The sequence below is a fragment of the Bacteroidota bacterium genome (assembly GCA_016713765.1).
Classification (GTDB): domain Bacteria; phylum Bacteroidota; class Bacteroidia; order AKYH767-A; family 2013-40CM-41-45; genus Pollutiaquabacter; species Pollutiaquabacter aromativorans.
In genome coordinates this window covers 2,536,471-2,594,141 of record JADJON010000001.1, presented here as the reverse complement: position 1 = coordinate 2,594,141, position 57,671 = coordinate 2,536,471, and the positions used below count along the sequence as shown (strand labels likewise).

Here is a 57,671-nt window from a genome sequence, read left to right as displayed (position 1 = left end):
TGACACGGAATACGAATGACTGATAATCCGGCTCTTCAAAAAAGACCGGGTACGAGATCATCGACTTGAGGTAGAAGCCATGTGCATACATAGGCTGGATAAAAATGTTGGTATGCAATGGCTGGTCAATGATCTGCAATTCATCCCGGTGAAATTTATGGAAGTACTCTAACATTCTGGGTTCAGGAATATTGATGAGGATCACACTCTCTTCGTGAACCAAACCGCGAATCGTTTTAAAAATATTGTCGTGCGCCTCCTGCGGTATATGTTCCAGCACATCCGGGAAAACGATAAAATCGAATTTCTCCGGGTAGCTGAATGCGGTCATGTCGGATACGACGAAGTCGATGTTTCGATACTTCTTTTGCCAGCGATGCTTGGCTGCTCCGACTGTTTGAGCGCTGATGTCAGCTCCGAGAATTTTGCCATTGGGGATGCAGCCTGCAATGAATTGAGTCAATGCACCAAATCCACATCCGATTTCCAGGACTTTGGAGTCTCGCTTCAATCCTTCCTGCTTCAGATTTCTTAGAATGAATCGATGGCGGCTGTTGATACCACTTAATTTCTTTTGATCGAGATCATTCCAGAATTTATCGTAGAACGCTCCAACTTCCTGATAACTGGCTAATTGTTCAGACATCGTCGTGTGGTTTCCTGTTTGTCAGGAAAATCGTGTAAAACGGCTGTGAAAATAGCGATTTTACCGGCAAGTACTCCTATCCTAATTGGTTAGCTTTACCCCAATTATGTGCGGTATTACGGGCTTTGTGGACTTCTCCGGCCGTTCGGGACCAGAGACGCTGAAGCGAATGGCGGACGCCATTGTTCACCGTGGCCCTGACGATGAAGGGCTGGAGTGTTTCAGCGATCCTGCTGCTTCGGTGGGTCTGGGATTCCGCCGTCTGGCCATCATCGATCTGAGCCCGGCCGGCCACCAGCCGATGCGCGATCCGGCCGACGGTTCGTGGATCGCCTTCAACGGCGAGGTTTACAATTTCCGGGAGATCAGGTCGGAGTTGGAAGCCGCCGGTCATACGTTCCATTCCCATTCCGATACGGAAGTCATCCTGCACGCCCTCAGGGCCTGGGGACTGGCCGCGGTCGATCGTTTCATCGGGATGTTCGCCATTGCCTGGTATCGCCCGGCCACACGCAAACTGACCCTCCTGCGCGATCGGGCGGGAGTGAAGCCCTTGTTCTATTACTGGAACGAACAACTGTTCCTCTTCGGCTCCGAACTCAAGAGTTTTCACCAACATCCGGACTTCAGGAAGGAGCTGGATCCCGAAGCGCTCGGACTCTTCTTCCGCTTCGGCTATATTCCTGCTCCTTATTCAATATTCCGGAATACGTTCAAGTTGCCACCGGCTCATTGGCTGGAACTTGATCTCACGTCCCGCAGCATAACGCTTCGTCAATATTGGAATCTTGCTGATGCCGTGCAGCAGCCTGCTCCGGTCATGAGCGATGCGGAAGTGGAAGAGGAGACGGAGCGCCTGCTCGTATCAGCCTTTCAGTACCGGATGATCGCGGATGTGCCGGTCGGCGTGTTTCTTTCCGGTGGCTACGACAGTTCCTGCGTCGCGGCGTTGTTGCAACGCAATACGGGGTCGAAGATTCGTACGTTCACCATCGGCTTTGAAGACGAACGTTTCAACGAGGCCGCGCACGCGAAGAAGGTCGCCGGTTATCTTGGCACCGATCATTACGAACACTTCTGTACTTACCGGGAAGCCATGGAGATCGTGCCGCGCCTTCCCGAGATCTACGATGAACCGTTCGGAGACCAATCGGCCGTCCCCACGACCCTGGTCAGTTCGATCGCGCGCAAGCAGGTCACGGTCGCGCTTTCGGCCGACGGTGGCGACGAACTTTTCGCGGGTTATCCCCGGCACCGGAAGAGCATGGGCTATCTCAACCGGCTCTCCGGGATCCCGGTTGCCTTGCGGAAGTCCGCTTCGGCTCTGTTGCCGATCGCTTCCGGGCGGGACCTGTCGCGCGCAGACCGTCGGGAGAAACTCCGGGAGTTCCTGCGGGCCGGTGACGCCGCCAGCCAGTTTCGCATCATCAACGAGACGTATACCGCAACCGAAGCACAGGAACTGATCGGCTTACCGGTGAAGCCCTTAGCCACGCGGTTTGACGCGGGTGCGGAGCTAGCCCGGATCCCGGAGCCGCTGCAACAGGTGCTCACGCTGGAATACCAAACCTACCTCGTCGAGGATATCCTGCAAAAGGTCGACCGTGCGACGATGAGCGTCAGCCTCGAAGGCCGCGAGCCGTTCCTCGATCACCGCATTGCGGAATGGGTGGGACGATTGCCGTCCCGCTGGAAGATGGACGAATCCGCGCAGAAAATATTGTTGAAGAAGATCGTCCACCGGCACATACCGCGTGAACTGATGGAGCGCCCTAAGATGGGTTTTGGCGTCCCGCTGGTCGACTGGTTGAAAACGGATCTTCGTCCATTCCTCGAACATGCTTTGCGCGAAGGATCGTTCGATCACGGCTTGCTGGATCCCAGGCAGGTCGGTCGGTTGAAGTCGGCTTACCTCGCCGGCCGACTGGAGAATTTCGAGCGGTTGTGGTACGTTCTCATGTTTCAAACCTGGTACGACCGCTGGATGCGGTAATGGAAAGGAACCGATGGGAGTCATCAAACGTCAAGGCATCAAGAACACGATCACCGGTTACCTCGGTATTGTCATCGGTTTCGTGAACCTGATCCTGATTCAACCCCACTTCTTAACCAAGGAAGAACTGGGCCTTACCCGGATCCTGTATTCGTTTTCGCTGATCGTCGCCATGTTTGTCCCGATGGGCATCAGCAATGCCATCATCCGGTACTTCCCGACCTTCAAGGATGAACAGCGGAAGCACCACGGGTTCTTCGCATTCGCCAGCTTGTTTCCACTGCTGGGCTTTCTGCTGGCAGGCGCCATCCTTTGGATCTTCCGCGACTTTTTCCTGAACCAATACCGGCGGGAGTCGCCGCTTTTTCTGGAGTACTTCGACTGGGTGTTCCCGCTGATCTTTTTCAATTCGTTCATCTCGGTTCTGACCGCCTGGTGCCAGGCCAACCTGAAGTCGACCATCCCCGCGTTTCTGAACGATGTCGTGATCCGCGTATTGACCATCGGTCTGGTCAGCATTTACTTCCTCCGCTGGCTCGACCTGGATGGATTCATCGCCGCCTTCGTCGCCTTGTATGGATTCCAGATGGTGACTTTGCTGGTTTACATATTTCAATTCGATCGCCCAGGGTTCCGGATCGACTGGCAAGTGTTCCGGGAAAAAAAGTTCACCGAGCTCATCCGGTTCGGATTGTTGCTCTGGTTCGCGTCCGTCGCTTCAATCGGTTTGAAATACTTCGACAGCATCATGATCGGTAAGTTCATGCCGTTGTCGTTTGTAGGTATTTACACCATTGCCGCGTTCATCCCGACCGTGATCGAGGCGCCGCTCAACGCGTTTGAAAAGATCGCGGCTTCCAAGATATCCTTCGCCTGGGCGCGCAACGACCGCCAGGAGATCTATTCGATCTACCATAAGTCCGCTGTCTACCTGTTCCTCCTCGGAGGCTGGTTATTCCTGATGATCAACGCGAACACCACCTCCTTGTTTACCTTTCTGCCTGAAGGTTATGAATTGGGCGCGCCCGTCATCCTGATCATCTCCGTCGCCACGGTCTTCAATATGGCCACCGGGCTGAATGCCCCGATCCTGTTCAACTCCGAGCGTTATCGCTGGGGAGCTTTCTTCCTCATCTTCCTGGCTATCGCGATCGTGGTGTTGCAAATGCTGCTGATCCCGGCTTATGGCCTGCTGGGCGCGGCGCTTGCCACATCATTAGCCTCGATCGCCTACAACCTGCTGTTGCTCATTTCAGTCTGGAAGTTCTTCGGCTTGCAACCGTTTGATAAACGCAACCTGAAAGTGCTGTTGATCCTCTTGCTGAGCTTTGCCATCGCCTTGCTGATCCCGCACCTGCAAAACCGGTGGATGGATATCGCATTCCGATGTTCAGTCCTTAGCCTGTGCTATGGCGGAGCGATTTACGTGTGGAACGTGGTGCCGGAATTCCACCGGTACCTTCCCTGGGAAAGAAAGCCTTAATCGAGTTTCGCCAACAGGGCTTTGGCCCGGCTGACACAATCGCGGTCATCATCATCCCGCTCCGTAAGGTCCAGTACTTTCTTGCACCACACCCTGGCCAGCACGTCGTCTTTGCCTTGATTCCGATCGGCATACGTTTGTGCCAACTCGATCTTGTGTAGCATGACTTCGGGTTCCAGTTGCACGGCTTTACTGAAGCAATCGATCGCCGATTCATAGGACCCGCCCTCCGGTACACCGCCGAAGAGGGTGTTGATCATCGCCTTTTCCACAAAATTGAAACCGGCCACGGTGCGGTGCCAGCGGCCCAGGATGTGCCAGGCGCCCGCCAGTTTCGGATCATATTTCAATGCGAGGTCGCATTCATTGCGGATCACCTTTGCGTTGGCGATCTTCTGCTTGCTGGAAGCGTTTTCATTGATACGACCCAGGGCCAGTGCGTAGTTGTAGTGCGCTTCAGCATCCGTAGCCTGCAAGGCGATCGCTTTTCGGGAAAGGTATTCCGCTTTGCGGAAATACGACTGCCGTTTTTCATCAACCGTCTCGCGATTCCCGGCTTTGCACAGGAGATAAGCGGTGTTGGTGAGGTAAGGGACCCGCGTCGAATCGGATTTGAGCAGTTGCTGGAAGATGGCAAGCGATTCCTCCCAGCGTTTCTGGTCTTTCAGTACCAACGCTTTTTTGAGATCGGCTTCGGGAGTTTGAGCAAGCACCAGCGAAGCGGGAAGAAGTAAAATCAGCAGTAGTTGGCGGCGCATGTCGTGGACGATTTCAGAATACGCGTTTGACCTGGCGTTTGGCGTTTTCAATACTGGCATTCAGCTCGAATCCGAGGATCAATACCAGCGCGTTGAAATAAAACCAGATCATCATGACGATGATGGTACCGATCGAACCGTAAACCTTGTTGTATTGGCCAAAGTGATTGACGAAGTAGGCGAATCCGGTGGATACGACGATCGTGCCGATGGTCGCGAAGGTGGAGCCGGCCGATATGAAACGCCAGCGTTTCCGGATAGCCGGCGCGTAGTAGTACAGGAACGAGATCGCGATCAGGAAGAGCGCGAGCACAACCGTCCATTTTCCCAGCAGGAGCAAGACCACCTGGGTGTTGGATTTCAGAATGTGCTTGGCTACCAGAAACTTCGTAGCCACCTCGCTGAAGATGATCAGGGTCGTGGCGATGATCACCAGGGTCGATAACAGGAGCGTGAGCACCAGCGCGACCAGGCGTTGCTTCCAGGGCGGTCGCGTTTCCAGGATGTGATAGGAGGAGTTGAATCCCCGCATCATGGTCATGAAGCCGTTCGTTGTGAAGTACAGGGCCAGGAGGAAACCGAGGGAGAGCAACCCGCCGCGCTGGATCCGTACGATGTCGACGATCGTCTCCCGCGTCCAGTCTTTCGCGTCCTGAGGAAGGGTTTCCAACAGCAGCCGGATCAGCGACTCCTGAAAGCCTTTGATCGGGATGTAAGCGATCAGGGAGAAGGAAAAGATGATAGCCGGGAACGTAGCCAGAAAGAAACTGAAGGCCAGTGATTGCGCCCGGGTCACGATGGAACCTTTTTGAATGCCGGTGAAGAAGAAATCGGCGACATCGTACAGGGGCATGTTGTCAAAGCCGGGTAGCGCCACGCGTTTGGAATACGCGACACCCGATTTGACCGGACCCGAGGTCAGGATCTTTCGGAGGATTTTCCTGGATAATTTCCGAAGGGTCATGAGCGGTCAACGAAGGATTTTCATGCTGATATCGAGACTGCGGTAGCTATGCGTCAGGGCGCCTACGGAAATGAACTGCACACCGGTCTCGGCGAATCCTCTGACGGTTTGCAAGTTGATACCACCGGAAGCCTCGGTCTCGAATCGGCCCGCGATGCGTGCTACAGCGGCCTGAAGGTCGGTCGTTGTGAAGTTGTCCAACATGATCCGTTGCACATTACCTTCTGCCAGCACTTCTTCCACTTCCGCTGCATTGCGCGTTTCGATTTCGATCGGCAACTGTCTGCCGGTGGAACGGAGGTAGTCGTTCGCGCGACGGATCGCGGGACGAATGCCTCCCGCCGCGTCGACATGATTGTCCTTGATCAGGATCATGTCGAACAAGCCGAAGCGGTGGTTTTGTCCGCCGCCCAGCAAGACAGCCCATTTCTCAAACAGGCGGAAATTCGGAGTGGTCTTGCGTGTATCCACGATGATGGCGCCGGTACCGGCCACGGCCTCGACGAACTGCCGGGTCATGGTTGCGATCCCGCTCATGCGTTGCATGCAATTCAACAAAAGGCGCTCGGCCATGAGAAGCGATCGCACAGCGCCTTCCACCTCCATGACCACGGTCCCGTTCGAAACGGACTGTCCTTCATTCGATAGGACCTTCACGATGACGGTAGGGTCGACGGTATTCAGGATCTGGTCGGCGAGTACAAGTCCGGCAATGATCCCGTCCTGTTTCACCCGAACCAGGGCTTTACCCTGTTTATCGGCGGGAATAGTGGATAGTGAAGTATGGTCGCCGTCACCGATATCTTCCGCCAGTGCCTGTCGGATGAAATCGGGAATGGACAGACCTGAAGGAGAAGTATCCGGGAAGGGGGTAGTCGGAGTCATCGGGTGCAAAAATAAGGTTCCGGACCATAAACAGTTCCGGCCGCTGTGAAGCGGCCGGAAGTAAATACGGAATCGTTGGACCTATTCTGTTTCAAATCGTAATTCCTGGATGAAATTCTTCCCGTTGGTTGATTTGATATAGAACGAAGTTCGGTAAGACTTACCGCTGGCCGTCTGCAAGGTGCCGATGGCGTATTGCAAACCTTCCCGGGAAGCCCCTTTATGAACGACCTGGAACGACTTTGGCGGGTCTTTCTGGAAAAAATCCCGCAAAACCTGTTCGGCCTGTGCTTTGGAATAGACCTCCTCCTGTTCGAGAATCGTGAGATCCAGGGTAGGGCCGAAGTATGCGGCCACCGACCTGGCATCGCCGCTCCGGATGGCATTGGCGATTTCCTCGTAAAGGTCGAGTGTACGGGCGGAAGAAGATCCGAACAGCAAGAGGAACAGGAACAGAAACCGGACTTTCATGGTTGTTGGGTGAATGGCAAATACCACGCCATGCAAGATGTAGATCAGTCAGCGAAAGATACAGCCAAAACCGGCTCTTATGCGGCCATTCCGGTCGGTTTTCCAACCCGGCCTGTGGATAGGAAACGTATTTTTGAAGCGTGAAATTCAGGTTCGTTTTTGTCGGAAAGACCACGGAGCGGTGGCTGCAGGAAGGTATCCAGGAGTACAGCAAGCGATTGGAACACTATGCTTCAGTCGAGATCGTCGTAGTACCGGGCTCCACCAACCGTGAGCCGGTCCGGCAGGTGGAGGAGGAAGGGAACGCGATCCTCAAAGCGATAGGGCCGAAAGATTGGCTGATCCTGCTCGATGAGCACGGTGAAACGTGCAGTTCCGTTGGACTTGCCGAATTGCTTGAGAAACGGATGAATGCCGGCATTTCTTCGTTTGCCTTTGTGATCGGGGGCGCTTATGGCTTATCGGCCTCGGTCAGGGAGAAAGCGAAGCTGACGCTCAGCCTATCGAAACTGACCTTCACCCATCAGATGGTCCGGGTGATTCTGTTAGAGCAAGTGTACCGGGCCATGACGATACGGCGGGGTGAGTCGTATCACCATGTCTAGTGCTCAATCAGTTTTTGATATACCTGGTGATATTGGTCTACGCCTTTCGATAAGGAAAACAACTGTACAGCGGCTTGTCGTATACCTTGCTTCGGTAGCTGAAGCAATCGGGGCAAATCGTGAATGACAAAATCGTAGTCGTCGTTCGAAAAGGATCGGACGATGGCTCCTGCACCGGATTCCCGTATGATCCGATCCGTATCGCCGACATTCGAGTTGCAGATGATCGGTATGCCCATGCTCATGATCTCGCCGAGCTTTACCGGAGAAGATGCTTTTTTGGAATAGACCGGTTTGATAAAGAAAATGGAGACATGACTGAGCGAGAGGTAAACGGGTACCTGATGATGCGGCACCTGGTGGATCAGAATGCTGGAATCGGGGATTTCCCTGGCCTTGGCCTTGCTGCGGATCATGGCAGCATCCTCGTGCGAGATGAACAGAAAGCGTGCGTTCGGATAAACGATCAGCATGCGCTTGAAAAAGTCCAGCATCTCATCCAACAGATACCAGGTGCCCACTGCTCCGACGTAGGAGAGAACCAGTTCATTGCCGGCTAACCCCAGTATTTCGCGTGCAGAAGCCTGGGCTACGATATCCTGCTCCGGGTGAAATAGTTGTGGGTCGACACAGCAGGGGATCACCTGGATGGGAATCGGTCGGTGATCGATCTTTCTCCAGGTCCGGATCTCTTTAAAGGCGTCCTGGGTGAGGCAGATGGTGGAATCGGCTTCTTCCAAAAAAGCCGACTCCCTGTTCTTGAAGAAGCGATAGATCCATTTGTAAATAAGTTTGCGCTGATTCCACATGCCGCCGTCGATTCGTTCATCCGCATAGAATCCGCGCATGTCGAAGATGAAGCGCAGTTTGAATCGCCGCTTCAACCACAATCCCACCAGGGAGGTGATGTAACTCCTGCAGTGTACGATCTCGAATTTTTCCTGGAGGCAAAGTCGTTTGCTGATCCTGCGGATCTTCCACAGGTCATACAGCGTGCTCAGGATAGGAGGGGACTTGGTATAGGGGATGTGTATCCAATGGATCCCGCATGCGGTGGTCAACTCCTTCAATTGATCGATCTGTTCCCAGCGGTTCGGTTTCTCAGAGCTGATGATGGTGATCGCATAACCGCGTTCACTCAGTCCGATCATGTAAGGCAAGACCTGCGACTGCCCCAGTGGATCCGTCAGACCATCGTATGTCAGGTACAGGATGCGCGGAGCTGATTTCCGGGGTGATTCGTTATTTTTGTTAAATTCGTAGCCCATGATTCAGTACCTGTCGGTTATCGACCTGGTCGTTCCACCGTTGTTGTTGATGGTTATCTTTTTCGTCACCAACAGCAGGCGGGTCAAAAATATCGAAACCAATCCGAGTTATCGCTATTATGTTCCCGGTTTGGTCGTCAAACTGATCGGTGGCACCCTGGTATGTCTGATCTATGTGGTCTATTACAGCGGTGGTGATACCCTGAATTATTACAACGACAATACTTGCGTCACCAATCTCTTCCTGAAGGACCCGCAGGCGATCCTGGATTTTATGATCGGCCCCAGCCCGGAGACCTGGTGGAGGTTCGATTCCGATACGGGTTTCCCTATCTACTTTTCTGACAAGCACGCGATCATCGTCGTAAAGCTCACCTGGATATTTTGTCTGTTGACCTTTAAGAGTTTCATCGCTCAGACCATGCTGTTGGCCTGGGTCTCGTATTGGTCGATCTGGCGTATGTATCAGACTTTTATCCACGAATTCCCGCACCTCACCAGGCAATTTGCTTTTGCTATCCTGTTTGTACCCTCGGTTTTCTTCTGGGGGTCCGGCTTATTGAAGGATACGATCACATTTTCTGCAGTCTGTCTCTTTACAAGTTCCTACTCCCTGATTCTGACGCGGGGAAAAGAGGTAACCAAGAACCTATTCCTCATCCTGGTGGCTTCCATGCTGCTGATCTACATAAAGCCATATATCTTCTTTGCCTTGTTGCCGGGATCGATCCTCTGGTTCGCGGGTGTCGGCATCTCCAAGGTAAACAATCAACTTGTGAAATCGATGACGACTCCGATCATCATCATGTTGTCTCTCTTATCAGGTTACTTCATGCTGCGGCAAATGAGTGTATTCCTGGGAGAATATGCCTTGGAAAACGTACTGGAAAAGGCGGTGGTGACGAACCTTGACTTGAAGAACGAACGCTACCAGGGATCCTCATTCGATATCGGCGATTTTGACCCAACGATCGGAGGTATTCTTTCGAAAGTTCCGGCTGCCATCAATGCAACCTTGTTCCGCCCCTATCTCTGGGAGGCCAACAACTTTGCCATGATCTTCTCCGGGATCGAGAATCTGATCCTGCTCTCGATGACGATCTATATTCTGCTCCTCTTGCGGGTGTATAATTTGTTCAGACTGATGTTCCGCCACCGGATCCTCTTCTTTACGATTTTCTTCAGCCTGTTCTTTTCGTTTGCGGTAGGACTGACGACTTCGAATTTCGGAAGCCTTGTGCGTTACAAGATCCCGGCGATTCCTTTTTTTGTCATAAGCCTTTTCATTATCAACAATACATATAAGGATATGAAAGTTGAGCGCCGAAAAAAAACGCTTCAGGAAGAGGGGATTTAAACCACGATCAGTTATCCAACTTCCTTTCCGTGGAGTATCTGAACTATTGGGCTAATTTGTAAACTTGTTCGTATGATAAAACGCCAACATCAAGGGAAAAATGCTCAATGGCTGCATTCCGGATTTTTTGTGATGGAATCGATAACAGTTGCGGGATTTGTTCGATTATGAAATCGTAATCCATCTCTGAAAAGGACTGCACTACAACCCCAGTACCCGTCTTTTGGATGATTTCGCTGGTATCACCGACGTTGGCGTTACAAAGAACAGGTATACCCATACTCATGATTTCAGCCATCTTTGCGGGGGATGATGCAATTTTCGAGTAGACCGGTTTGATGAAAAAGATAGAAAGGTGCGATAAGGATAGGAGGCAGGGAACCTGTTGGTGATTGCTGCTTCGTATGATCAAATCTTCCGGATTCAATCCATTCTTTCCCCAGCGTGCTTTGATATCTTGTTGCTCCTTGTGTGTTACGAAGAGGAACTTCGCATTCGGATAGGATTGCTTCAGTTTTCGGAAGAACTCTAACATTTCATCCAGAAGGTACCAGGTTCCGATTGCTCCGATGTAGGATAGGACAATGTCATCTGGCTTTATATTTAACTCGTCCATCAGTTGGCTACGGGATTGCGGTTCCACTTTTTCGGGATCGAATATCGTGGTGTCCACACAGCATGGAATTACTTTAATTCGAATCGGTTGGCGGGGTATTGACCTCCAACTCCAAATTTCTTTTTGGGCAGATTCGGTAAGGCAAACGGTGTAGCTGGCTGCATTGAGGAATTTTGCTTCAAACCGCTTGAAAAAGCTGTAAATAAGCCTGTAAATGAACTTGTTCTGATCCCACATTTCACCGTCGATTCGTTCGTCAGCGAAAAAGCCCCGCATGTCGAAAATGAAACGTATGTCACGCGACTTCTTTAGGTAATATCCAATAAGTGAAGTGATATAGCTACGGCAATGGACTATTCCAAAACGGTGAACCTTATTTAGCCTGATGCTGCGAAGGGTCATCCTCAAGACGTCGTAGATAGTTGAAAGCACCGGAGGGCGCTTCGTATAAGTAATTGAATGCCATTCAATTTGATGTTTTTCCAAGTTCTTCCGGATAGTTGCCAGTAGTTCGGCAGGAGCTTTCTTCTCCGAGCTTAGGACCACAATCTTATGACCCCGCTTACTCAACCCGACGATGTAAGGGATGACCTGAGACTGCCCAAGCGGGTCTGATAGTCCATCATACGTCAAGTACAAGATCTTCATTTTTGAAAAATCGGAATAATTTGATTGTGGCTAAAGAAACTCCCTTTTGTCATGAGGACCGCGTAAGATGTGCATGTTTTGGTAAAAGTAGTTTAACTTCGTAATTGATAAAGGCTTCAGTTTAACTATTTTTCCATAGTAGATCCAATCATTGCACCGATTTAGGTTGCACTTTTCTTCTTCAGAACGCAGCGAATCCATGCCACGTATACTAAGGATAATTCTAGCTTTGAGTATTTAATTTCTCTTCTTTTGTTAAAGTTGGTTGGAACAAGTTAGGACTGCGTGGTTAATCATCGACGACAAACATGTCCTGTTATGGTATGTTGCCGCATCCAAAATCTAACAACCTGCCGTTGAGGCGATGGGCAATTCGTTTCACGCCCTTATTGATGCCTCTTTTGATGAAGTAATTGGTTTCGATGAATACTCCGACGATTCCCGGACGGAATTGTTCTCGACGGTTGAATGCTTGGAGTAGTTGTAGGATACCAATGGAAGGAGTTCGACGGAGCGAGGGGTTACAGTTCCTGTTGTATCAGGAATAAATGCCTTCATATACTTTTCGGGCGACGCCAAAATTGCGATTGCTTTCCACGATCGGCCTGATCTTATCGTAAAGTTGACGAATGGTAAAGGTGTTCAGCAAGCGATCGATGGTAATTACGGCTGAGCGGTAATCTTCGGTATGCAAATTTTCCAGTACTGCACCTATTTCGTTGTCCGCGATGATTTTGCTGTCATCGGCAATATTCTTGGTGATGACTACAGGGAGCCCAAGTGACCAGTACTCCACATTCTTGATCGGAGCCGAATACTTCCTGGAAGGAACGGGCTTGTACGGACTGATTGCGAAATCGCCCAAGCCGATGTAATCGGGAATGCTGCTGTGAAATACGAAAGTTTTTTTGACGATGACTGGATCGAGACCGGATGCCTTCATCCAGCGATCGAGGTTCTCTTCCTTTTCGTTCGTTAGCAAAAGGACCCTAAACCTGTCCCCCCAGTACTCGGAAGCTACCTTGAAAAAGTCGAAGACCTCCTGTTCAAGGTAGAGTCCGCCAAACTTGCCTGCATAAACGCAGACGATTTTATTTTCCAGCGCCAGCTTATGAAGGAGGTAAGGCTTCTTTCGATTGGTAAAACTGAACCTGTCCAGGTCTACACAAGCAGGTTTGACCACCGGGTTCCTGAGGGTGATTCCCAGTGATTTTCGGGCATAATCCGTCATGTCTTCTGTGCAGCAGATCTGGGTCCTGGAATGCTGTCCTTCAAGCTTCTCGAATCGCTTTAGAATGCGATAGGCTGGTGAATTGGCAGTCCAAGTCTTTGTCTCTAGCATCACATCGGCATGTGGTTCGTAACTATCCATGATAAGCGGCTTTCGGGTGAGTACAGATACCACGTAGCCGATGGCACCTGCGGTCGTACACCAGGCATGGATATGGCTCACGTTGCGGAAGATGGCCAATTGGCAAAGTCTCAGCAGAATTGGGATCCAATTGAGGAAACTGAGGATTCCGAAACGGTAATAATGAAAGTCGATCCACTTAATCCCTTGCAAACGCAAGCGGTGTCGGATTTGAGAACGTTCATTCGCATTCAGATGAAGGTGCTTTTGTTCGAGTGTCACCAGATAAATGTACCGGTTCGGCGGGAGGATGCCGTTGAACAGGTGTAGGTAAGGCAGGGTGTAAGCCTGAATCAGGGCATCCTTGTAGCTCCAGTAGGTGATAACCAGTATATTCTTCGTTTTTTTCACGTCCGGAGTTTCTTTATTTGTTCGACTACCTGATGTCCCATCAGGCATTTAACGTATAGCACAAGATACTTCCTTTTCCAGCCTCCGATGCGAGAAGCCTGACGAAGCTGCTCTCTTGCCGCGTCCAAACGATGATCAATGTAGTAATGTATAGCTGAAAAATACGCGGCATGGGCTTGAAGCTGTCGGATTTCCTCCGCAGATAGATTTACTTTTTGTAGGAGCCACTCGACTGCAGCATTGGTTTTTTGAATGATGATGGTGTGGTCCGAACGCATCGACCTGTCATCATGATCATTCATAAGGATGGTCGATTTGTTGATTAAGTAGAGTTGCTGGTGTCGGAGATTCTGCAAGAAGAACATCCAGTCTTCTTTGATCGCATACCGACGATCTTCTTCAAATAGATGCAATTTCGGATTATCCCTGCGTACGCAGACATTGCAGCCCATCGGGTTGCCAGACAGGAACAATTTGTAATCGTACCAGCCTTCTGGAAGAGAATTGATTTTGGTAAAGCGTGTCTTCCCGTTTCGTAAGAAAAGAAATTTCGTGGCGATGAATCTGGGCTGTTTCAGTTGGTCAATATAGGCTTTCAGAGTCTCAAGATGTTCAGGCAACATCATGTCGTCCGAATCAATAAAGATCACATATTTTCCTTTAGCGAGCCTGAATCCGTTATTCCTGGCGGTACCCCGTTCGGAATTCACCTGTTCAATAAGACGTAAGTTCGGAAATTGGTTGTACCGATTCCGGATTATTTCAGGAGTATGATCGGTACTTCCGTCATCGACTACCAGTATTTCGAAATCCTGGCAAGTTTGTTTCAGGATCGAATCAATGGTCTCCGGCAGAAATCTGATCCGGTTATAGGATGGTATGACGATGGAGAAATAAGGAAGTGCTTCCGTCGACGGTGTCATCGTGCAATTGCTCGGAACAGTTGGATTAGTACTGGTGGTAAGAACCGACTGCGTACAGCGATGCGCTTTAGATTCATTTTGCTGTAAAATGAAGGGGAGAGTGTATGAATCATTTCGAGAATATGTTTAACCATTTGCATGTCAAGTACCTCATAGTAGATGATCAATTGGTAGAAGAGAAAGTAGGTGACGATGAGATCAATGTCCTCTTTAAGAAGTTGATGTTTGATTCGGATGGAAGGTTCATTTGGAAAATAGAAGCCGTTTTCAGAGAGTAGGCTGAGGGTTGAAGCGGGGATATCTGTAGAATTGAGGAAGCGGGAAAACACCCTTGCCCATTCGCCGGCGAATCTAGGTAGCTGGCTAACCGTCTTGCTGGAACTGTGAAGCCTGTATTTCGACAGAACTTCATCGGTTCGAATGATGTCGAATTGACCGGCTATCCGAATGAGTAGGTCGTAATCCATTCCGAAATGAAGAGATTCGTCGAGCAGTCCGGTATGAGCAATCGCTGTCTTCGTGAAGAAAGAAGAAGGCTGTGGGAATGGTATTACGGAAAAGTAACGTAAATGCAGGTCATGCGGCTCAGCGCCTTTTATCAGATCCTTTTTTCCTTTTCCGAAGAGAATCGATTTCCCGTGTAACATTCCGGCGCTGGGATGTTCCTCGAATAACCGGATTACCTTCTCGAAGGTCCCGGGTAAGTAAAGATCGTCACTGCAAAGCCAACCGATAATATCCCCTGTCGCCTTTCGCAGACCTTTGTTCAGCGCCTCACTTTGGCCGGAATCCTTCTCGCTCACCCAATAATGAAGTCGGTTCTGGTATTGCTCGATTATGCTCACAGATCGGTCGGTGCTGCCACCATCAATGATGATGTATTCGAGATTGGGATAGCCTTGTTGCAAAACTGATACAATCGTTTCCTCAAGGAAGTCTCCTTGATTGAACGAGGGTGTAATGACTGAAATTCGAGGTAACACCATCGGTTTAGTTTTCTGGTTTGATGAAGCGGCCCTTAAGTGTATCGCCCAATCCTGTAATGGTCAGTATGGTATTCAGAACGATTCTAATACCCTCTAAAAACGCATTGCTGAAGATTCTAGATCGAAGTTGTTGATCTTCGTTATAAGTCGTATTGACAAATGGACGATAATCGGTAGGCCGATGACGCTTTCGCCATCCTTCCCGTAGCCGTCCCACTGAAATTCCAGTTGTCGCAACACCTAGCTTTCTGGTACCTGCAGAGTCGAACAATTTCCTTAGAGAAGTTCGATTAAAGTAATGAAGATGCTCAGGATAGCAAAGTACTCCCCAATTAGCTTGAAGGATTCGGCGTGATAGGGAAAAGTAATTAGGTGTAGTTAGATAGATAAGCCCCCCAGGACGAACTAGTTGAGTCATTGCCGTGGCTTCTTGCTCAATACACCGTACATGTTCAATTACCTCTAAAGATAGTACAACATCGAATGATGACTGAGAGAAGTTGGAGGGGTCCAGTTCGCCTTGGTACACTGTGATACCCTTGGAGCGAATAACTCCAATCGACTTATCGCTGTATTCGGTTCCGGTCACTTCCCAGCCTTCCTGACGGGCTAATTCGAGAAACGCCCCGTGGCCGCAGCCCACTTCTAGTAATCGGTTGTTTTTTCTAAAAGGTTCGAAATTTTGCAGCAATTCCCGGTAGCGCTTGATCGTGAGCGGAGACAAAGAGCCGTAATCAGGATATGCCGCATAAAAGTCATCCAGTTCTTTATCCAACGGCATGGGATGCATGAACGCATGCCGACACTTGGGGCATTCAAATAGTCTGGGAAATCTATCAGGGTAGGGTAGTTTACTTGCCGTTGCTTTACATACCGGACATGTCCTCGAGAGGCGTTGGTCCGCAATACTGGACAACTTCATAGCATCAGAATTCGTACCCCAAAAGTTCGATGTCTTTCTTAAAGGCATTTGCTACCATATCGCGCGTTCGATCGTTGTAATACTCCTTATAATATTGGTGATGGCTGCGATTTGTTATTGGGAGCTGAGTTGATTGAATGTTCAGTCGCCTACAGATTTCATTAAAATCGCTTTGGAGGGTTTCGAATCGACCTATATAATCGACTAAAAGCGTCCCACTTTTATCGTAAAGAAAATCCGTCTGGAGTTCAATGTCCTTATTTACGCGCCAAGTAAGATATTCTTCGAAATTCTTGGTCTTGCTGATCAACTTGTGTTGTCGGTGATGTTTGTCCTGCAACATGAAGTGATAAAGGGAAACCTGCCAGTCCCAGGGGTTACGGACAAACGAAAACTTGAAGTACTGGTTAAAAACCTCCGGGCTCAGCCAGTCTTTGCATTGGCTGGCTGTAATGTGATCGATCGCCCAGGTGGATAAGCGTTTGGAACGACTGCCGATCTTGAACTTGACATTGGTGAGGAAGGGGAAGTCATTCCAGGTCCGGTCATCGTAGCGGTCCAATACTCGACGAATACTGGTGCCGGCTACTTTGTAGATATGAATGAACAGGAACTTCTTTTGGTGGGAAAGAATCATAGGACGTCGGGACTGACGAGTCGCAGTTATTCAGACTTTGTGGTTACCGTGTCCTTGGGTCGCTTCCGTTCCGAATTGAAATAGGATAATGTGCCACGCCGGTAATCCTTTGGAAATTGGGCAGGAAGTTGAGGCAAAAGGGGGTTTTCGGGTTCGGAAGCCGAAGCTGCTTTAGCGCCGCGCCGAGAACGGCTGAATTCAACCGGTAGGGAGGGAATGAGACGAAAAATCATGGCCGCATTAAGATGAACATTCAGTTAAGGGTGCTGACCGTTTCAATCACTTCCCGCGACCGCACCAGCCGCTGAAATCGGTAATCGATTGGAACAAACGATCAAAAGCTTTCCGTTCTCGAAACAATTGCGAAACCAATGCCCATTCATAGTTGGCATAGACCCTGTTCACAAATCGATCGATACGAGGTGAAAAGATACTCCGAATTAAAAAGCGAAGCAAGAGCCGGAAAGCGGAAATGCAGTTTTTCCACCATACGGACTTGATTTTAAAAGTTTTATCCAAGTTTGCTCGATAGATCATCAAGATTGTTTCGGAGCGTCCAAATCCCTGGAACAGGCCATTGATATAGCGGTCGGTCAGTCGATTTTTAGGTATGAAATGGGTTAGTTGAAGCCTTTCATCGTAGAAGAGCTTCCATCCTCGCGACATGAAAGCCAGGCACAACTCGCTGTCTTCTCCGGCGGTCAATTGTCCTCCTTTTCTTCCGGAAAGTTTGCTCGTGAAACCGCATCCGAAAAGGTCGTACCAGGCACTTTTTCGAATCGTCAATCCTGCGCCCCACAGGAATCCCCGCTGTGGCGTGACGTAACTGCTGGATTCTGCCTGCTTTCCTACGGCGTAGGCATACGCCATTCGGTCAAACCAATAGGGGGCAGCCACTTCGGTCGCCGCAGCATTTTGACCTCCGCAAGCCGCCATATCCGGATCGGTCTGTAGCCTTTGCCACACCCGCTCCACCCAATCCGCGGCGACCCAGTTATCGTCGTCAATAAAACTCACAAGCTCATACCGGCTTTCCCGCATGGCACAGTGCCTGGCTTGCATGAGGCCCGGTATTTTTTCCGGAACGATGCGCAAGGGTGCGGGTTGTACTCCCTGCCAGGCACGGTGGGCGACTTCCACGGTGTCGTCCGTGCAGGCATTGTCGATGATCAGCACTTCCCACGGAATGTTTTCGCTGAGACGCTGAAGACTCAAATGGCGCAAGGTCTCGGCAATGCGGGCACTGCTGTTATAACAACAGATGGCGACGGTTACGCCGTTCATGAATGCACGTGTTCCAATTCGAAAACGTCGATCAGATTCTGCTTGAAGCGTTCTATACTCTCATCGTAGGGAGCTGATTCTGTTTTTACCGGATGCGTCAACAAGTTGTCCATTTGTTCCGCAAGGTCGTCTGCTGAGTGTCGGTTGAAGAACCGGACGTTCTTGTTGACCTGCTCCTGATTGACGGCCAGATCTCCGACCAGTACGTACTGATTCAAGGCTTTGCAATCCTCAATCACCGTACTCCAGCCTTCGAACAAGGACGGTTGAATCACCGCGACCGATTGTTTCATGATCACCAACTGGTCCTCCCGGGGAATGAAGCCGATGAAGCGAACATGATCCTTCATGTTCTCGTTGTTGATGTAGACCTGCAACTTGGAAAAGTACTCCCGATCCCGGTAAGTAGATTGTTTGCCCGTGAACACGACGACAAAGTCCGTGTGTTTTTCTTTGATCTTGTTGATGGCTTCCAAAACCAGCCGATGGTTCTTATGCGGCCAGAATTGGTTGGAGACAACAAAGAACTTCTTGTCGATTCCGTATTTCATCAGGACCTGCTTGGGGTTCAGTTGGGAAATATCCGGCAGCAGGGAAATGAAACGGAGGATCTTGACCCGGTTGCGGAAAGGCCCGAAGAACTTTTCGAAATCGTTGAAGGAATCCTGGCTACTCAGGATCAGGGTGTATTCCTGGTTGGAGGCGATCCGTTTCATGTTCTCCACCACGTAGGAATATTCTACCTGGGAGACGTACTGCGGATAGTACATTTCCTGGAAGTCTGGCTTCCAGTAGTAGCGACGTTTCAGAAAAAAATTCTCGTCGCAATCGAAGTAGGGGTACAAAATGTCGGCATGCGAAGGGAAGGAATAGCGGCGAAGGATATTGGTCCCGATCGTCTCCCGGCTGATCTTATTGATCGCTTTCGTGAAGAAGTTCTTTCGAATCGGTTTGTACTTGAAATAATCGATATACGGATAGTCGATCTCCTTCACTTCCTGGATAGGAGAGTCCTCGGTATAAATGATGGTAAGATGCGGTTGAAGGGAATCCTCCAGTAATTTAAAACCCTTGATCAGGTTCTGGATGTAGATGACAATGCCGGCGGAAAAATCATAATTGACGCGGTAGTTCAGCGCAATTCTTCTTCTCTTAACCATAAAGCGTAGCGGGATAGCCCTTCCTCCAAAGATACTGAATATTCGAATCCGAAGGATTCCAATAACCGGATGTCGGCCCTCCAGTTTACCGGATCGCCTTCTTTTCGCTGTCCGTTGAATTCCAGGACATAGTCATTGCCCAGTTGTCGACAAAACGAATTCGCGGCATCGCGGATCGTAGTTTCGACGCCGCTGGAAACATTGATGACCTCGCCGGCAAAGCGGGTATGCTGAAGTATCTTGTCCAGCGCGATCGCCAGGTCCCCGACGTATATGAAGTCGCGGCTTTCTTCGCCGGTCCCGAAAAGACCGATGTGTTTGCCGGATTTTGATTTCTGGTAGATGTCCCAGAACAACTGCTTGGTAAGTCGTTCGCCGAATACGGAAAACAAGCGCAGGCTGCAGGTCGGCATTCCGTACAGCCGACTATGTTCACGACACATGAGTTCCGAGTAAAACTTGTGCCAGCCATAGGGCGACAACGGGGCTACCGGATGTTCCTCGGTCACCGGCAACACGCCCGGACTACCGTACACCGCCGCACTTGAAAGGTGGATCAGTTTACAGCCGGGCTTTTCAGTTCGCAAACTATCCAGTAATCGAAACAGGGTGCCGCAATTCAACTGAAAGTCGAGCTGGGGATGCTGCAGGGAGACAGGAACGCTCCCGTTGCCCCCGGCAAAAACGCATGCATCGGGTTGCGACGTGCGGATGACGGAGGCATAATCGGGCTGAAAGCGATCGACACAGGTGTAGAACTCGTCGCCGCTCGCCGGCTTCACATCGCACACGAAGACGGTATGTCCGTTTGCACGAAAATGCCGGGTCAGGTGAGACCCGATAAAGCCGCGTCCTCCAATGATCAGGATCCTCATCTGCCTGTGTTTGTGTCGTGGTGCAAGGTTGTTCGTGTCTTGCGGATAATACCCTGGCCGGTAGGAAGGCAAAGGATGGACTGCCCACGCGCTTCCGCGAAACGGTCGAACGCGGCTTTCTGAAGTTCGTGCTGGGGGAAGCCATAGTCGTCCAACAAGATAAATCCGCCATCGACCACCTTTTCCCAAAAGTATTCCAGGGCGGCTATTTCCGGGAGGACATTGTTCATGTCAATGGAAAGATAGCAGATTTGACCGGTATCGCACTGGGAGAGTGTATCGGGTACGGGGCCACGGATGATCCTGACATCGAAATCGCGAAAGGTTTGAACGACCTCCGCATAGCTGTCGCGGTACTTGTAATTGTCGATTCCCCGTGTCCGCTCTGCATCGGAAATAAACCTCGGGTCAAGTCCCTGAAACGTGTCCAGCAGGTAGAACTTTTTTCCCAGGGAGTTGAAAGGAAGGTATTCGACGATCGAACGCGCATAGGCGCCGGTATTGACTCCGCATTCGACGAAATCTCCGGGTAACAGGCTCGCCTGTTCGGCGCACCAGCATACGACGTGTATCCGCCACTGCAGCGTGAAGCCTGGCCAGGGATTCGTCGCGGCTGCGGCTTTGTACGCGCGGGCAAACCGCTCCTCACGCATGAAATCGGCATTGTTACTGGTGGCAAGCCCATCGGTGTTGTAGGTCAACGGACCATGTACGTTGTTGAACAATTCGCTGTCATAACGAATCGAGCGATAGTGTTTCCAGAACCAGCGGATACGGACCAGCAACAACCGTAACGATAAGGGGAAAAAGGATCGGAGGTCCATTTTATTCGGTATTACGGATGAACCGGGCCGGATTGCCGGCAACGATGGTATAGGGCGCGACGTCGCGGGTCACCACACTGCCAGCGCCGACAATGGCTCCTTCACCAATGGTGACGCCCTTCAGGATGATCGCTTTTGCACCGATCCAGGCGCCATTGCCGATTCGAATGGGTTGCATTGGCGTCTTTGACCAGTCGTGTCGCCGACCGTTTTTCCATTCGGCGGTATCATTCCAGCGGATCTTCGAATCGGTATTGTGGTTGTCGTTGTCCTGGATCATGCAGTCGAACGAGATCAGTACATTGTTACCGATGGTGACTTCGCAAGCGGATCCGATCAATGTGTTGTTGCCGACAAAGACATTATCGCCAAGCGTGATACGGGCATTGGCGGTATAGGTGCTCAGTATGCCTTCGACCAGGCAGCCGGCCCCGACCCGGATCACCGATCCTTCTTCGAGGCGCACAACGGTGCCCTTGATCTCCGAACCTGCACCGGCATCAACGGGTTGCACTGGCTGCGGTTTTCGAAACAGACGTAGGAGACGACCCAGCATTGCTCAGCGTTTACAGACGAACCACCTTCCGAAGGATATGCCGTCGTTCCAACGGGAATTAAGGATATGAACTTCGCGGAAGTGACGCTTGAATCGCTCCAGCCACCACGCATCGGAATTGTTGTGAAAAGTCTGGATCGTGGTAGAGGTGGTCATCCAGCCTTCATTCTGTCCGCTTTTGGATGTCGGGATCATGTGCATGGAACATTTGCGCGTGATCCGCGATGCTTCCGCGATGAACTTGTCAATCCCATTCGTCGTGAAATGTTCCAGAGATCCTATACTGTAAGAATAGTCAAAGCTGTCGTTCGGATAACTCATCTGCGTCGCGTCCGTGACCGCTAAACGATCTTTCGGAATGCCGCGTTCGGCTGCTTTGGCGATGAGCAGGTCGGAAATGTCGCAGCCGTGCACTTCCAGTTTCGGGTACTTGCCAAGAATCGAGATGGTCACGCCCGTGCCGCAGGCGATGTCGAGCACTTTCCCTTCGCAGTTACATAACAACATCTGGATCTCGATCCATGTATTGTCTGCGCCCCAGTTGTCGAGGATCTTGGCGTATTCGGGGTCGAAATACATATCAAGGTCCTGGGTATCGTTCTCGTTTTTCGGATAGCGGATGATCTTTCCCGGTGTGGACAGAATGCCGAGACGACGACCGATTGCGGGAATGACCGGCGGTGTTAGCAGTTGAAGTATTCTGGTGATCATGTGGAGCGAAGTTAAAACAGCGTATAAGTTACGTTTATTGCCAGGTATCCCACTCAGGGTGAACGATGATGCTGCCGTAATTGACGCCTTCGTATGCCGCCATTGAGGATCCGGTATCGACGATGCGCACCGGCGTTTCGTTTTCGAGGACTTCGTACACCTTACCGTTGTCGATGAACAAGGCGTACCGGAAGGAATAGGCTCCGGGCGCGATCAGGGAGGATGGAAGACAAAGTCGGATCAGGATATGATCGGCATTGCTGGTCCTGAACCTGTCGGCATGTTCGAGTATCGTAAAGATGAAGTTTCCGAAGCGGTCGGCAAGCGAGACGCCGATCTTCATATTCTTTTGACGGGAACGGTCTTTGACTCTGATGAATAGGTGGATGGAGTCGTCGAAGCCGAAAATGTCGTTCGGCCGACCGTCGCGAGTGCCTGCATAGATCTCTTGAAAGCATACATCCTTGTGTGCTTCGTGTTCAGGCGTGCTGACGTAGGTGCCGGTTCCGGAGGCCGATGATTGAAGGTATTCCTGAACAATCGTTTCGGTAGCGCCGTTTCGGTGTACCGTTCCTTCTTTCAGCCAGATACAGCGGGAGCACAATTGTGTGACAAGGCCGAGATTATGACTGACGAAGAGAATCGTTCGCTCTTCATCATGACTGATCTCGTCCATTTTCTTCAGGCACTTGCTTTGAAATTCCGAATCCCCGACGGCCAATACTTCGTCGATGATCAGGACGTCGGCTCGCAGGAAAGCCGCGACGGCGAAGGCCAGCCGCAGTTGCATTCCACTCGAGTAATGCTTCAGGGGTGTGTCCAGGAACTGCGCGACCCCGCTGAATTCAACGATGTCGTCGAACCGTGCGTTGATCTCCGAACGCAGCATGCCTAAGATAGAACCGTTGAGGTAAATGTTCTCTCGGCCAGTCAGCTCGGGATGAAAACCGGTTCCCACTTCCAACAAACTGGCGATTCGTCCGCGCGATCGGATCAGCCCGGTGGTGGGTGGGGTGATCTTGGAGAGTATCTTCAGCAGGGTCGACTTTCCGGCTCCGTTCTTCCCGACTATCCCGACCGATTCGCCGGGTTGTATGTCGAACGAGACGTTTTTCAACGCCCAGAAATCTTCCTTCTTTCCACTGCCTTTGAGACTAACCAATTGCAATAGCTGCTCCCGGAAGGTCAGATATTGACCCGACGAATGGCGTATGTCGAAACGTTTCGATACGTCGCGTACTTCGAGAATGGGCAGCTTGGACATCAGGAAAGGTCGGCGAAGTAGTTTTCTGTTTTTCTGAAGTAAAGCAAACCGGTTATAAAGAGCAGGAGGGCGCCGGTCACACTGATCAGGCAAATGCCTGCATCCGGCGTGCTCCCGTCAAAGGCTGAACGAAAGATGGCAATCGCGCCATAGAGCGGATTGCACTGCATGAGTTGATTGAGCCAGTTCCAGGGAAGTCGGTTCAACGGATAGATGACGGGCGAAACAAAGAAGAGTACCTGAAGGAAGAACGGAATGATGTAGCGGAAATCCCGGTACTTGACATTCAGTGCCGATAAGAGGCTGCCGAGACCTAAGGTTGCCAGTAAGGTGATCAGTACGGATAGGGGAAGGCCGATAGCCAGATTCAACCAATGAATCTCGACCTTGTAGTAGATCAAAATGCCGACGAACAAGAGGAAGGTCATCATGAAATCGACCAGGCTGGCAAGAACGGAGGATACCGGGATCAGGATCCTCGGAAAGTAAATTTTCTTGATGATGTTGGCGTTCGCTACCATGCTGTTTCCCGCATTCGCTACACCGGTGGAAAAGATGTTCCATAACATCAAGCCGGAATAAACAAAAACAGGGTACGGCAGGCTGGCGTCGCTGAGTCCTAAGGCCCTTGAAAAGAAAACGGTGAAGACCAGCATGAGCAGGAAAGGCTGCAATACGGCCCACAAGGCGCCCAACACAGTCTGCTTATACTTGATCTTGATGTCCCGCCAAATAAAAAAGTAGAGCAGTTCCCGATAGGTCCAGAGCTCGGCCAGATTCAAGCGGGTCCGGCTGGCCGGTCGGATTTCGTATTCTACGGGCATTTCACCACAAACCTAGCGAAATGCCTTAAAAACAGCAAGAATGCCGCTCTTTTAGCGTGGGTCGTTTCCTCTGATCAAGTGACGCTGGATTACCTGGTCGCGGAAAATCACGCGAAGCGAGTAAATGCCCGAAGCTAATCCGCTTCCGGATACCCGAATGCGGTTCAAGCCTTTAGTGCCTTTACCGGAAAAGAGGTCCCGCACGACCTTGCCGGAGCCATCGAACAGGGCAACTTCAAGCTGATCCGAATTCGGCAAAAAGACGTCGAGAACGGATTCGTTCGTAAAGGGATTCGGATAGGGATCGCTGATGAGCAGATTGGGGGTCCGGTTAAAGCAGCGTTCGTTGTTTCCGGGAACATCGTCGGATTCATCGTTCGGGTCCAACGCGCGAATACAATAGTATTCCGGTGACGCGCCTTCGTTCAGCAGAAAGGCTGCCCGGAAATTGTACCACTGGATACCGGTTGGTCCGTTGGGAAGCAGGTCGTTGGAAACTTCCTGTATCGTGCTGCCGCCATCCAGACGGGCTTCCAGGCGGTATCGGTCGATCGGACGGGTGCCGAGGTTGGCCACCCGTGCGACAATGTGGAAGTAATTGCCGTCGATGTAGGAGGAATCGCCTGTCACCGCAAGATCAAGGATCGGCCGGATCACGTAGATGTTCTTTTGGATCGAATCAACGCAGCCAAACGGACTCGTCACGTATTCGGTAATGACGAATAAGCCGGTATCGGTGTAGAGGTGCGTTGGATTCATCTGGCTACTGCCTGCTCCGTCGCCGAAATCCCAGGAATAGGTTTGTCCGAGTTGTGAGAGGTCCGAAAAATTGACTTCGAGCGGGGGATTCCCAAACTGCGGATCGAAGTCGAAATTGGCGACCGGTAAAGGATGGATCCGGATGTCACGGGTGACGCTGGCTTCACAACCGATATCCGAAACGACATCCAGGGTTACACTGAGCGTTCCGGTGTCGGCAAATGTGTAGACAGGAGCGAATCCGGATAGCATCGTGCCGTCTGGAAGCGACCAGGTCCAGTTGGTGATACTGCCGATGCTGATCCGACTCGTATCGACAAACGTGTATTCAGTATTCACGCAGGCGGGCTGTGTCGAAAAGCCGGCTTCCGGTATCGGACTTACGGTAACCTGCCGACTGGCGGTTGAAATGCACCCGCTGAACGAGGTGACCGTTAGTGTTACGGTATAAGTACCGGGGAAGGCATAGTAATGCGCAGGTTCCTGTACCTGATTGGTCTGATTATCGCCAAAGTTCCATAAGAAAAGACTGTCTTGCGCCGAGCCGGGATTGAAGAATTCCATGAGCTCTCCATAGCACGTTGGCGAATAATTGAAATTCACCGGAGCAGCCGGATTGATCTGAACGGTTTGCGCGGCGGTATCGCTGCAGCCGTAATCCGTTGTGGCTACCAGGTACACGGTATAGCTCTGAAGCGAAGAATAGATGTGGCTGGGGTGTTCCAGGCTGGACGTATTTTGGGAACTGCCGAAGTCGCCAAAGTTCCAATAGAACGTACTGACGACCGAAGGAGTGTCCACTGTACTCGTCTGAGTAAACTGCATCGGCTGCCCTTCACAGGGATTGATGTAGGTGAAGGAGGCGGTCGGGTAGGGATGGACGCTGACTAATTGACTGACGCTGTCGGTGCATCCGAAGTTGGACATTACCGTCAGGACGACGGGAAAGGTCCCGATTCCCGGATAAAGATGGGATGGGTTGGCCGACATGGCGGTGTCGCCGTCTCCAAAGTCCCATTCGTAGCGTTGTATACTCGAACCACTTGGTGCGGTCGAAAGGTCCGTGAAACCGATCGCAACCCCGTCGCATGCTTCGTCGACTACGAAGTCCGCTACCGGACTTTCAATAATGTCTATGGTCTGTTGGAATATGGAACTGGGGCAATTACTCGGAGCGTAAGCAATCAGGCTGATCGTATTCTGCCCCGGCGTATAAAACCGGTGGATCGGGTTGGGTACGGTGTCCAGTGTACCATCACCGAAATTCCAGCGCCATCCGCTGATGGTGTCGCCTGTCACTACGGACAGATCGGTAAACCGGACTTCACTACCCTGACAAGCGGTTGTAGGAAGAAAAGTGAAATTGGGCGTTGGGATATTGTTGATTCGAATGACCTGATCTACGGTATCGATACACCCGTTGTCGGCTGTGACGATGTATTGAACCGCGTAATCTGCCACCCCGCCCGTATAGATATGACCGGGGTTCGTGCTTGTGCTCGTTTGTCCGTCGCCAAAATCCCAGCTTCGGTCGATGATCGCTGCTCCGCTGATATCGGTCAGGTCAACGAACTGTACTTGTTGTCCGACACACGTATTGGTCGCATCGAAGGCGGCTCGCGGACGGTCATTGACGAAAAGGACATCCGTACTTCCGGCGCTGCATCCGATGGAGTTTGTGATGGTAAGGGAGATCGTATAGTTCCCCCCGGTGGTGAAGGCATACTGTGGCGATTGGAGATCCGAGGTATCTCCTGTTCCGAATTCCCAATGCCAGGTAGTAATCGTGTCGGAAGGAGCAAAGGAAAGGTCGGTGAAATCGATCAGTGTTTCCGAACAACCAGTACCGGTTGTGAAGGCTGCCACCGGCAGTGGGGTGATGCGCACCGTGTCCAGGATCGTGCTGGAACAGCCCGCGCTTCCCGAAACGGTGAGTGAAACCGGGTAGTTTCCGGCCGCAGGATATACGTAAACCGGGTTTTGGGAATTCGAGGAATCCCCGGTACCGAATTGCCAATTCCAACTGGTGACCGCCCCACCGCCGGAATCAGTCGAGTCCTGGAATTCCGTCAGGTCACCGAAGCAGGAGCCCGTAAAGCCAAACGCCGCGATCGGACGTGCGGCAACATTGACCTGCTGTGCAAATACGGAAGCAATACCGTCGTTATCCCATGCGGTCAGCACGATCGTCTGTACACCGGGAGTTGTGAATGTCACACCCGTCGGTTCGAAGTCCTGTGAGGTGGAGATGGCGGCAGGGCAGGTGTGACTGTCTTTCATGAATCGTATCCGGGAGTTACCGATATCGAGTACGGAAAGATACCAGGCATCACCGATGCGTGTAGCACTGACACCTTTCGGATATAGACTGCCGAATCCGTCACCACCGAGCAGTGTCGGGGTCGGGAGCGTAATGTCCGTACCCAGATCGTATCGGACCAGTTCATTGCCGGAGAAACTGGTATAGACCATGCGCCAGTGATCGCCATCCCGAAAGGTCACAAGGTCGGAAGGCTGACCCAGAACGTTCATTTCTGAAAAGGCCGGGCTATTGTTCAACGAGTTACCGAAATCACCGACCAGGACTTTGCCTGAAGTGTAGCCGGCGATCAACACCATCCAACGGTCACAGGTCCTGATCGGTTGACAGTCGAGAACGAAGGTCGTACCCGGCACCGACAAAGTCTGAGAAACGGTTGGCGTGTTCAGAATAGATGTCCCGAAATCGAGAATGGTGATGGTCGCGGCGGTAAAGTTGGACACGATCCCGAAGATGGATCCGTTCGGATCTTGTACGAGGCGAATGGATCGCGGAGCCGTGAGCGGGCTGCCTGCGGAAGGAAGGATGGTGGTTGCGGAATCCGGTGCATTGGACAGACTGGCTCCGAACGCGATCCGGACCACCGACAGATTCGAGTAATCAGCAATTATTGCGTACCACTTTCCCTGTTCCTGATAGAGCGCCAGATCTCCCGGTTGGGTCAGCAAGCCGCCCGGATTTCCCAAGTCGGTGATCTCGGTCGGAGCTGACTCGGGACCGTTTCCGTAGACGAATCTGACAATTGCCTGGTTGTTCATTGCACTCAGAAATCCGAACAGCGTATCGTCCACCAAGGCAAAGGTTATATCGCCCGGATAAGAGGCGGAAAAGGTGGTGTCCGATATCAACGTCGGGCTGTTTACCAAATAACCCGGGCAAAAATCCCATTCGTAACGGACTGCATTGCTGCTGTTATTGACGAGTTGCAAGGCATCACCGGCGCAGATCTGCGCTTGAACATTGAAGTTTGCTGTCGGACATTGGCCAAGCAAGGGGGAGGCCGTGCGAAGGACAAGCAACGTCGTAAACGCCAGGAAAAGACGATTCATGTAGACACGTTATTAAGTGTCAACACTATACGTTATGGGGGGCTGGAAAGTTCGTAGATCAGGCCGGGGTAAATGCGGCTTGATAGTCTTTGTAAACGGCTGAAATTCCGTTCTTTAAAGAAATTTTGGGTGACCATCCCAAGGAGCGGATCTTGGACGAATCCATCAGTTTTCTTGCAGTTCCGTCGGGCCGGGATGGGTCGAAACGCAATTCACCTGTAAATCCCGTAATGTCCCTGATCAGTTCCGCCAGGTCCCGGATGCTCACCTCTTCGCCACTTCCGACATTTAAAAATCCCGCTTCGTCGTAATGGTCCATCAGTTGGAGACAGGCAGCGGCAAGGTCGTCGACGTGAAGAAACTCACGCAAGGGAGTGCCGGTACCCCAGATTTCTACGGATGCGGCCTGCTGCATTTTCGCTTCGTGGAATTTCCGAATCAGCGCGGGTAATACGTGGGATTGCTGCAAATCGTAGTTGTCGTTGGGGCCGTAAAGGTTGGTCGGCATTGCTGCAATGAAATTCGCGCCATATTGTTTACGATAACTTTCGCAAAGCTTGATGCCGGCAATCTTGGCGATCGCATAGGGTTCGTTCGTTTGCTCCAGATAGCCCGAAAGCAGGTATTCCTCTTTGAGAGGTTGTGGGGAGTTCTTGGGATAGATGCAGGAAGAACCGAGGAACAACAACTTCTTGACGCCGAATTTCCAGGCGGCATCGATCACATTGGCCTCGATCATCAGATTATCGTAGAGGAATTCGGCCCGATAGATGTTGTTGGCGTGGATCCCACCCACCTTGGCCGCTGCGAGAAAAACATAGTCTGGCCGCTCCTGTTCAAAAAACGTTTTCGTTGCAGCCTGATCTCGCAAATCAAGTTCCGATGAGCTACGATACAAGAGGTTGCGGTACCCGGAAGCCTCTAAGGCACGGACAATGGCGGAGCCGACCATACCGTTATGACCGGCGATATAAATCCTGTCGTGCTTATTCATGATAATTGAAAACCTTATGCCCGCCTTCTTTCAGGTACTTGTCCTTTCTGAATAACTCAACATCGGCCGCCATCATTTCTTTCACGAGTCCGCGCAGGTCGTATTTCGGAACCCAACCGAGATTTTTTCGGGCTTTTGTCGCATCTCCCAATAGCAATTCAACCTCGGTCGGACGAAAGTAACGCGGATCGACCGACATGACCAACTGACCTTTTTTTAATTGATATTCCGGGTGATCGCAGCGTGTGACGTAGGCGCGTTCTTCACTTCCGCTGCCGGTGAATTCAACCGATATCCCCACTTCTTCGAAGGCCAGCTTCAAGAACTCCCGCACAGGTGTCGTAGTACCTGTTGCAATGACGTAATCTTCGGGATGCTCCTGTTGCAACATCAGCCACATGGCTTCAACGTAGTCCTTTGCATGTCCCCAATCCCGCTTCGCGTCAAGATTCCCGAGAAATAATTGCTGTTGTAATCCGAGTGCGATCCGGGCAACGCCGCGAGTGATCTTTCGCGAGACGAAGGTTTCGCCGCGAAGCGGTGATTCATGATTGAACAGAATTCCGTTGACAGCATACATGCCATAGGCTTCACGATAATTGACCGTAATCCAATAGGCATACAATTTAGCGACAGCATAGGGTGAGCGCGGGTAGAAAGGCGTACGCTCCGATTGCGGAATCTCCTGAACCAGGCCGTACAATTCGGAAGTGGAAGCCTGGTAGACCTTCGTTTTCCTGGTCAAACCGAGTAATCGAATGGCTTCTAAAATCCGAAGCGTTCCGACCCCGTCTGCGTTCGCGGTGTATTCAGGAGTTTCAAAGCTCACCATCACGTGAGACATGGCTCCAAGGTTGTAGATCTCGTCCGGTTGCACTTCCTGGATGATCCGAATCAGGTTCGTGCTATCGGTAAGGTCTCCGTAATGAAGTTTGAACCTCACGTTCTGTTCGTGAGGATCCGCGTAAAGGTGATCGATCCGGTCGGTATTAAAGAGGGAACTACGGCGCTTGATGCCGTGTACCATATAGCCCTTTTGCAACAAAAGTTCAGCAAGGTAGGCTCCGTCTTGCCCAGTAATACCGGTAATAAGCGCAACTTTCATGGAAGGAGTTGAGACAAGTCGCCCGTAAGGGGCCGATAGTTTCAAAGATACGGAATTATTGCGAATTTCGACTTTTATCCGGATGCCTACGTGCGTATGAAACTGGTCTTTGCCACTCAGAATTCCAATAAAATCAAGGAGGTGCGATCGCTCCTGCCATCGAGCATTCAACTGATTTCGCTGCGCGATCTCGAAACAGGCGAAGAACTCCCGGAAACCGGGCGAACGCTCGAAGCCAATGCGTCACAAAAAGCCCGTTACATCTATGACAAATTCGGCTTGAATTGTTTTGCCGATGATACCGGGTTGGAAGTGGAAGCCCTTGGAGGCAGACCCGGTGTATGGTCGGCTCGTTATGCTGGTCCGGCTTGTCGTACGGAGGACAACATACGGAAAGTGCTGACCGAGTTGAAAGATGTTACCAACCGGGCAGCTCGCTTCCGGACTGTGATCGCCTTGATCGTGGATGGAGAGGTATATCTCTACGAAGGGATTGTGAATGGTCGGATTTCACTTGAGCCATCCGGCACCGGCGGATTCGGCTATGATCCCGTCTTTATTCCTGATCAGGAAAGCAGAACGTTCGCGGAAATGTCGCTTGAAGAGAAGAACCGCATTTCACACCGCGGCATGGCCATTCAGGCCTTCATCAGCGGCTTGACAACGATTGTGAAGGAACGTTGGCGTTAACGGAGGTTTCGCTCCACCGTACGCGTTGCGTAAAAAAATACGCCGAACATGACAATCAGGTAGACGGAGAAAAGCGTGGTGTAGAGATGCGTCCAGGAAACCAGGAACCGTTCGATGATCACCACCAATAAGAGGGAAACAAGCGTCATTCCCCAAAATACCAACGCTACCTGACGATCGGTTAAACCCAGGTAAGCAAGCGCATGCGTCGTATGATCCTTGCCGCCGATAAATGGAGATTTCCCCCTTCCAAGTCGGTTGATCACGACTGTGGTCGTATCAATGATCGGCATAATGAATACGATGAGTGGCAGCAACAGATTACGTGCGGAAATGAGGTCGCCGGATGGCGGTTCGGCATTCCAAAGGTATTTGATGCCGGTGGCGGCAAGGAAAACGCCGAGAAACTGACTTCCGGTATCTCCCATGTACATCTTTGACGGGTTCCAATTGAAATACAGGAAGCCGATGAGTGCGGCCATCACCCCGGTCAGCACCATGAAATACACGCTTCCGACTTCCTGGTGGAAGATCATCACCACCATGGCGGATAATATGATCGAGATGGACACAGTCGATGTGATGGCGTCCATATTATCCAGCATGTTCAGGGAATTCATGATCCCGACAACCCACACGATGGTGATGACATAGTTGACCGGTTCCACGTAAGAAAGGGATATTTCCGTACCCGTCACCATGAGGATCACCGCGCAGGTGACCTGTGTGAGGAACTTGAGAAATGGCTTGGTGTTGTACGCGTCATCAGCCAGTCCAAGTAGGAATCCCAGCATGGAGGCCAGCAATAGGCCTATGAATTCTTTGTTGAGGAAGACCTGGTTCGAGTCGAAGAAGATGGAATACGTGATGATGGAGAGGAGAAATAGGATGTAGAAGGAGAAGCCGCCGACTGCCGGTTTGCTTTGGGAACCCCACCGGATGACCGTGTCATCCTGATTCCGTATGCCCAGTGTTCGGACAAATTTGAGAAACAACCGGTTGATCAGGAATGAAAAGAGTATGGAGGCGATGAAATAGGTACCGTAGACGGTGATGAGATATTGGTGCTCGGATGCCATGGAATGCCGGTCGGTTAAATCGATGCTGAAGGTAGCGGGCTTGGTATAATGAGGTTCGACCTTTTTGTCAAAGTAGAATAAGTGAATGTAAACGAGCGCCGTTTGTGGGTGAAGCTGGCAGTGTTATGGGTCAGGTCCCGAATGCATCGGGATGCTGGGCCATGAATTCCCGGAAAGAGGGGAGTATCCGGTCTTTGGATGAAACGATCGGCGCAGGTGTTCTCCATGGAATGCCAAGTTCGGGGTCGTCGAAACGGATCCCCGCTTCGGCCGAAGGCTGGTAGTAGTCGGTTACCTTATACAGAAAAACGGTATCGTCTTCCAGTGCCTCGAAGCCATGCGCAAATCCTGCCGGGATCCACAGCATTCGACTGTTCTGAGCGGATAACTCCACGGCAACATGGCGTCCGAAAGTAGGTGATCCCGGCCGCAGGTCAACAGCCACATCCAACGCGGCTCCTCGCACCACCCGGACCAGTTTGCCTTGAGCATGCGGTACGCGTTGCAAGTGTAACCCGCGAATCACGCCTTTCGAACTGACGGATTCATTGTCCTGCACGAATGGTCCGGTAATCTTGTGCGCAGAAAAGAGGGAGGCATTAAAGGATTCCATAAAATGCCCCCGCTCGTCCTTGAATACCCGCGGTTCGAGCATGACTACGTCCGCAATGGGCGTGGTTTTGAATTCCATTCCCGACAATCAGTCTTTTTTGAATTGCATCTTAAAACGCTCCCAACGGCTCAGGTTCTTCTTCATCTCATCGTCGTAGTAGCCGTAGCCATAGCCATAGCCATAACCATAGCCGTAACCGTAACCATAGCCATATCGGAAGCGTGACATCTCAACACCGTTCAGGACTACCGACAAGTGCTGGATCTTGTTTTCATCCAACAATTTGTTGAGGTTCTGGATGAACATGCGCTTGGAATACTGTGCACGAATGATGTAGATCGGGTAGTCTGCGTTCCGGATCACCTGTACACCGTCCGTTACGATACCCACCGGCGGTGTATCGATGATGACGATATCGTACTTCGTTTTCAGGAAAGCGATCAGGTCCGTCATCCGCTTGCTCAGGATCAACTCCGACGGGTTCGGCGGTATCGGTCCGGCTGTAATGAAGTCAAGATTGGGAAGGTTGCTGTGATTGATGCAGTTTTCCGGCTGGTCTTTCCCAATCAGAATGGTACTCATGCCCCGTACGTTCTCCACATTGAAGCCCAGGTGGATCTTGGGCTTCCGCATGTCCAGGTCAAGGATCACCACCTTCTTATCCGAGAAAGCGATCACACCGGCAAGGTTAATGGCCACAAATGTTTTTCCTTCGCCGGAGATCGTGGAGGTGATCGCTACCACCTTGGCGCCCGGATCATTCTGAATGAATTGTAAGTTAGTCCGAACCGATCGGAAGGATTCCGAGATCGCCGATTTGGGGTTCTTGTCAACCAGCAACTGGGATACCGGAATTTCGCTTTTGTATTTTGGAATAATGCCTAGTAAGGATGCGTCCGTATAAAGGTTGATCTCTTCCAGTGAGGTGATCTCATTATAGAACAGATACTTGAGGAAAATGATCAGGAATCCGATGATGAAGCCGAGCAGGATGCTGCCGGCAAGGATGAGTCGTCTGTTTGGGGTGAGGGGAGAAATGGGTTCGGTCGCCCGATCGAGGATGATGTTGTTGGATACGATTCCGGCTTTGGTTATCGAGAATTCGACCTTTTTCTCCAATAATAGTTGGAAGAATTTCTGATTGACCTCATAGAAACGCTTCAAGCGCGACAACTCGGCTTCCTTGCTGGGGAGCATCATGAAGTTCGATTCGAAATTTCCGATCTGTTCATCGATGCTGAGGATCCGTTCTTTCTGAGAGTTGATCGCGCTCCGGATGGACGAAGTAAGGTTCTGCTTCTGCAATTGAATCTCAGCATCAATGCTCCGGATGGCCGTATTTTCTTCGGTCGCGACGAACCGAAGGTTGGCTTTTTTGTCCTGCAACTCCTGAAGTCGTTCCACCAGGCGCATGATGACATCATCGTCAAATTGTCCGGCCATCAAGGGAAGCAGGTTGTCGATCGGCTTGCTTTGCTGGATATCGCGTTCCATCCGGTTGAGGACGGCCAGGGTCAACTGGCAATTGACCCGTGTGTCGATCAGTTCCTTGATGTGACTGAGGACATCTTTCGCGTTTTCGGTCGGGTCGATGATCTTGTTACTGCGCTTGAACATCTCAAGCGAGATCTCCGAAATCTTCAATTCGCTGTCGATGTCGGTGATGGTATGATTGATAAAATCCAGGGACCGATTGGATCCTTCCGACTTTCGTTCCTGATCGTAAATGTTGAATTCATCCAGAACCGTATTGACGAATTCAGCAGTCTTAACCGCGTTCTTATCTTTGAAGATCACCCGTAGGGTCTGGGCGATTGGGTTGACCACCTGTACCTGATAATCGTCGGCATAGGCGCTGACCAGATCGCTGGTGGTATTCAGGATGAAGTAAAAAGGCGACTTCTTGATCTTGGATTCCTGCTTCCGGATGGAGGTAATATCGACGATACTGATCCGCAGCTTTGCAAAGGCCGTTTCGATCCAGACACCGGTTGCATAGGTTCCGCTTCCAACAAGGCCTTCGTAATCCCAATTCAGTTCATATTCCTTCTCCGAGTTGAACGTGATGTTGATCGGAACCCCGAAATAAGCGGAATCCCTGATCTCGTACTCAACCGTAAAGGGCGATTTCTCATACAGCTCATTGTCGAGTACATTTCCACGCGCGAAATAGGTCACCTCCAGGGGCATCCTTTCGATGACGCGTGCAAGCATCACTTTCGATCGCAACAATTCCACATCACCGGCAAAAGCGTTATTAGACCCGGATATCAGGTCCAGCATTTGTGTGCCCGGTTGGTTCAGGACGGCATTCGCGTTATTGACAATGCCAACCTTCAGTCCAGCCTGTGCTTGAAAGATCGGGTGAGTGTAGCGGAGATAAAGGTAGGCCCCGGCGAGACCTATGGTCAGTAAAACGATTAACCAATAGAAGTTTCGCTTCAGGATGATCGTGAAGAGTTTGAGATCAAACTCTTCATTCAGATTGGTGATTTTTTTCTTCGGCATCCTTATCGCTGAGAAAGACTGATGATCAATACGACTGCCGAAACGACGCCGAGAATAGGCGTGATCTGGTTGATGAAACGAACCCGGTAATTGGGAACAGCTTCTACATAGATAATATCGTTTGACTGAATCCGCAGCGGTGAGTTCTTTAATCCTTCCACGGTGGAAAGGTCGGCCAGAAATACCTGTGGGTTGTGGAGCGACCCACGAAGCACCTTAATGCGATAGGCTTTTCCGAAATCAGGTATACCGCCACCTTCCGCCAGCACTTCAAAAAGGTTGGCGTTGTCATTTTGAAGGTTGACGGCTTTCCCTTGCCCGCCATCTCCCTGAAATACGATGGCGAACCGATTGATGAGTTTCAACTGAATGAAAGGGTTGTTGTAGTAGCGGGAGAAAATCTCCTCGAGTTTTTTTTCAGCTTCTTCAATGCTAAGGCCTCCCAGCTTTACTTTTCCAACGATCGGAAGACGGGCCAGGCTGTCGGCTTCCACCAGATAATTGGCTCGACTCTGGTCGCTCAAATTCGAAGAGGTTCCTGTAATGTCAACCAATCGGAAACCATCGTTTGAGTAAATGCTCATCTCAAAACGATCGTTGGGAGCGATCACAAAGCTGTTGCCGATAGCACTGGTATCCTGGGCAAACTGATAATCATCCGGTGTTTCGAACATCCGGTTAGGAGCCAGGTTTCTACAGGAAAAAAGCAATAGGATGGGAAGCAGAAAGAAAAGGACCGGGCGGGTTGATCGCATAGGGGATTTGAAGTAGGACAAAAATAGGACATTATGCCCATAGCGACCAAGTTGTAAACTGCTTATTTCAACAGATTTCGGTACAATTCTCCCATTTCACGAACGAGCCGTGTATAGTGAAAGCGGTCGCGCACATAATTCCATCCATCGCGGGCCATCGAGATTCGTAAGTCTGGCTCAGCAATTAGCTGCTGCAAAGCACTGGTGAAGGCAGTGAGGTCATCCGATGGGACCAGGAGTGCGGTTTTACCTGGTTGGACCACATTCTCGATTCCCCCTACCGCCGTGCTGACGATCGGCTTTCCGGCTGCCTGCGCTTCGATCAGACTGACGGGTGTCCCTTCGTTAAAAGAGGTCAGACAGATGATGTCCAGCCCGGCCATCGAACGATCCACTTCCCGGTCCCAGCCGGTGAAGTGTACAAGGGCGTCGGGACGGCTGCCTTGGTACGAATACGAGAGCTCCAACTCATCACAGAGCGCGAACAAAGCTTCGCGGGTTTCGCCGTCACCGATCAGGAAGAACCGGGTGGGAGGCAGGTGTTGTCCCTGAAGCCGTGCGACCGCCCGCAGAAAGAGCGGATGGTTCTTGACCGGGGCAAGCCGCCCGATGATGCCGACTGCCAGCGTGGTATCATCCAATTGATAACGTTTCCGGAATTCACTGCGCTTGGCTACCTGGTCATCCCTGAAACGACTGAGGTCGAAGCCCAGTGGAATGACGTGGAGTCGTTCCTGCGAACATACTTTGTAGTGGTGACTCAGCTCATCCCGCTGTCGGTCGCTGATCGCGATGATGGCGGAACTCCTCGCAGCCAGGTAACGTTCGATGCCTAAGAAGATCCGCGTTTTGATCGGGTTAAAGTAGGAGTGAAAAACGTGCCCGTGAAAGGTATGTACGACCACCGGAACCTTTTCGTGGAAGGCCGCCAGTCTTCCTACGGCTCCCGCTTTGGCGGCGTGGGTATGCACGATGTCGGGACGGTATTCCCGGATGATGGAGCGAAGACGCTTGTAGGCCGCGCGGTCGTTGGACCACGACAATTCCCGTTGCATCTCCGGAAGTTGGATAAAGCTGAGGCCAAGATCCTGCACGATGTACTCCGAACTCTCTTCCGTGTCTTGCTTAACACCCGCAACCAGCAGGGTTTCGAATTCGGGCGCCATGTACCGGGTCAACAAGGCCGCGTTGTAGGTGGGCCCACCCAGGTTGAGACGGTTGATGATGCGGAGTACGCGTGGCATTGGCGCTGCAAGTTCGAAATATCGCGGAATCCTGACAGGCTTGGGTAAAAGTATCCCGGTCAGGTCAATTCTTGTATCTTTGCCGGCCAATTCAAAAACACCTCATGAACATTAAATCAATTTCTCTGGCGGTCGTGATCACCGCGACCACGCTGATGTCCTGCAATGGTCAAAAGGGCAAGAACGATGTCAAACTGTCGAATGCTGCAGATTCTACCTCCTACGCCATTGGACTCTCCATCGGTACCAACCTCAAGAAGGATGGCTTGAACGAGTTGAACCTCGACATCATGAAAAAAGGCATGGCCGATGTGATGAAGGGCGACAGCCTTCCGTTTGACATGAACACGGCACAGACGGTCATTCAGTCTTACCTCGGTGAGAAACAGAAGCGCAAAGGCGACGAGAACCTCGCGGCAGGAAAGAAATTCCTGGAAGAGAATGGTAAGAAGCCCGGCGTCGTCACGACTGCAAGCGGTTTGCAATATCAGGTGATCAAGGAAGGCGACGGTCCTAAGCCCTCAGCTACCGATACGGTTACCGTACATTATCATGGTACCCTGATCGACGGTACAGTATTCGACAGTTCGGTAGATCGCGGCCAGCCGTCAGAAATTCCGCTGACCATGGTGATCCAGGGATGGGTGGAAGCTGCGCAGTTGATGAAAGTGGGTGCCAAGTATAAACTGTTCATCCCGGCTGAATTGGCCTACGGTGATCGTCAAAAGGGTCCGGTCATTGGTCCGAACTCCACACTGATCTTCGATCTTGAACTCCTGGGTATCAAAGGCAAGTAAGCACATTACGCCATTACTATAGAGTAGAGAAGGGGACCTAAGTACCCTTTTACCGAATCTTCAAGGGAGCCGTCCGCTGTTAGCGGACGGCTTTTTTTGTTCGAAGCCGTTTTTTATAAAAATTTCAACGCTTTGACCCTTTTTCCCAAACGGCTGTAACAATCTGCCTGCCGCCCCGTCCCATGTTTAATGACGGTATATAAAATTAATAGCCTGAAAATCAGTGATATGAAAAATAAATTAGTACTATGTGTTGCATAGTAGTATCCTGTGCATATATATTTGCGTAACAATACACACGGTAATACACAGAACCCTCCTATAACAAGAACTATAAATCACTCCTCAACGCTCCCTGTCATGAAAACGAATCGCCTTCTTCTTTCCGCCGCTCTCATCCTGATGAGCGCTTGCAATTCAGTGTTTGGCGAATCCGCCGAACTCGTATCCAATGAGCGCAAGGCCACCGACTTCTACGGTCTGGTCGTAAACGCCAATGCCAACGTCATCCTTTCCCAGGGCGAAGCATGCTCAGTGAAAGTAGAGGGGGACCGCAGAACGGTTTCCGAAGTAAGTACGGAGGTAGAGAACGGCGCTTTGATCATTAACGGCGACAACAGTCGTCCGGTCAACGTCTATGTAACGGTCAACGACCTTAACCTGGTCGAAGTGAACGGCAACGCCAAAGTCTACGCCAACCAGGTCATCAACTCGGATCTCCTGCTCCTGAAAGTGAACGGCAACGGCAGTATCAAGATGGAAGTCCGTTCGCTTTCACTCGGCATGATCGTCAAAGGCAACGGACGCATCGTGGCCTCGGGTAGCACCGGTGACAGCTTCGTCCGCGTTTACGGGAACGGATCCGTTTCAGCCCGCAACCTGGACGCTTACCGTCAGACCGAGGAGGTATACAACGCCAACCTTAACTACAAGCGGGAATCCGGCAACGGCAGCAAGCGCCTCACGCTTTCCCTGCACGACTAATCCCGGCTTCTTCCAAAATCTTCGGGGAAAGTCCCCGTGTCATCATCAACCAACAGCAAGATCATGAGCAGCAACCTGGAAAATACCCAAGCGCAGATGCGAAAAGGGGTCCTCGAGTTCTGCATCCTCTCGATCCTGTCGCAGCACGAAGTTTACCCATCCGACATCATTGCCAAGATGAAAGAATCCAGGCTGATCGTCGTGGAAGGTACCCTGTACCCGCTGCTGACGCGACTCAAGAACGCAGGCCTCCTCACATATCGCTGGGTCGAAAGTAAAAGCGGCCCGCCCCGTAAATACTACTCGCTGACTCCCCTCGGCGAAAAATTCCTCGAAGAACTTCGCGCCACCTGGAACGAACTCGTAGAGGCAGTTAACCTCACCACTCAAAAAACGGAAATGCCATGAATAAGACCGTAACCGTCAACATCGGCGGCATCGTCTTCCACATCGACGAAAACGCCTACGAACGATTCAAACAATACCTCGAAGCGGTTCGCGGACATTTCTCCGCGGCCGATGGCCGCGACGAGATCATGCAGGACATCGAGAGCCGCATCGCGGAAATGTTTCAGGAGCGGGTCGGTGACTCGAAACAAGTCATCACCCTGACCGACGTGGAAGAAGTGACCCGTCAGATGGGTAAGCCGGAAGATTTTGGTGAGGGCAGGGAAGAAGCGGCAAAGGAAACCTCCCCGCCGGTGGAGACCGCTCCGCTCAAGCGCCGGCTCTTCCGTGATCCGGACGATAAATTGCTTGGTGGCGTATGCTCCGGCATTGCCAACTATCTCAGTATCGATACCGTCTGGGTCCGTCTCGCGTTCGCGTTCATCTTCTTCGTCTTCGGTTCGGGCTTCCTGCTCTATATCCTCTTGTGGATCATCATACCGGAAGCAAAGACCACTGCTGAAAAACTCCAGATGCGGGGGGAGCCGGTAACCATCTCCAACATTGAAAAGAATGTCAAGGAGGAGATGGAACAACTCCGCAACCGCGCCTCTGAAATGGGAAAAGACGGCGGTAAGAAAGCCGGAACGGTTGTGAGCCGATTCTTCGAAGCGATCGGCGAGATCTTCAAGTTCTTCTTCCTGTTAGTTGGAAAGATCATTGCCGTATTCTTCATCTTCATCGGCCTCGTCGTGGGTGGAGCATTATTCGTATCGCTCTTTTCGCTCGTAGGCCTGCCGGTTGCCAACTACCCGGAATTCATCAACCACATCTTTCCCTCCGGTAAATACCTGGCCTTCGGATACATTGGTGCCGTGCTGGCGATCGGCATTCCGTTCCTCATGCTGGCCTGGGCCGGCGCCCGCATGCTCTTCAATCTGAAGGCGAACCGGGTCGTGGGCTTTACCGCGCTCGGTCTCTGGCTCATTGGCGTGATCATCTGCCTGTTCATCGGCGGACGTGTGATTCGCTCGTATGGTGTCAAGGACAGCTACCGGGAAGAGATCTCCATCGCGCAGCCCAAATCGAGCGTGATCCGGATTGAACAGGAAAGCTACCGCAACCTCGAAAAAGACTACGACGGTGATCGCAGCCGTGACTGGGGGAACAGAGAAGACGTGGACATCTCGGTCCGCGAAGGTCACCTCATCTCACGCAATGTTCGATTGGATATCGTAAAAAGCCCGACAGACTCCTTCCAGCTTGTCCGGATCTATTCTGCACGGGGAGGTTCCAGGAAAGAAGCGGTCGACAATGCATCGCACATCGACTACGGCTTCACCCAGACGGATTCTTCCATCCGCTTCCAGGGATTCTATAAGCTGGCGGAAACCGAACCGTTCCGCTTCCAGAAGGTGCAACTCGTGCTCCGAATTCCGATTGGCGCGAAGATTTATCTCGACCGTGGACTGGAAGATTTCATCTACGATATCGACAACGTTCAAAACATCTTCGACCGCGACATGCTGGGCCGTACCTGGCTGATGACCGCCGATGGTTTGACCTGCGTGGATTGTACCGGTGACGAGGATGTAGTGGGAGGTGGAAAGATCAAGGACGAAGACTTCCGGGGCAGGATCCGGATCGACGGGGAAGATGGCGCGGAGGTTAAGATCGACGAGAATGGCGTGCGCATCATCAGCCCGGAAGGCGAAAAGGTCATTATCGACAGTAGCGGCGTGCGTATCAACGGCCGGAAGATGCAAACACCGGCTCCGCCCCGTCCACCGAAGCCTGGCGACAGCATCCGGATCTCCCCTAACGGTGTTCGGATCAGTCTCGATGGTAACAAGCAAGAAAATCCCTCGATCCAATCGCGGGGAATCAGTGTGGTCTGAGTATACGATGGTCTTGGACCTGTAAAAAGGGTTCCGGGGAGTGGTCCGGAGCCCTTTTTTCTTTTCTAAGCTGAGCGCTGACGAACGCAGCCTAGCACGATTCTTCGGATATTGCCGTCCCTATGAACCAGAGCATCAGACTGGAACCGATCGCGATCGCGGATGCGGAATGGATGTACCGGTTGCGCAGCAACCCTGTGGTCAATCGCTACATCGAATATACCCGGCCGGATAGCCTGGAGAAAATGCAGGAGACGCTTCAGCGCATCATTGAAGTGAACGCGCTGGAACGCTGGAACTTCAATAAGATCCTGCGCGCGAAGGACGATCAGCCGTTGGGTACCATTTGCCTTTGGAATTATAACGAAGACAGAACCAGGGCGGAGTTCGGGTTCGAACTTTTTCCGGAGGAACATGGGAAGGGAATCATGTCCGAAGCGCTCTCGTTGATGTTGGACTTTGCACGCAAGGTTGAACAGTTGAAAGAAGTCGGGGCGTGGACCCACCGGGACAATTCCGCTGCCCGGCGACTGTTGGAACGGCATGGATTCGAACGTGACCTTGACGCGGAATCCAAAGCTGCCGCAGACGATAATCTAAAGTCGTACGTCATCTACAGCCGACGATTGGTTCCTTTCGTTCAACCCGATCGGTTGGAAACGACGAGGCTCCGCCAAATGCCCTTCACGGAAGGTGACGCGCAATTCATCCTCCAATTATTGAATACGGATGGTTGGAAACGCTACATCGGGGATCGCGGTGTAACCGATGAGGCCAGTGCGATTGCCTATTTGCAAAGGAGTCCGATGCGGCTGGAGCGGGAGCAGGGTATGAGTTTTTATAAGGTTTGTAAGAAAGAGGACGGTACCCCGATCGGTATGTGTGGCTTGATCCTGCGCGACTACCTGCCGGGCCCGGACCTCGGATTCGCATTTTTGCCGGAAGCAGAAGGGAAAGGCTACGCCTACGAAGCCGCCATGGCCTGGATCCCACTGGTGAAATCGATATTCGGTTATGAAACGGTCTATGCGATCACGGTACCGGAAAATGAGCGGTCCATTCGTCTCCTAAAAAAACTATTGTTCGAACAGCAGGATATGATCGAGCACGAAGGGGAGAAGTTGATGGTGTGGAGGAGGGTAGTAGGCGGTGAGCAGTAGACGGTTGGCGGTTGGCAGTGAATAGCGAATAGCGAACAGTGAACAGTGAACAGTAAACAGTAAATAGTCAACAGAATATCCGGCCGGCTTAGTGAAAAGTGTTGGCTCCCGTAACGCCAATCACCAATCACCAATCACCAATCACTAATTACTAATTTCTAGTTACCAGTTACCAGCTACCAGCTACCAGTCTTCCTTCCTATGCTTCCACCTCCGGTGGCTCCAGAGCCAGTACTGCGGCTGGCTGCGAATGATGGATTCGTTGATGCGGACGCAGGCTTCGGTGATGGCAAAGCGGGGTTCAGTCGCAGGGTGTTCCGATATTAGTTTGTATTCCAGCCGGTACTTTCCGCGCCCGGTCTTGGTGATCATGCCGTAAAGAACCGGGAAATCATACTTCATCGCATAGTTTTCCGCGCCCAGGAGAGCGCAGGTGTCCTGGTTGAGGAAGCGGGTCCAGTAGCCCTTGGATGGTTTGGATGGGCTCTGGTCGTTGATGAAGCCGTAGGTACAGCAGTCGGACTGATGAGCTTCGAAGAACTCGGCGACTTCCCGGGTCGACATCAATTTCAAGCCGAATTTCGCGCGGGTGCGGCGAAGGCGTAAATCAAAGTAGGGATTACTGAGTTGCTTGTAGATGCCGGTGGCGGTATGCGAACTGTGAAACGGCAGGGTAATCGCCGGCCATTCCCAATTAGCGTGATGCCCGGTGACCAGGATCAGGCTCTTGTTAAGCTTGTAATAGTGTTCGAGTAATTCGGGATTCACCAGGTTCACCCTCTTTCGAATGGTTGCCGGGGAAGCGGTAAACGTTTTAAGGCTTTCAACGATCAGGTCGCATAGGTGAGCGTAAAAGTCGCGTGCGATAGCGCGGATCTCCCGCTCCGATTTTTCAGGAAAGGAATTCCGGAGGTTTTGCAATACGATCTTCTTCCGGTAGGGAAGCAAGTACCAGAGCAAAATGAACAGGCCATCCGACAAGCCATACAACAACGGGAAAGGCAAGAGGGAGACCGGCAGCAGGACCAGGTAGTAAAGAAGAGCCGAAAGCAATCGCACCGTGGTAAAGGTACGGCAGTTCGGGGAAAGAGAGGCGATGGGCGGAGGACAGAAGGCAGAGGGCAGAAGGCGGTAGGCAGTAGGCAGTAAGCGGATGTGGCGGTATGGTAACCCACATCTTATTCTTGGTCGCCAAGCACGAATCACCAATCACGAATCACCCATTCTCAGCCCTCATTTCCCCTCATATATGCTGAAATCTTTCAACAATCGCATTTTTCAAGGATTCTTTGTGGAACTTTGTTAATAAGTCGTTTGATTGTTTTACAGTCAATCGTTTTGATTGTGATACAAACACTGTATATTTGTACCGTTGATTGAGCGATAGCCTGATCTCCGGCCTAGTAACAAACCTAAACTCTATACACCATGGCATCTGAAGCAAAAGAATCGGCAAAAGAGAAATTGAAAGCCTTGCAACTAACGATCGACAAGATCGAAAAGACGTATGGCAAGGGCACCATCATGAAGTTGGGCGACGAAGCGGTGGAACAGGTGGAGGCGATCTCTACCGGTTCGATCACGCTGGACGGCGCCCTCGGAATCGGCGGTCTGCCCAAGGGCCGGATCGTAGAGATCTACGGACCGGAGTCCTCCGGTAAAACGACCCTGGCGATTCATTCCATTGCCAACGCCCAGAAAAACGGTGGGATTGCAGCCTTCATCGACGCGGAACACGCGTTTGATCGCTTCTATGCCCAGAAACTTGGCGTCAACCTGGAAGACCTGCTCATCTCTCAGCCGGATAACGGCGAACAGGCGCTCGAGATCGCGGACAACCTGATCCGCTCCGGCGCGATTGATATCCTGGTCATCGACTCCGTGGCGGCCCTGACGCCGAAGAGCGAGATCGAAGGCGAAATGGGAGAGAGCAAGATGGGCCTGCAGGCCCGCCTCATGTCGCAGGCGCTCCGTAAACTCACAGCTACTATCTCCCGTACCGGTTGCTGCTGCATCTTCATCAACCAGCTGCGCGAAAAGATCGGCGTCATGTTCGGCAATCCCGAGACGACCACCGGCGGTAACGCGCTCAAATTCTACGCTTCTGTACGTCTCGACATCCGCCGCATCGGCCAGATCAAGGACGGAGAAACGGTTGTCGGTAACCGCACCCGTGTGAAGATCGTGAAGAACAAACTGGCGCCTCCTTTCCGTACGGCTGAGTTCGACATCGTGTACGGGGAAGGAATTTCAAAGATGGGCGAGATCGTGGATCTCGGCGTCGACAAGGGTGTCATTCGCAAGTCCGGATCCTGGTTCAGTTACGGCGAGACCAAACTTGCCCAGGGCCGCGATGCCGTGAAACAGTTGCTCCTCGACAACCCGGAACTCGCCGAGGAACTCGAAGGCAAAATCCGCGCAGCCATCAGCAGCACCGAAATGCCGGTGGAGGTGGAGTAAGCAGGCAGGAAAAGATTCCGATGCGCAAATCCTCAATCACTAATCACAAATAACTTGTAACTTGTAACTTGTAACTAGTAACTAGTAACTAGTAATTAGTGATTAGTGATTAGTGATTAGTGATTTGGGGAAGGATTTTTGAGCGTATCGCTTCTTCGATTCTTCCTTTCCCAATTTCCTTACTTTTATACCGCCGGGTTGATTGTCCCGGCGGTATTTTTTTATGTTAAACAGGATTGTAAGTCATCTCCTGACCGCGTTGGTTATCGCGTTCCTCATGACACCTGCTGGTTGCCGGCAGGATTCGGGAAGCGGTCAGACCGATACCCTTTCGACTCAGGATACGAGCCAGTCAGCCATCGATCGACGGTTTCGGGAGTTGAACGAACAGTTGTTACGTGATTCGTTGAATCCCGGACTCCTGTTTGAGCGCGCTCAGTTGATGAAGATCAGGGGCAATATTCCGGGCGCTTACCAGGAAATGGAGCGGGTAGTGACCTTGGATTCGGGCAAGGCGGACTATTTCCTGGCGCTGGCTGATATCGCATTCCGTGCATTACAGGTGCCGCGTTCCATTGAAGCATTCGAACGCTGCCTGAGGATCGACCCGAAGAATACCGAAGCGCACTTGCGCCTGGCCGAGTTGTATTTCTACCTGAAGGCTTATCCCAAGGCAATTGAATCGGCGAACAACGCGCTTCGATTGAACGACCGGCTGGCGCGCGCGTATTCGATCAAAGGATTCGTCTACAAGGAGTCGGGCGATACGGCCAAAGCGATCAGCAGTTTCCAGACCGTGCTCGAACTGGATCCCGAGAACTATGACACCCAACGCGAACTGGGCCGCATCTTCGCGGCAAAAAAGGATCCCCTGGCGTTGCAGTATTATAACAATGCTTTACGTATACGTCCGGGCAGCGGTGAGATCCTGTACAACCGTGGTTTGTACTATCAGGAGATCGGACAACTGAAAGAAGCCGAGGCCGATTACGCGACGCTCCTGGCAAGCGATCCCAAAGATCCGGATGCCCATCACAACCTCGGATACATCGCGCTGCGTTACAAGGAAGACTATCCGGCCGCCATCCGGCATTTCACCGATGCGATCCGCTATAACCCGGAATACGCGGAAGCCTATTACCACCGCGGCTTGGCGGAGGAGCGCATGGGCAACAGAACCGCAGCACTGACCGACTACCGAAAAGCCACCACCATTTATCCGTCGTTTGCGTTGGCTAAGGATGGGATAAAGCGGGTGGCTGGAAGGGGAGAGTAGTGGCGGGAGGGATTGGTAATTGGTAACTAGAAACTAGAAACTAGAAACTAGAAACTAGAAACTAGTAATTAGTAATTAGTAATTCGTGATTGGTTGGGAGCGTTTAAGGGATGTTTTTTGTTTTACTTATCCTCGTCCCTCGCCCCTCGTCCCACGTCCCTCGTCCCTTCAAATGCCTCCCAACAAAAAAGGCCCCGTTTCCGGAGCCTTTTCGTTTTTCAGGCAAAGCGATCTTACTTCACCGAATCCACAACAGCCTTGAAGGCTGCCGGGTGATTCATGGCGAGATCGGCGAGGGACTTGCGGTTGATCTCAAGTCCTTTGGCGTGGATTTTTCCCATGAGTTCGGAATAGCTCATTCCGTGTTCGCGGGCGCCGGCGTTGATACGCTGGATCCAAAGGGCGCGGAAGTCGCGCTTCTTGGCGCGGCGGTCACGGTAAGCGTAGCCGAGGCCCTTCTCGATGGTGTTACGGGCGACGGTCCAAACATTTCCTCTCGATCCGAAATAACGTTTGGCGAGTTTGAGGATTTTCTTTCTGCGGTTGCTCGAGGCAACGTGGTTAACTGAACGTTGCATTGATTTTCGGTTTTTGACTGGAGCGGCCGCTCAAACGGCACTTTGGGGCTCTTTGTCTGGTTGTTGTTTTTACGGTTGTGGCAGGATCAACGCATGCCAAGCATGCTCAATACGCGATTCTCATCCGACGGGGAGACGAGGGCGGCGTGGGTGAGGTTCCGCTTCCGCTTGGTCTCCTTCTTGGTCAGGATGTGACTCTTGTAGGCATGCTTGCGCTTGATCTTACCCGTACCGGTGATCTTGAAACGCTTCTTGGCGCTCGAGTTCGTTTTTACTTTCGGCATGGGAAGTTGTTTATTGGGTTTATAGGGTAATGCTTTGTTGGTGCAGTTCGAACCGCTTATTTCTTCTTCTTGAGGGCAGGGGCGAGGTGGAGGAACATCCGGTTGCCTTCCAGTTTCGGCATCAGTTCCACTTTTCCGTACTCCTCCAACGCCTGGGCGAACTTGAGCAGGATGAGTTCTCCCTGTTCTTTGTAAGCGATGGCACGGCCGCGGAAGTGGACGTACGCTTTCACCTTATTGCCTTCTTCGAGGAACTTGATCGCGTGCTTCACCTTGAAGTTGAAGTCGTGATCATCCGTCTGGGGACCAAAGCGAATCTCTTTGACGACCTGCTTGCCCTGTTTGGACTTAAGTTCCTTGTCTTTCTTTTTCTTCTCGTAAAGGAATTTCTGGTATTCGACGATTCGGCAGACAGGAGGATCGGCGGTAGGTACAACTTCTACCAGATCCAAACCAATTTCCTGCGCGATCTTCAAGGCATCCTCGAGGGAATAGATGTCGGGGGTGACATTGTCACCTACCAGACGGACTTTCGGAGCACGGATGAAACTGTTGATCTTGTGCTCAGGCTCCCGCTTTATCGGACCACGTCCGCGAAAGAAGGGCCTTCCCCCGCCGCCACCTGACGGCCTGTTGAAACTTGAAGTTGCGATACCAGCCTCCTTTTTTAGTTCGTATTCGTATTCTATTTTAATTCAATTCAAGGCATTTATTGATTTCATCCTGAACGGATTGAATGAAATCAGCAATGTTGACGCTGCCAGTATCACCTTCACCGTGTTTCCGGACGGAAACCTTGTTTTCGGCAGCTTCTTTTTCCCCAACAATCAGCATATACGGAACCTTCTTCAGTTCCGAGTCGCGGATCTTTTTACCGATTTTTTCATCCCGGTCGTCGAGGAGGCCGCGAATATCGGCATTTCGGAGGAATTGTAAAACTTTTTTCGCGTAATCGAGGTACTTATCGGAGATCGGGAGGACGGCTACCTGCTTGGGAGCCAGCCAAATAGGGAAATTTCCGGCAAAATGCTCGATCAGGAAGCCGATGAAGCGTTCATGGGTCCCCAGCGGCGCCCGGTGGATACAGATCGGGGTCTCGAATTCGTTGTTGGAATTCCGATAGGTCAGGCCGAATCGGGCCGGTACGGCGAAGTCGACCTGGTTCGTTGCCAGGGTGAATTCACGGCCAATCGCGCTCCAAACCTGCACATCGATCTTCGGTCCGTAAAAAGCGCCCTCATCCGGTACTTCCACATAGGGAATCTTGCTGTCGATCAATACCTGGCGGACCATATCCTCGGTCTGCAGCCAGAGTTCCGGATTGTCGACGTACTTCACACCCAGTTTTTTCGGTTCGTGCGTAGAGAAGCGCATCACGTATTTCTCTATGCCGAAAATCCGGAAATACTTCAGGTACATTTCGTTCACCGCTTTGAATTCGTCAGCGAACTGCTCCCGGGTGCAATAGATGTGCGCGTCATTCATCTGAAGCGAGCGTACCCGCATCAAACCGAACAATTCGCCGGACTGCTCATACCGGTAACAGGTGCCGTATTCCGCAAGGCGGATCGGCAGGTCCCGGTAGGAGGGATTGAGTTCCTTGAAGATCTTGTGGTGATGCGGACAATTCATCGCCTTCAGGTAGTACTTCTCTCCGTCCATGTCCATCGGAGGGAACATGCTGTCCTGGTAATAAGGCAGGTGACCGCTGGTGAGGTACATGGATTCTTTGGCGATGTGCGGAGTCCGCACGCGCTGATAGCCGGCTGAGTGCTCGCTCCTTTTGGCCAGCCGTTCCAACTCTTCAATCATGACCGCGCCGTTCGGCAACCAGAGCGGTAATCCGGGACCGACATCCTCGTCAAAGGTGAAGATGTTCATCTCCTTGCCGATCTTCCGGTGATCGCGCTTCTTTGCCTCCTCGAGCATGGCCAGGTACTCGTCGAGTTGGCTCTTCTTCGGGAAGGTGATGCCGTAGATGCGGGTGAGCTGCTTGTTCTTCTCATCGCCGCGCCAGTAGGCTCCGGCGATGTTCATCAGTTTAACGGCCTTGATCGAACCGGTGTCGGGGATATGCGGGCCACGGCACAGGTCAGTGAAATTGCCTTGCTCGTAAAACGTGATCTTGCCGTCTTCCAGTTCCTGCAAGAGGTCAAGTTTATACTGATCACCCTTTTCAGTGAAGTAGGCAATCGCTTCCTGCTTTCCGACTTCTTTTCGTACGTACTTGTTCGCCTGTTTGGCGAGTTCAAGCATTTTCGCTTCGATCTTCGGGAAGTCTTCACTGGAGATCGTAGGATCGCCCAGAGCGACATCGTAGTAAAAACCGTGATCGATCGGAGGACCGATACCGAACTTGATACCCGGATAGAAGGCTTCCAACGCCTCGGCCATCAAGTGAGCGGAGGAATGCCACATCGTCGACTTGCCCGCTGTATCATCCCAGGTCAGTAACTGCAGTTGCGCATCGGCGTTGATGGGGCGCGTTGCGTCCCAGACTTCACCGTTGATCTTTGCCGCCAGGACATTCCGGGCGAGGCCTTCGGAGATGCTCTTGGCGATCTCCATGGCAGTGGTGCCCTCCGGGTACTCGCGTACCTTTTGGTCGGGAAACGTAATCTTGATCATGCTTTTCAGGAAGTGATCCCTCTACGGAATCAAGGCTTTAAAGATACGCAGGAAAGCGCCAGCAGGAAAGTTGTCCGTACAACAGTTAGTAACGTTGCCGGAATTGAAAACCAGAGCAGTGCCGGAAAGCAGGAATTTTGGTAACGATTTGACAATCAGCGCTCCAGGATGGTGGCGATGTCGGGCAGAAAGTAGTTGTTACTCTTCATGATCTTTCCGTCTTCCCGATAGATCGGTTGCCCGTTGTCGTCCAGCTTGCTCATGTTGCTTCGGTGGATCTCTTCGAACACTTCGACGATCTTGTCCTGCAGACCGTGCGCCAGGATCGTGCCGCAGAGGATGTAGAGCTTGTCGCCCAAAGCATCGGCGATCTGCGTGAGGTCGCCCTTTTCGCAGGCTTCCAGGTACTCATCATTCTCCTCCTGCATCAACCGATGCCGTAAGGTGTAGATACGCTCCGACAATTCAGCAGTGGGTTCCTGCCGGAAATCCAGCCGAAACGTCTCATGAAATTCGCGAACCTGGTTGAGTTGATGGTGCATGGGAGAGTGGATATTGGTTTCGGGTTTCGGGTTTCGAGTTTCCAGTTTCAATCACTAATCACAAATTTCCAATAACAAATCACCAATTCCCCCCTTCACGTCTGAATCACCCCGACATTGTACGCCTTCGTGATCGGCGCGTGGTTGGCGGCTTCGATGCCCATGGAGATCCAGCGCCTTGTTTCCAGCGGATCGATGATGGCGTCCACCCAAAGGCGGGAGGCGGCGTAGTAGGGCGACATCTGTTGATTGTAGCGGTCGGTGATCTTTTTCAGCAGTTCTTCTTCCTGCTCCTTCGCCAACACCTGCCCTTTGGCCTTCATAGCGGAGACCTGGATCTGCAAGAGCGTCTTGGCGGCCTGAGCGCCGCCCATGACGGCGATCTGAGCGGTCGGCCAGGCGACGATCAGCCGCGGGTCGTAGGCCTTGCCGCACATGGCGTAGTTACCGGCACCGAAGCTGTTGCCCAGGATCACGGTGAACTTGGGTACGACGGAATTACTCATGGCATTGACCAGTTTCGCGCCGTCTTTGATGATGCCGCCTTGTTCACTGCGGGAGCCGACCATGAAGCCGGTTACGTCTTGCAGGAACACCAGCGGAATCCTGCGCTGATTGCAGTTCATGATGAAACGCGCGGCCTTGTCAGCGGAATCCGAGAAGATGACGCCACCGAATTGCATTTCGCCTTTCTTGGTCTTGACGACTTTGCGTTGGTTGGCAATGATGCCTACCGACCAGCCGTCGATCCGTGCAAGACCGCAGAGCAGGCTTTGACCGTACTTCTCCTTGTACTCCTGAAACTCCGAGTTATCGACCAGCCGGGCGATGACCTCGTGCATATCGTATTGCTTCGTCTGATCGGTGGGTACAAGTCCGTAGAGTTCCTTGGGGTCCTTCACCGGCGCGACAGGCTTGATTCGGTCGAAGCCTGCTTTCTCGAACGTACCGAGCTTCTGGAAAATGCCTTTGATATAATCCAGGGCAGCTTTGTCGTCCGGGAACTTGTTATCCGTTACCCCCGAGACCTCACACTGGGTCGTTGCACCTCCCAGCGTCTCGTTGTCGATGTCTTCGCCGATGGCGGCTTTCACCAGGTAAGAGCCGGCAAGGAAGATCGATCCGGTCTTATCGACGATCAAGGCTTCGTCGCTCATGATCGGGAGATAGGCTCCTCCGGCGACACAACTTCCCATGATCGCCGCCACCTGAATGACGCCCATGGAAGAGAGGATGGCGTTATTGCGGAAGATGCGACCGAAGTGCTCCTTGTCAGGAAAGATCTCATCCTGCATCGGCAGAAAGACGCCCGCGCTGTCAACCAGGTAGATGATCGGGAGCTTGTTCTCCATGGCGATCTCCTGCGCGCGGAGATTTTTCTTGCCCGTCATCGGGAACCAGGCTCCGGCTTTGACCGTCGCATCGTTCGCTACGATCACGCATTGTTTTCCGGAAACGTAACCGATGCCGATCACCACGCCAGCTGCAGGACAGCCGCCATATTCTTCGTACATGCCATCGGCTGCCAGGGCGCCGATCTCGATGAAATGACTTCCCTTGTCAATCAGGTACTGGATGCGTTCCCGCGCCAGCAGTTTTCCCTGCTCTCGTTGTTTGTCGGCATTCTTCTTCCCGCCGCCTTCCGAGATTTTCGAAAGCTTGTTCCGCAACTGATCCATCAGTTGGCGGTATTGATCTTCGTTCTTGTTGAATTCCAGGTTCGTCATACGCTCAAGAAAGCTGGCCAAAGATAGCCGAAAAAGCCCCCAAACTTTGTTCCTTTGTCGGGCTGTTTATCCACGATGCACGCACAGTTGTTGACATTTCTACTGGTGATCTCCACCTGCTTTTCGCTCACAGGACAAGAGCCGGAGCGAAAGGTGTATCACATCCAACGCTGTACGGGGAAAATTGTTCTCGACGGGGAGCCCGACGAGGCGGTCTGGTCAGTATGCGAGATCGCAGGGGATTTCTGGCAGAGTGTGCCCGTGGATACTTCACCGGCTGTTTCCCGGACGGAGTTCCGGATGACCTACGACGATGACTTTATCTATGTATCCGCCATTTGCTATGACGATCTTCCGGGAAAGCCCTATATCATCCAGTCGTTGAAGCGGGACTATTCGTATCCGGTCAGTGACGGTATTGGCGTTTACTTTGATCCATTCAACGATAAGACCAACGGTTTTGCGTTTACCTGTAATCCGTTCGGCGTACAACGGGAAGGTTTACTAGCGAACAGTGGATTCTTCGGCGTCAGTACCGATTGGGATAACCGTTGGTTCGTAGAAACGAAACGGGAGGCCGGAGCCTGGAAAGCGGAGATCGCTATTCCCTTTAAGAGTCTTCGCTACAACGACGGAGTGAAGCAGTGGCGGGTGAATTTTTCTCGGAACAATCTGAAGCGGAACGAAGGTTCCGCCTGGTCGCCGGTACCCCGTGTTTACAACATCGCCTCCCTGCTGCATACCGGCTTACTGGTCTGGGACCAGCCGCCCAAGAAGCCCGGCTTGAATGCGGCCCTGATCCCGTACGGGATACTCAGCCATACGATCGACTTTACACGCGACGATGAGACGACCAAGCCGAATGGGGGCGTGGATGCCAAAGTAGCGGTGACATCTTCCCTGAATCTTGACCTGACGTTTAACCCGGATTTTTCCCAGGTCGAAGTGGACCGGCAACAAACGAACCTGAGCCGGTTCAGCTTGTTTTTCCCAGAGCGCCGGAACTTTTTCATCGAGAACAGCGATTTGTTCGCCACGTTCGGATTCAGCAAGATCCGGCCGTTCTTTTCGCGTAACATCGGCTTGTACAATGGCAATACGATCCCCATTGCAGGTGGTGCCCGCCTGAGTGGAAAACTGGATCAGAACTGGCGGATCGGGTTGATGGATATGCAAACGAAAGCATCTGCCGAGTTCGATCAACCTGCATACAACTTTGCCGTGGGTGCGCTCCAGCGTACCGTTCTTAAGAAGTCAGCACTGGGAGCCATTCTGGTCAATCGTCAGACTTTTGACAAGGTAAGCGAGCATTCGGGAGATTACAACCGACTGGCCGGAGTGGACTTCGTTTATAACTCGAAGAACAACCTGGCAACCGGAAAAGTATTCTATCACCGAACGTTCGATACGTTATCGGGTAAGGACAAAGCCGCAACAGCCGTTTTCTTTCTTTACCGGACAAAGAATGTGAACCTGGAATACAACCACGAGTATGTAGGAGAGAACTTCAATCCGGTGGTAGGATTCCTGGGGTATGATAAAGGATACTTCCGTTTCGAAAACAGGGCGGCTTATACCTGGTTCCCCGAAAAGAGCGCTTTATTAAGCCACGGGCCGGAGATTTATCAGAGTCAATATTGGAACGGCGGCTTCCCTGGTGGAAAGGCGAGTGAATTCTACATCGGCAGACCGCTGGATTACCAGTACCGGATGTCCTATTACCTGCGCTGGCCGAATACGGCTGTGCTGAGCGTGAACCTCAATGCTTGGTATACATTCCTTCGGCGCGCATTTGACCCGACCGGAACGAATGCAGAACGATTGCCGGCGGCTACTTCTTATGAGTATCGGGACGTGAACGTGGCGTTCGCTTCGGATTTTAGAAAGCCTTTCAATTATAAAGTGGGTGCCACCGGAGGAAGGTATTTCAACGGACGCAAACGGACCTACACCTTGGAGGGCGTATGGCGGATTCAACCGATCGCCATTCTCTCGATGGCGTATGAGCGTAACGAGATCGAATTGCCTTCGCCTTATGCGAGCGCCTATCTGGATCTGCTCGGACCTAAATTCGAATTCGCGTTTACCAAGAGTGTTTTCTTCACCACCTTCATCCAGTATAACCGGCAGATCGATAACCTGAACATCAACGCGCGTTTGCAATGGCGGTTCAAGCCGATGAGCGACTTTTACATCGTCTATACCGATAACTACTTTGCGCCGGAGCCCGGAGCCGGTGATACAGCCGGTAAATTCGCGATCAGGAACCGGGGTGTGGTATTCAAGTTGAATTACTGGTTGGCTATCTGACGACGCTCAGTCCCATTTCTTGAAGACGAAAAAGACGGCGAGGAGAATACACAGGAAGCCCGCCAGATAATTCCACCGAAAGGTGTCGGTCTTGAATATGAAAATGGCACAGAACGAAAATACAACCAGGGTGATGGCTTCCTGCAACAGCTTCAGTTGAAACAGATTGAACGGACCGCCGTTCGATTCATGACCGATCCGGTTTCCGGGTACCATGAACAGGTATTCGAACAACGCGATAAACCAGCTGACCAGGATAATGCTGAGCAGGCCGGACTGCTGCATTACGTTCCACTTCTTAAATTGGAGATGGCCGTACCATGCAAACGTCATGAAAAAGTTGCTGATGATCAGCAGCAGGATCGACAGCAAACCTCGACTCATTTCTGTTTCTTTTTAAACCAGGGGATCTTGAAGTTGGGCTTCAACTTCTCGGCCTTGAATGGTTTGAATTCAAATTTCTCGACGATGACTTCGAATTCCTTCAAGTTAGCCGGCTCGATGGATTTGTAGATCCAGACGTTCAGGCTCACTTTCTCGTTACTTGTTTCGTAAACACGGGAAGGTTTACACTTCCAACGCGCCAGCAGGGAAACGGACTTGTGGCCGTGATCGCCCTGGTAGAGTGAACGAAAGCGAATGGTATGTTTCCGGACATCAATCTCATGGCGGTTCTTTCGGGACGCATCAATGTCGAATCGGAAAGCTTCTTCCACATAGGGTTGTAGCAGAAACTGACAATTTTGTCCTTCGGACTTTCCCCAACGGGAGATCTCGATGTCAATTTCCTTGTGGTTGTTCATGGAATCAAGATGGTCATACAGAAACATTCCGATCACCAGGTCTTTGTCTTCCGGTTGCGGGAGTCCGGATAGCAAGAAGGTGTAGCGGCCATAGCCAAGGCTGTTCACCATGAAGATCTCGGGACAATACCACTTTTCATCTTGTTGGGTGACGCGAAGGTGTAGTTTGCCTTCCGCATCCACCCAGACATTTTTTCTCGAAGAAGAGAATAGGTTACTTCCCGGTCCAACCCGCTTGTTCATGGATTCTTTTACCGCCCATCGATAGCCGGAAAACTCAATGGTATCCGGAGCAGTGTAGCGGGGGCGACCGGCTTCGGCAGAGGGACTGAGCATGGTCAGGAACAATACGATAAGCCACAGCCGCCTGAACAACCGCTGCGGCTGCGGTAACGGAGCATGTAGAAAGGTGAGTCGTTGTCGGCTCATGCGCGAGGGTGGTGGCTTAAAATGGATTGCCGCAGGTAGTCGCGGTCGAGGTGCGTATAGATTTCGGTTGTGGTGATGGATTCGTGTCCCAACATTTCCTGCACGGCCCGCAGGTCGGCTCCGCCTTCGATCAGATGGGTTGCAAAGGAATGCCGGAACGTGTGCGGAGAGATCCGCTTCCGCAGATCGATCTTGATTGCCAGATTCTTGATGATCGTGAAGACCATTACCCGAGTCAATCCCCGGCCGCGGTTATTGAGAAAGACGAAGTCTTCGAACCCGTGTTGGATCGTCTGATGGTTTCTAACCTCTGCCGTATAAATCTTCAGGTGCTTGGTGGCGACACTCCCGATCGGTACCAGGCGTTCTTTGTCGCCCTTTCCGATGACCTTCAGGAACCCGATCTCGAGGTGGAGGTTCGACAACTTGAGGTTGACCAGCTCGCTAACGCGAAGTCCGCAGGAGTAAAGTGTTTCCAGCATCGCCTTGTTTCGGATGCCCTCGGGCTTGCTCAGGTCGATGGCTGCAATCAGGCGGTTAATGTCATCGACTGAGAGCGTATCCGGCAGCTTTCGCCCGAGTTTCGGGGTTTCCAGGAGTTGGGAGGGATCATCTTGTGTGAGATTTTCCAACAGGCAGTACTTGAAGAATGACTTCAGGCCCGAAATGATACGCGCCTGGCTTCTGGCACTGAGTCCCTGCTCGTTGATGCGGACGATGAAGCCCTGCAGATGCTCCAGGCGAATGTCGGCTGGAGGGAGGCGAAGTTGCTCGGATTCCAGGTAGTGTTCGAACAGACTCATGTCGTGCAAATACGCTTCCACCGAATTTCCGGAAAGCGACCGCTCGACTTTCAGCCAGGATTTGAACCCATTGATGTAGGATTTCCAGCTCACGACGATAAAAATGCTCATTCCGACGATGGGGAATGCTCCATTTAACACCTAATTATTCACAGAATTATTTGAATAATTATGTAAAATTTGTGCTCGCATTAAAATCCTATGAAACTCCTGATTCTGAACGGACCGAACCTCAACCTTCTTGGAAGGCGGGAGCCTGAAATCTACGGCAACCGGAATTTTGAGGATTACCTGGTGGAATTAAAGCAGCACTTCCGTGACATTGAATTCGGGTATCTTCAATCCAACCTGGAAGGAGAGTTGATCAATGCACTTCAGGCAGCTGATGGGAATTGGGACGGCATCATCTTCAACCCGGCCGGCTACAGTCATACCTCTGTTGCCCTGGCAGATACGATCGCGGCTGTCAGCACGCCGGTGGTCGAAGTCCATATCAGTAACATTCACGCCCGGGAGCCTTTTCGACAGCAGTCCCTGACTGCCAGGAACAGCCGGGGAGTCATCGGCGGATTCGGACTGGACAGTTACCGACTTGCCGTGGAATCGTTTAGGATCCGATAGTTGGGGCTCATTTCTTATAAGCAAAGGACATACTTTGCTTCAGCTCACGTTGGAGCTTGAGAATCTTTTCGCGCGACCGTTCTGCCTGACGAGCCCGAAGCGTATCGCCCACGCCACCGTAATACGTGATGTGCTGGTCCAGCATCGCCTGAAAATCAACCAGCTTATCCAGACAGGAGGGATCATGGCGCAACAGCGGGGACTCCAGGAAGGTGAAATCCATAGGTAAGAATTTCGCCGCGCTGATCGAGTCGGGTGGCATACTCGAAACAAAGCAACCCGAAACATGCCGTTGTGGACTGATCAGTCCCTGTTGCGTATAAAAGACAAATCCCTTCGGATCGATCAGGAACGGCCGATTCTCCTCGGAACAGACCTTTTCCATTTTGGCGACCAGCGTCTTGAATTTCGCGAGGAGGTAGGGCGTATTCAGGTCACAGCCGGTG

At 51.7% G+C, this 57,671-nt stretch carries 53 protein-coding genes (2 of these 53 only partly in view); 14 read left to right on the top strand and 39 right to left on the bottom strand.

Annotated features, from left to right (window positions below):
- On the bottom strand, positions 1-646 hold the 5' portion of the coding sequence (locus tag IPJ96_10145; protein MBK7910711.1) for a class I SAM-dependent methyltransferase. It extends 89 nt beyond the left edge of the window; 646 of the gene's 735 nt are visible here — the first part of the coding sequence; it begins with the start codon at positions 644-646; its stop codon lies beyond the left edge, outside the window.
- Positions 647-752: 106 nt separating this feature from the next.
- Here IPJ96_10145 and asnB point away from each other — a divergent pair, with 106 nt between their 5' ends.
- Positions 753-2,639 (top strand): asparagine synthase (glutamine-hydrolyzing), encoded by a 1,887-nt coding sequence (asnB, locus tag IPJ96_10140; GenBank protein MBK7910710.1) that lies wholly within the window; start codon positions 753-755, stop codon positions 2,637-2,639.
- A gap of 13 nt (positions 2,640-2,652) precedes the next feature.
- Positions 2,653-4,122, top strand: a complete 1,470-nt coding sequence (locus IPJ96_10135; GenBank protein ID MBK7910709.1) for an oligosaccharide flippase family protein — start codon at positions 2,653-2,655, stop codon at positions 4,120-4,122.
- Here IPJ96_10135 and IPJ96_10130 read toward each other — a convergent pair.
- The 4 genes from IPJ96_10130 to IPJ96_10115 form a co-directional block, all read right to left on the bottom strand.
- Positions 4,119-4,880: a hypothetical protein gene (locus IPJ96_10130; protein ID MBK7910708.1), complete on the bottom strand. Its 762-nt coding sequence runs from the start codon at positions 4,878-4,880 to the stop codon at positions 4,119-4,121. The two genes, IPJ96_10135 and IPJ96_10130, sit on opposite strands and share 4 nt — an antisense overlap.
- Before the next feature lie 13 nt (positions 4,881-4,893).
- Positions 4,894-5,844 carry a YihY/virulence factor BrkB family protein gene (locus IPJ96_10125; protein MBK7910707.1) on the bottom strand — a complete coding sequence of 317 codons (951 nt, stop codon included), beginning with the start codon at positions 5,842-5,844 and terminating at the stop codon, positions 4,894-4,896.
- 6 nt (positions 5,845-5,850) lie between these two features.
- Complete coding sequence (gene nadC / locus IPJ96_10120) at positions 5,851-6,687, bottom strand: carboxylating nicotinate-nucleotide diphosphorylase (GenBank protein ID MBK7910706.1); 837 nt, start codon at positions 6,685-6,687, stop codon at positions 5,851-5,853.
- A gap of 123 nt (positions 6,688-6,810) precedes the next feature.
- Positions 6,811-7,200, bottom strand: a complete 390-nt coding sequence (locus tag IPJ96_10115; GenBank protein MBK7910705.1) for a DUF4783 domain-containing protein — start codon at positions 7,198-7,200, stop codon at positions 6,811-6,813.
- A 140-nt stretch (positions 7,201-7,340) separates the two neighbouring features.
- Between IPJ96_10115 and IPJ96_10110 the strand changes: the two genes are divergently transcribed.
- On the top strand, positions 7,341-7,805 hold the full coding sequence (locus IPJ96_10110) for a 23S rRNA (pseudouridine(1915)-N(3))-methyltransferase RlmH (GenBank protein MBK7910704.1): 465 nt from the start codon (positions 7,341-7,343) through the stop codon (positions 7,803-7,805).
- On the opposite strand, the gene IPJ96_10105 is transcribed toward IPJ96_10110, so the two are convergent.
- Entirely contained in the window at positions 7,802-9,073 is a 1,272-nt protein-coding gene (locus IPJ96_10105; GenBank protein ID MBK7910703.1) for a glycosyltransferase, read from the bottom strand. The two genes, IPJ96_10110 and IPJ96_10105, sit on opposite strands and share 4 nt — an antisense overlap.
- Here IPJ96_10105 and IPJ96_10100 point away from each other — a divergent pair.
- On the top strand, positions 9,072-10,430 hold the full coding sequence (locus IPJ96_10100; GenBank protein MBK7910702.1) for a hypothetical protein: 1,359 nt from the start codon (positions 9,072-9,074) through the stop codon (positions 10,428-10,430). The two genes, IPJ96_10105 and IPJ96_10100, sit on opposite strands and share 2 nt — an antisense overlap.
- Before the next feature lie 43 nt (positions 10,431-10,473).
- On the opposite strand, the gene IPJ96_10095 is transcribed toward IPJ96_10100, so the two are convergent.
- The 17 genes from IPJ96_10095 to gmd all read right to left on the bottom strand — a co-directional run bounded on the left by IPJ96_10095 (position 10,474) and on the right by gmd (position 30,649).
- The gene (locus tag IPJ96_10095) at positions 10,474-11,694 is read right to left on the bottom strand and encodes a glycosyltransferase family 4 protein (GenBank protein ID MBK7910701.1); all 1,221 of its coding nucleotides are present in this window, start codon (positions 11,692-11,694) and stop codon (positions 10,474-10,476) included.
- A gap of 538 nt (positions 11,695-12,232) precedes the next feature.
- Complete coding sequence (locus IPJ96_10090) at positions 12,233-13,456, bottom strand: hypothetical protein (protein MBK7910700.1); 1,224 nt, start codon at positions 13,454-13,456, stop codon at positions 12,233-12,235.
- Positions 13,453-14,379, bottom strand: coding sequence for a glycosyltransferase family 2 protein (locus IPJ96_10085; GenBank protein ID MBK7910699.1), 927 nt, complete (start codon positions 14,377-14,379; stop codon positions 13,453-13,455). The genes IPJ96_10090 and IPJ96_10085 overlap by 4 nt, the downstream gene beginning before the upstream one ends.
- Entirely contained in the window at positions 14,376-15,365 is a 990-nt protein-coding gene (locus tag IPJ96_10080) for a glycosyltransferase (GenBank protein MBK7910698.1), read from the bottom strand. The genes IPJ96_10085 and IPJ96_10080 overlap by 4 nt, the downstream gene beginning before the upstream one ends.
- Positions 15,366-15,369: 4 nt before the next feature.
- The gene (locus tag IPJ96_10075; protein ID MBK7910697.1) at positions 15,370-16,146 is read right to left on the bottom strand and encodes a class I SAM-dependent methyltransferase; all 777 of its coding nucleotides are present in this window, start codon (positions 16,144-16,146) and stop codon (positions 15,370-15,372) included.
- A 145-nt stretch (positions 16,147-16,291) separates the two neighbouring features.
- Positions 16,292-16,924, bottom strand: a complete 633-nt coding sequence (locus tag IPJ96_10070) for a sulfotransferase family 2 domain-containing protein (protein MBK7910696.1) — start codon at positions 16,922-16,924, stop codon at positions 16,292-16,294.
- A gap of 279 nt (positions 16,925-17,203) precedes the next feature.
- On the bottom strand, positions 17,204-18,208 hold the full coding sequence (locus IPJ96_10065) for a glycosyltransferase family 2 protein (protein MBK7910695.1): 1,005 nt from the start codon (positions 18,206-18,208) through the stop codon (positions 17,204-17,206).
- Positions 18,205-19,368, bottom strand: coding sequence for a glycosyltransferase (locus IPJ96_10060; GenBank protein MBK7910694.1), 1,164 nt, complete (start codon positions 19,366-19,368; stop codon positions 18,205-18,207). Before IPJ96_10060 ends, IPJ96_10065 begins: the two co-directional genes overlap by 4 nt.
- Entirely contained in the window at positions 19,341-20,243 is a 903-nt protein-coding gene (locus IPJ96_10055; protein ID MBK7910693.1) for an NAD-dependent epimerase/dehydratase family protein, read from the bottom strand. The genes IPJ96_10060 and IPJ96_10055 overlap by 28 nt, the downstream gene beginning before the upstream one ends.
- The gene (locus tag IPJ96_10050) at positions 20,240-21,067 is read right to left on the bottom strand and encodes a class I SAM-dependent methyltransferase (GenBank protein ID MBK7910692.1); all 828 of its coding nucleotides are present in this window, start codon (positions 21,065-21,067) and stop codon (positions 20,240-20,242) included. The genes IPJ96_10055 and IPJ96_10050 overlap by 4 nt, the downstream gene beginning before the upstream one ends.
- Before the next feature lies 1 nt (position 21,068).
- Positions 21,069-21,623, bottom strand: coding sequence for an acyltransferase (locus tag IPJ96_10045; GenBank protein ID MBK7910691.1), 555 nt, complete (start codon positions 21,621-21,623; stop codon positions 21,069-21,071).
- Positions 21,624-21,626: 3 nt separating this feature from the next.
- On the bottom strand, positions 21,627-22,334 hold the full coding sequence (locus IPJ96_10040; protein ID MBK7910690.1) for a class I SAM-dependent methyltransferase: 708 nt from the start codon (positions 22,332-22,334) through the stop codon (positions 21,627-21,629).
- Between the two features lie 34 nt (positions 22,335-22,368).
- Complete coding sequence (locus tag IPJ96_10035) at positions 22,369-23,589, bottom strand: ATP-binding cassette domain-containing protein (protein MBK7910689.1); 1,221 nt, start codon at positions 23,587-23,589, stop codon at positions 22,369-22,371.
- 8 nt (positions 23,590-23,597) lie between these two features.
- Positions 23,598-24,422 carry an ABC transporter permease gene (locus IPJ96_10030; protein MBK7910688.1) on the bottom strand — a complete coding sequence of 275 codons (825 nt, stop codon included), beginning with the start codon at positions 24,420-24,422 and terminating at the stop codon, positions 23,598-23,600.
- A gap of 51 nt (positions 24,423-24,473) precedes the next feature.
- Entirely contained in the window at positions 24,474-28,550 is a 4,077-nt protein-coding gene (locus IPJ96_10025) for a PKD domain-containing protein (GenBank protein ID MBK7910687.1), read from the bottom strand.
- Positions 28,551-28,608: 58 nt separating this feature from the next.
- On the bottom strand, positions 28,609-29,544 hold the full coding sequence (locus IPJ96_10020) for a GDP-L-fucose synthase (protein ID MBK7910686.1): 936 nt from the start codon (positions 29,542-29,544) through the stop codon (positions 28,609-28,611).
- Positions 29,537-30,649, bottom strand: a complete 1,113-nt coding sequence (gene gmd / locus IPJ96_10015; protein MBK7910685.1) for a GDP-mannose 4,6-dehydratase — start codon at positions 30,647-30,649, stop codon at positions 29,537-29,539. The genes IPJ96_10020 and gmd overlap by 8 nt, the downstream gene beginning before the upstream one ends.
- A 96-nt stretch (positions 30,650-30,745) precedes the next feature.
- Here gmd and rdgB point away from each other — a divergent pair, with 96 nt between their 5' ends.
- On the top strand, positions 30,746-31,339 hold the full coding sequence (rdgB, locus tag IPJ96_10010; GenBank protein MBK7910684.1) for an RdgB/HAM1 family non-canonical purine NTP pyrophosphatase: 594 nt from the start codon (positions 30,746-30,748) through the stop codon (positions 31,337-31,339).
- Here rdgB and IPJ96_10005 read toward each other — a convergent pair.
- The 5 genes from IPJ96_10005 to IPJ96_09985 form a co-directional block, all read right to left on the bottom strand.
- The gene (locus IPJ96_10005) at positions 31,336-32,418 is read right to left on the bottom strand and encodes an undecaprenyl/decaprenyl-phosphate alpha-N-acetylglucosaminyl 1-phosphate transferase (GenBank protein MBK7910683.1); all 1,083 of its coding nucleotides are present in this window, start codon (positions 32,416-32,418) and stop codon (positions 31,336-31,338) included. The genes rdgB and IPJ96_10005 overlap by 4 nt on opposite strands.
- A gap of 130 nt (positions 32,419-32,548) precedes the next feature.
- Positions 32,549-33,109, bottom strand: coding sequence for a dTDP-4-dehydrorhamnose 3,5-epimerase (gene rfbC / locus IPJ96_10000; GenBank protein MBK7910682.1), 561 nt, complete (start codon positions 33,107-33,109; stop codon positions 32,549-32,551).
- 9 nt (positions 33,110-33,118) lie between these two features.
- Positions 33,119-35,539, bottom strand: a complete 2,421-nt coding sequence (locus tag IPJ96_09995; GenBank protein ID MBK7910681.1) for a polysaccharide biosynthesis tyrosine autokinase — start codon at positions 35,537-35,539, stop codon at positions 33,119-33,121.
- Between the two features lie 2 nt (positions 35,540-35,541).
- Positions 35,542-36,294 (bottom strand): polysaccharide biosynthesis/export family protein, encoded by a 753-nt coding sequence (locus IPJ96_09990; protein MBK7910680.1) that lies wholly within the window; start codon positions 36,292-36,294, stop codon positions 35,542-35,544.
- 62 nt (positions 36,295-36,356) lie between these two features.
- Positions 36,357-37,538 (bottom strand): glycosyltransferase, encoded by a 1,182-nt coding sequence (locus IPJ96_09985; GenBank protein ID MBK7910679.1) that lies wholly within the window; start codon positions 37,536-37,538, stop codon positions 36,357-36,359.
- 104 nt (positions 37,539-37,642) lie between these two features.
- Between IPJ96_09985 and IPJ96_09980 the strand changes: the two genes are divergently transcribed.
- The 5 genes from IPJ96_09980 to IPJ96_09960 all read left to right on the top strand — a co-directional run bounded on the left by IPJ96_09980 (position 37,643) and on the right by IPJ96_09960 (position 42,764).
- Positions 37,643-38,335, top strand: a complete 693-nt coding sequence (locus IPJ96_09980) for an FKBP-type peptidyl-prolyl cis-trans isomerase (GenBank protein ID MBK7910678.1) — start codon at positions 37,643-37,645, stop codon at positions 38,333-38,335.
- 360 nt (positions 38,336-38,695) lie between these two features.
- A complete protein-coding gene (locus IPJ96_09975; GenBank protein ID MBK7910677.1) occupies positions 38,696-39,319 on the top strand; it encodes a DUF2807 domain-containing protein in 624 nt (207 codons plus the stop codon).
- 63 nt (positions 39,320-39,382) lie between these two features.
- The gene (locus tag IPJ96_09970) at positions 39,383-39,727 is read left to right on the top strand and encodes a PadR family transcriptional regulator (protein ID MBK7910676.1); all 345 of its coding nucleotides are present in this window, start codon (positions 39,383-39,385) and stop codon (positions 39,725-39,727) included.
- Positions 39,724-41,604 (top strand): PspC domain-containing protein, encoded by a 1,881-nt coding sequence (locus tag IPJ96_09965; protein ID MBK7910675.1) that lies wholly within the window; start codon positions 39,724-39,726, stop codon positions 41,602-41,604. The genes IPJ96_09970 and IPJ96_09965 overlap by 4 nt, the downstream gene beginning before the upstream one ends.
- Positions 41,605-41,726: 122 nt before the next feature.
- Entirely contained in the window at positions 41,727-42,764 is a 1,038-nt protein-coding gene (locus IPJ96_09960; GenBank protein MBK7910674.1) for a GNAT family N-acetyltransferase, read from the top strand.
- Positions 42,765-42,947: 183 nt separating this feature from the next.
- Here the strand turns inward: IPJ96_09960 and IPJ96_09955 are convergent, their stop codons facing one another.
- Positions 42,948-43,823 (bottom strand): lipid A biosynthesis acyltransferase, encoded by an 876-nt coding sequence (locus IPJ96_09955; GenBank protein MBK7910673.1) that lies wholly within the window; start codon positions 43,821-43,823, stop codon positions 42,948-42,950.
- A gap of 369 nt (positions 43,824-44,192) precedes the next feature.
- Between IPJ96_09955 and recA the strand changes: the two genes are divergently transcribed.
- Together recA and IPJ96_09945 are read left to right on the top strand one after the other, a co-directional pair.
- Positions 44,193-45,224 (top strand): recombinase RecA, encoded by a 1,032-nt coding sequence (recA, locus tag IPJ96_09950; GenBank protein ID MBK7910672.1) that lies wholly within the window; start codon positions 44,193-44,195, stop codon positions 45,222-45,224.
- Between the two features lie 223 nt (positions 45,225-45,447).
- Positions 45,448-46,500: a tetratricopeptide repeat protein gene (locus tag IPJ96_09945; GenBank protein ID MBK7910671.1), complete on the top strand. Its 1,053-nt coding sequence runs from the start codon at positions 45,448-45,450 to the stop codon at positions 46,498-46,500.
- A 233-nt stretch (positions 46,501-46,733) separates the two neighbouring features.
- On the opposite strand, the gene rplT is transcribed toward IPJ96_09945, so the two are convergent.
- The 6 genes from rplT to IPJ96_09915 form a co-directional block, all read right to left on the bottom strand.
- Positions 46,734-47,078, bottom strand: coding sequence for a 50S ribosomal protein L20 (gene rplT / locus IPJ96_09940; GenBank protein ID MBK7910670.1), 345 nt, complete (start codon positions 47,076-47,078; stop codon positions 46,734-46,736).
- 86 nt (positions 47,079-47,164) lie between these two features.
- On the bottom strand, positions 47,165-47,362 hold the full coding sequence (rpmI, locus tag IPJ96_09935) for a 50S ribosomal protein L35 (protein ID MBK7910669.1): 198 nt from the start codon (positions 47,360-47,362) through the stop codon (positions 47,165-47,167).
- A 56-nt stretch (positions 47,363-47,418) separates the two neighbouring features.
- The gene (locus IPJ96_09930; GenBank protein ID MBK7910668.1) at positions 47,419-48,015 is read right to left on the bottom strand and encodes a translation initiation factor IF-3; all 597 of its coding nucleotides are present in this window, start codon (positions 48,013-48,015) and stop codon (positions 47,419-47,421) included.
- 37 nt (positions 48,016-48,052) lie between these two features.
- Positions 48,053-49,990, bottom strand: a complete 1,938-nt coding sequence (gene thrS / locus IPJ96_09925) for a threonine--tRNA ligase (GenBank protein MBK7910667.1) — start codon at positions 49,988-49,990, stop codon at positions 48,053-48,055.
- A gap of 155 nt (positions 49,991-50,145) precedes the next feature.
- Positions 50,146-50,532 (bottom strand): nucleoside triphosphate pyrophosphohydrolase family protein, encoded by a 387-nt coding sequence (locus IPJ96_09920; protein MBK7910666.1) that lies wholly within the window; start codon positions 50,530-50,532, stop codon positions 50,146-50,148.
- 95 nt (positions 50,533-50,627) lie between these two features.
- A complete protein-coding gene (locus tag IPJ96_09915; protein ID MBK7910665.1) occupies positions 50,628-52,259 on the bottom strand; it encodes an acyl-CoA carboxylase subunit beta in 1,632 nt (543 codons plus the stop codon).
- A gap of 75 nt (positions 52,260-52,334) precedes the next feature.
- Here IPJ96_09915 and IPJ96_09910 point away from each other — a divergent pair, with 75 nt between their 5' ends.
- Positions 52,335-54,569: a carbohydrate binding family 9 domain-containing protein gene (locus tag IPJ96_09910; protein MBK7910664.1), complete on the top strand. Its 2,235-nt coding sequence runs from the start codon at positions 52,335-52,337 to the stop codon at positions 54,567-54,569.
- 6 nt (positions 54,570-54,575) lie between these two features.
- Here the strand turns inward: IPJ96_09910 and IPJ96_09905 are convergent, their stop codons facing one another.
- From IPJ96_09905 to xerD, 3 genes are read right to left on the bottom strand one after another with little or no spacing between them, the layout of a single operon-like run.
- Positions 54,576-54,953, bottom strand: coding sequence for a DMT family protein (locus tag IPJ96_09905; GenBank protein MBK7910663.1), 378 nt, complete (start codon positions 54,951-54,953; stop codon positions 54,576-54,578).
- Positions 54,950-55,801, bottom strand: coding sequence for a hypothetical protein (locus tag IPJ96_09900; GenBank protein ID MBK7910662.1), 852 nt, complete (start codon positions 55,799-55,801; stop codon positions 54,950-54,952). Before IPJ96_09900 ends, IPJ96_09905 begins: the two co-directional genes overlap by 4 nt.
- Positions 55,798-56,715: a site-specific tyrosine recombinase XerD gene (gene xerD, locus IPJ96_09895; GenBank protein MBK7910661.1), complete on the bottom strand. Its 918-nt coding sequence runs from the start codon at positions 56,713-56,715 to the stop codon at positions 55,798-55,800. Before xerD ends, IPJ96_09900 begins: the two co-directional genes overlap by 4 nt.
- A gap of 90 nt (positions 56,716-56,805) precedes the next feature.
- Between xerD and aroQ the strand changes: the two genes are divergently transcribed.
- A complete protein-coding gene (aroQ, locus tag IPJ96_09890; protein ID MBK7910660.1) occupies positions 56,806-57,225 on the top strand; it encodes a type II 3-dehydroquinate dehydratase in 420 nt (139 codons plus the stop codon).
- Positions 57,226-57,232: 7 nt separating this feature from the next.
- Here the strand turns inward: aroQ and IPJ96_09885 are convergent, their stop codons facing one another.
- Positions 57,233-57,671: the end of a DUF2723 domain-containing protein gene (locus IPJ96_09885; GenBank protein MBK7910659.1), read on the bottom strand. Its footprint extends 1,502 nt past the window's final position; 439 of the gene's 1,941 nt are visible here — the last part of the coding sequence; its start codon lies beyond the right edge, outside the window; it ends in the stop codon at positions 57,233-57,235.

What these genes read in the sequence shown, in the direction of transcription:
- IPJ96_09910 (MBK7910664.1), top strand. Translation starts at nt 52,335, where the DNA reads ATGCACGCACAGTTGTTGACATTTCTACTGGTGATCTCCACCTGCTTT.
- IPJ96_10025 (MBK7910687.1), bottom strand. Translation starts at nt 28,550, where the DNA reads ATGAATCGTCTTTTCCTGGCGTTTACGACGTTGCTTGTCCTTCGCACG.
- IPJ96_10055 (MBK7910693.1), bottom strand. Translation starts at nt 20,243, where the DNA reads ATGAGGATCCTGATCATTGGAGGACGCGGCTTTATCGGGTCTCACCTG.
- IPJ96_10020 (MBK7910686.1), bottom strand. Translation starts at nt 29,544, where the DNA reads ATGAATAAGCACGACAGGATTTATATCGCCGGTCATAACGGTATGGTC.
- IPJ96_10040 (MBK7910690.1), bottom strand. Translation starts at nt 22,334, where the DNA reads ATGATCACCAGAATACTTCAACTGCTAACACCGCCGGTCATTCCCGCA.
- IPJ96_10085 (MBK7910699.1), bottom strand. Translation starts at nt 14,379, where the DNA reads ATGACACCGTCGACGGAAGCACTTCCTTATTTCTCCATCGTCATACCA.
- IPJ96_10065 (MBK7910695.1), bottom strand. Translation starts at nt 18,208, where the DNA reads ATGAACGGCGTAACCGTCGCCATCTGTTGTTATAACAGCAGTGCCCGC.
- rpmI (MBK7910669.1), bottom strand. Translation starts at nt 47,362, where the DNA reads ATGCCGAAAGTAAAAACGAACTCGAGCGCCAAGAAGCGTTTCAAGATC.
- IPJ96_09975 (MBK7910677.1), top strand. Translation starts at nt 38,696, where the DNA reads ATGAAAACGAATCGCCTTCTTCTTTCCGCCGCTCTCATCCTGATGAGC.
- recA (MBK7910672.1), top strand. Translation starts at nt 44,193, where the DNA reads ATGGCATCTGAAGCAAAAGAATCGGCAAAAGAGAAATTGAAAGCCTTG.
- IPJ96_09905 (MBK7910663.1), bottom strand. Translation starts at nt 54,953, where the DNA reads ATGAGTCGAGGTTTGCTGTCGATCCTGCTGCTGATCATCAGCAACTTT.
- rplT (MBK7910670.1), bottom strand. Translation starts at nt 47,078, where the DNA reads ATGCAACGTTCAGTTAACCACGTTGCCTCGAGCAACCGCAGAAAGAAA.
- IPJ96_09900 (MBK7910662.1), bottom strand. Translation starts at nt 55,801, where the DNA reads ATGAGCCGACAACGACTCACCTTTCTACATGCTCCGTTACCGCAGCCG.
- xerD (MBK7910661.1), bottom strand. Translation starts at nt 56,715, where the DNA reads ATGAGCATTTTTATCGTCGTGAGCTGGAAATCCTACATCAATGGGTTC.
- aroQ (MBK7910660.1), top strand. Translation starts at nt 56,806, where the DNA reads ATGAAACTCCTGATTCTGAACGGACCGAACCTCAACCTTCTTGGAAGG.
- IPJ96_10115 (MBK7910705.1), bottom strand. Translation starts at nt 7,200, where the DNA reads ATGAAAGTCCGGTTTCTGTTCCTGTTCCTCTTGCTGTTCGGATCTTCT.
- IPJ96_10075 (MBK7910697.1), bottom strand. Translation starts at nt 16,146, where the DNA reads ATGCCGTTGGATAAAGAACTGGATGACTTTTATGCGGCATATCCTGAT.
- IPJ96_10070 (MBK7910696.1), bottom strand. Translation starts at nt 16,924, where the DNA reads ATGATTCTTTCCCACCAAAAGAAGTTCCTGTTCATTCATATCTACAAA.
- IPJ96_09965 (MBK7910675.1), top strand. Translation starts at nt 39,724, where the DNA reads ATGAATAAGACCGTAACCGTCAACATCGGCGGCATCGTCTTCCACATC.
- IPJ96_09915 (MBK7910665.1), bottom strand. Translation starts at nt 52,259, where the DNA reads ATGACGAACCTGGAATTCAACAAGAACGAAGATCAATACCGCCAACTG.
- IPJ96_10060 (MBK7910694.1), bottom strand. Translation starts at nt 19,368, where the DNA reads ATGGTTAAGAGAAGAAGAATTGCGCTGAACTACCGCGTCAATTATGAT.
- rdgB (MBK7910684.1), top strand. Translation starts at nt 30,746, where the DNA reads ATGAAACTGGTCTTTGCCACTCAGAATTCCAATAAAATCAAGGAGGTG.
- gmd (MBK7910685.1), bottom strand. Translation starts at nt 30,649, where the DNA reads ATGAAAGTTGCGCTTATTACCGGTATTACTGGGCAAGACGGAGCCTAC.
- IPJ96_09960 (MBK7910674.1), top strand. Translation starts at nt 41,727, where the DNA reads ATGAACCAGAGCATCAGACTGGAACCGATCGCGATCGCGGATGCGGAA.
- IPJ96_09985 (MBK7910679.1), bottom strand. Translation starts at nt 37,538, where the DNA reads ATGCCACGCGTACTCCGCATCATCAACCGTCTCAACCTGGGTGGGCCC.
- thrS (MBK7910667.1), bottom strand. Translation starts at nt 49,990, where the DNA reads ATGATCAAGATTACGTTTCCCGACCAAAAGGTACGCGAGTACCCGGAG.
- IPJ96_09990 (MBK7910680.1), bottom strand. Translation starts at nt 36,294, where the DNA reads ATGCGATCAACCCGCCCGGTCCTTTTCTTTCTGCTTCCCATCCTATTG.
- IPJ96_09980 (MBK7910678.1), top strand. Translation starts at nt 37,643, where the DNA reads ATGAACATTAAATCAATTTCTCTGGCGGTCGTGATCACCGCGACCACG.
- IPJ96_10005 (MBK7910683.1), bottom strand. Translation starts at nt 32,418, where the DNA reads ATGGCATCCGAGCACCAATATCTCATCACCGTCTACGGTACCTATTTC.
- IPJ96_10105 (MBK7910703.1), bottom strand. Translation starts at nt 9,073, where the DNA reads ATGGGCTACGAATTTAACAAAAATAACGAATCACCCCGGAAATCAGCT.
- IPJ96_09920 (MBK7910666.1), bottom strand. Translation starts at nt 50,532, where the DNA reads ATGCACCATCAACTCAACCAGGTTCGCGAATTTCATGAGACGTTTCGG.
- IPJ96_10030 (MBK7910688.1), bottom strand. Translation starts at nt 24,422, where the DNA reads ATGCCCGTAGAATACGAAATCCGACCGGCCAGCCGGACCCGCTTGAAT.
- IPJ96_10135 (MBK7910709.1), top strand. Translation starts at nt 2,653, where the DNA reads ATGGGAGTCATCAAACGTCAAGGCATCAAGAACACGATCACCGGTTAC.
- IPJ96_10045 (MBK7910691.1), bottom strand. Translation starts at nt 21,623, where the DNA reads ATGCTGGGTCGTCTCCTACGTCTGTTTCGAAAACCGCAGCCAGTGCAA.
- IPJ96_10125 (MBK7910707.1), bottom strand. Translation starts at nt 5,844, where the DNA reads ATGACCCTTCGGAAATTATCCAGGAAAATCCTCCGAAAGATCCTGACC.
- IPJ96_09970 (MBK7910676.1), top strand. Translation starts at nt 39,383, where the DNA reads ATGAGCAGCAACCTGGAAAATACCCAAGCGCAGATGCGAAAAGGGGTC.
- asnB (MBK7910710.1), top strand. Translation starts at nt 753, where the DNA reads ATGTGCGGTATTACGGGCTTTGTGGACTTCTCCGGCCGTTCGGGACCA.
- IPJ96_10080 (MBK7910698.1), bottom strand. Translation starts at nt 15,365, where the DNA reads ATGGTGTTACCTCGAATTTCAGTCATTACACCCTCGTTCAATCAAGGA.
- IPJ96_10100 (MBK7910702.1), top strand. Translation starts at nt 9,072, where the DNA reads ATGATTCAGTACCTGTCGGTTATCGACCTGGTCGTTCCACCGTTGTTG.
- rfbC (MBK7910682.1), bottom strand. Translation starts at nt 33,109, where the DNA reads ATGGAATTCAAAACCACGCCCATTGCGGACGTAGTCATGCTCGAACCG.
- IPJ96_09995 (MBK7910681.1), bottom strand. Translation starts at nt 35,539, where the DNA reads ATGCCGAAGAAAAAAATCACCAATCTGAATGAAGAGTTTGATCTCAAA.
- IPJ96_09945 (MBK7910671.1), top strand. Translation starts at nt 45,448, where the DNA reads ATGTTAAACAGGATTGTAAGTCATCTCCTGACCGCGTTGGTTATCGCG.
- IPJ96_10095 (MBK7910701.1), bottom strand. Translation starts at nt 11,694, where the DNA reads ATGAAGATCTTGTACTTGACGTATGATGGACTATCAGACCCGCTTGGG.
- IPJ96_10050 (MBK7910692.1), bottom strand. Translation starts at nt 21,067, where the DNA reads ATGGACCTCCGATCCTTTTTCCCCTTATCGTTACGGTTGTTGCTGGTC.
- IPJ96_10130 (MBK7910708.1), bottom strand. Translation starts at nt 4,880, where the DNA reads ATGCGCCGCCAACTACTGCTGATTTTACTTCTTCCCGCTTCGCTGGTG.